We start from the raw sequence: 46,625 nt of genomic DNA on the forward strand, positions 1-46,625 counted from the left end.
GCCGCCGGATTCGCAACGGGCTACCTGATCCCATTCGCCGTCGGTGGCCGCGGCGGCCTGGGCGGCCATGGCGATGCTGCCGCCACCAAGAACTGCCCCCGTGAAGGCGATCTTGGCGACGCTGATGCTGGATGTTGTGGGCTTGCGGTGACGTCCACTCATACGCGCCGAAATATTCCTCTCGTGTGACGCGCCTACGAGGTCAGCTGTCGGGTTCGGGTTGGAGAGGCCACCCGGCCGTCGCCGTACTCCGCATGGGAGCCGGCGTCGGCTTCACCCCTAGGAGCCGCAAGCGACTCCAGTCCGATCACGGTGGACCGGTGGGTCCCCCGCCTCCATCCCTTTTTGGTCGGTGATCCCCGCCTAGTGGATGGAGCTCGGCGCGATAGGAGGGGAGGAACGCCGTTCGGTAGATTGACGAACCGTCGGTGACGCTAGCGCGTTCTGTTCGTCTCGTCACGTCTTGCGAAACCCGGCGTTTCCCTCTCGGCCATTCGCGAAAAGCCCAGGAACGCTAGGGATTTCCGCTGGTCATAACGCCCGATATCGGAGCGTGATTTTGCCGTTATCGTTCCGTTACGTGAGGTATCTCACAGTTTCATCCGCCGGCGAAGGGCGGCAGAACGTCGATCGTGTCACCGGTCTGTAACGGTGTGGTTTCGTCGCGAACGGCGATGCCGTCGCGCAGGTAGGAGCACCGGCTCAACACCGTGGCGAGGCGCGATCCGCGGACTGCGAGACGCTCGGTCAATTCGGCGACCGTGGTGCCTTGGCGCACCACCAGGGTCTCCGATTCCGCGCCTGCCGCGGCGCGCGCGGCGGCGAAGTAGCGGACCGTCACCTGGATCCCCTCCGCGTCGGCCGCGGCCTGGCCCGGGCTAGCCACCGATGGCGCTCATGGGGCGGGCGGGCTGGATGAAGTCCGGATCGTTGATGCCATGGCCGGCGGGCTTGGCCCACATTGCGGCGCGCCACGCGGCCTCGATCGCGTCGTCGCTCGACCCGCCGCGCAATAGTCGCCGAAGGTCGGTCTCGTCGGTCGAGAAGAGGCAGCTGCGGATCTGGCCGTCGGCCGTGAGCCGGGTGCGGTCGCAGGTCGAACAGAAGGCGTGCGACACCGACGCGATGACACCGAACTTCGCGCTCGGTGTGTCGGGGCCCGTGTCGACCAGCCAGAGCTCGGCCGGCGCCGAGCCGCGCGGCGCCGGGTCCGGGCGCAGCCGGAAGTGCGGGCGCAGCACCGCCAGCACGTCGTCCGCCGTCAGCGCGGCGCCACGGCGCCACTGATGCCCGGCATCCAGCGGCATCTGCTCGATGACCCGCAACTGATAGCCGTGCTCGAGGCAGAACCGCAACAGGCCGACGACGTCCTCACGCCCCGTCGCGGGGTCGAGCACGGCGTTGACCTTCACGGGAGTCAGGCCGGCCGCTTTGGCGGCCGCCAAGCCGTCCAGCACGTCGGCGAGCCGATCCCGGCGGGTGATGGCCGCGAAGTGGCCTCGGTCCACGCTGTCCATCGACACGTTGACCCGATCCAGGCCCGCCTCGGCGAGGGCGGCGGCGCGCCGCGCCAGCCCCACGCCGTTGGTGGTCAGCGAGATCTCGGGGCGGGGCCGCAGAGCCGCCGCCGCGGCGATCACCTCTTCGAGGTGGCGGGACAACAGGGGCTCCCCGCCGGTGAACCGCACGCTGGTGATGCCCAGCCGCGTGACGGCGATGTGCATCAGCCTGGCCAGCTCGTCGGGGCTCAGCAATTGCTCGCCGGGGAGCCAGTCCAGGCCCTCGGCCGGCATGCAGTAGCTGCACCGCAGATTGCAACGGTCGGTCAGCGACACCCGCAGATCGGTGGCGGCGCGGCCGTAGGTGTCCAGAAGCGGGCCGCTGCCCGGAACGTTTTGAGCGACGGGTTGGTCCGCGCGGCCGCGCACCGTCGGTAAACCCAGAGCGGTCAGCGTCATGCGGCCACCGGCGCGAATCGGGTCGGCGGGGTGGGCGAGTTCGAGGGAACGATTTCTTTGCCCAGCGGCATCAACGACACCGGGATCAGCTTGAGGTTGGCCAGCGCCAGCGGAATGCCGACGATCGTGACCGCCATCGCCACCGCGCTCACCAGATGACCAATCGCCAGCCACACCCCAAAAAGCAGCACCCAGATGACATTTCCGATCAGCGCGCCGGTCCCGGCGGTCGGTTTGTCGACGATGGTGCGGCCGAACGGCCACAACGCGTAGGACGCGATGCGCAACGATGCGAAGCCGAAGGGAATGGTGACGATGAGCAGGAAACTGACAAGCGCCGCCAGAAGATATCCGGCGGCCATCCACAGGCCACCGAATACCAGCCAGACGATGTTCAGGATCAGGCGCATCTCTCCTCCTGCGGTAATGCCCAGACTACCGAGTGACGGGTAACGGGGGTGCTCGTCAGGCGGGCATCCGAGTAGGATCAGAATCCAACATGCGTCCTGCGCAGGCGGGACGCTTCTTGCGTTGCCCATCCTAGTGTTCCGTCAGACAAGCAGGTGAGACCAGTGCCGACCGGCAAGGTTAAGTGGTACGACGCCGAAAAGGGGTTTGGCTTCCTGTCGCAGGAGGACGGCGAGGACGTCTACGTTCGTTCGTCGGCGTTGCCCGAGGGGGTCGAGGGGCTCAAGTCCGGGCAGCGGGTGGAGTTCGGCGTCGCCTCGGGCCGCCGAGGCCCGCAGGCCTTGAGCCTCAAGCTGATCGATCCGCCGCCCAGCCTGGCCAAGACGCGCCGCGAGGCGGCGCCGGTTGAGCGCAAGCACAGCCCCGACGAGCTGCACGGGATGGTCGAGGACATGATCACGCTGCTGGAAAGCGCCGTGCAGCCCGAGTTGCGCAAGGGGCGATACCCCGACCGCAAGACCGCGCATCGCGTCTCCGAGGTCGTCAAGGCGGTGGCCCGGGAGCTCGATTCCTAAAGCTTCTTGCCACTCGCGAAGAACCGGTATGCCGAGAAGCTACTCGGTGGTAACTTCGAGATGCGCAGGTCTTAACACGCCGCCCACCGGCGGGTACCCATGACCTCGATGTGAGTCGTTAGCGAGGAGGCGGCGATGGCACAGCAAGCTCAGGTCACCGAGGAACAAGCGAGGGCCCTGGCCGAGGAATCCCGCGAAAGTGGTTGGGATAAACCGTCATTCGCCAAAGAACTCTTTCTCGGGCACTTTCCGTTAGAACTCATTCACCCGTTCCCCAAACCGTCCGACGCCGCCGAGGCGCGCATCGGCGGCTTCCTGGGCAAGGTGCGCGAGTTCCTCGACACCGTCGACGGCAGCGTCATCGAGCGCGACTCGCAGATCCCCGACGAATACGTCAAGGGCCTGGCCGCGCTGGGCTGCTTCGGCATGAAGATACCCACCGAATACGGCGGCCTGGGCATGTCGCAGGTGGCCTACAACCGCGCGCTGGTGATGATCTCTTCGGTTCATCCCAGCCTCGGCGCACTGCTATCGGCCCACCAGTCGATCGGCGTGCCCGAGCCGCTCAAACTTGCCGGCACGCCGGAACAAAAGCGAAAGTTCTTGCCGCGCTGCGCCGCCGGCGCCATATCGGCATTCCTGCTCACCGAGCCCGACGTGGGCTCGGACCCGGCGCGCCTGGCGTCGACGGCGACACCGGTCGAGGACGGCAAGGCGTACGAACTCGAGGGCGTGAAGTTGTGGACCACCAACGGCGTGGTTGCCGAACTGCTGGTGGTCATGGCCCGGGTGCCCAAGAGCGAGGGGCACCGCGGCGGCATCAGCGCCTTCGTCGTCGAGGCCGATTCGCCCGGGATCACCGTGGAGCGGCGCAATAAGTTCATGGGGCTGCGCGGCATCGAGAACGGCGTCACCCGGCTGCATCGGGTCCGGGTGCCCGCCGAAAACCTGATCGGTCGGGAAGGCGACGGCCTGAAGATCGCGCTGACCACGCTCAACGCCGGGCGCCTGTCGATTCCGGCGAGCGCGACGGGATCGTCGAAGTGGGCGCTGAAGATAGCCCGCGAATGGTCGGGGGAGCGCGTGCAATGGGGCAAGCCGCTCGCCAAACACGAAGCGGTCGCGAGCAAGATCTCGTTCATCGCCGCCACCACGTACGCCCTCGACGCGGTGCTCGAGCTGTCCGCCCAGATGGCAGACGAAGGCCGCAACGACATCAGGATCGAGGCGGCGCTGGCCAAGTTGTGGTCCAGCGAGATGGCCTGCCTGATCGCCGACGAGCTCCTGCAGATCCGCGGCGGGCGCGGCTACGAGACCGCCGAGTCGCTGGCTGCGCGCGGTGAGCGCGCGGTGCCGGCCGAGCAGGTGGTGCGCGACCTGCGGATCAACCGCATCTTCGAGGGATCCAGCGAGATCATGCGGCTGCTGATCGCGCGCGAGGCGGTCGACGCCCACCTGACCGCGGCCGGCGACCTGGCCAAGGCCGACACCGGTTTGCGGCAGAAGGCCGCGGCGGCCGTCGGCGCGAGCGGGTTCTACGCAAAGTGGTTGCCGCAGTTGGTGTTCGGCGAAGGACAGCGGCCAAGGGCCTATAGCGAGTTCGGCCCGCTGGCGTCCCACCTGCGGTTCGTCGAACGCTCCACCCGCAAGCTGGCCCGCAACACCTTCTACGGGATGGCGCGCTGGCAGGCCAAGCTTGAGCAGCGGCAGGGATTCCTCGGGCGCGTCGTCGATATCGGCGCCGAGCTGTTCGCGATGTCGGCGGCGTGCGTGCGCGCCGAGGGGCAGCGGGCGGCCGACGCCGCCGTCGGCCGGCAGGCCTACGAGCTGGCCGACACGTTCTGCCAACAAGCCACCCTGCGGGTCGAGGCCCTGTTCCAGGCGTTGTGGGCCAACACCGACAGCAGCGACGTGCGGCTGACCCACGACGTCCTGGAAGGCCGGTACACCTGGCTCGAGGACGGAATCGTCGATCAGTCCGAGGGCACCGGACCTTGGATCGCGCATTGGGAGCCCGACGAATCGACGGAGGCCAACCTGGCCCGCCGGTTCCAGACGGGCGCGAAGGCCGACGCGATGGGCGGAATCGCCGAGTAGTTGACGTCGGGCGAAGAGGCAGAATTGTCGTCATGGCCTCTTATGTCGCCCCTGCGGGCGAATTCACCCGCGACACCAACTACATCAACACCCGCATCACCGCCGACGGACGCGACGGCTATCCGGTAGAGCCGGGCCGGTATCGGCTCATCGTCGCCCGTGCGTGCCCGTGGGCCAACCGCGCGATCATCGTTCGGCGGCTGCTGGGCCTGGAAGGTGTTCTGTCCATTGGGTTTTGCGGCCCCACCCACGACGAGCGCAGCTGGACCTTCGACCTGGACCCGGGTGGCGTCGACCCGGTGTTGAAGATCCCGCGGCTGCAGGACGCCTACTTCAAGCGCTTTCCCGACTACCCCAAGGGCATCACGGTCCCGGCGATCGTCGACATTCCGACCGGCGCTGTGGTCACCAACGACTTCGCGCAGCTGACGCTGGATCTGTCCACCGAGTGGACGGCCTACCACCGCGACGGCGCGCCGCAGTTATACCCGGAGCCGCTGCGCCCCGAGATCGACGAGGTGAGCAAGCGGATCTACACCGAGATCAACAACGGTGTCTATCGTTGCGGTTTCGCGGGCTCGCAGCAGGCCTACGAAGCGGCCTACGACCGGCTGTTCACCGCGTTGGACTGGGTCAGCGACCGCCTGGCCAACCAGCGATACCTGGTGGGCGACACCATCACCGAGGCCGACGTCCGGCTGTTCACCACCCTGGCCCGCTTCGACCCCGTTTACCACGGGCACTTCAAGTGCAATCGCTCGAAGCTGTCCGAGATGCCGGTCCTGTGGGCCTACGCGCGCGACCTGTTCCAGACGCCCGGCTTCGGCGACACCGTCGACTTCGTCCAGATCAAGCAGCACTACTACATCGTGCACGCCGACATCAACCCGACGCGCATCGTGCCCAAGGGACCGGACCTGGCCGGCTGGCTTGCCCCACACAGCCGGGAAACCTTGGGCGGCAGGCCTTTCGGGGACGGAACTCCTCCCGGGCCGCCGGTCGACGGGGAACGGGTGCCGCCCGATCACAGCGCGTAACCGGTTACTCGTCTCGCCATTCGCTGCGCGCTCGCATGTCGTCCTCGTACGCTTGTGCTTCCGCCGCCATCTGCCGGAAGGCCGAGGCGGTTTCGGGTTTGTTGAATTCTTCGTTCAACCCGGCGGGCAGCAGGCGGATCAACTCGACCACGAACTGGAGGGACCGGCCGCTGTTCAGCGCGTCCGTGATCGAGTCGATCATGTCCTGAAACTGCATGTCGCTGTTCGTCGCCGCGGCCAGTGCGAGCGTCACGGCGGCGCGGCGAGTGTCGTCGGGCCAGATCGAATCGTTGTGCGGTGGTTTCATTTTGGCCTTCGGCGGGGTGTCAGGAGGTCAGCCGCACCGACCATTCCGCATGCGGGACGGCGCGAACGGCGGTGATGTCGTTTTGTTGGCCGTCGTCGACCACCAACGTCAGCAATTGCACGACGATCCCGGTCAGCTTGCCGCGCTGCGGGTCCACCGCCGGAATGGTGACCGCGAGGCGCGAGCCCGGTCGAAACATGGTTGCGGTCGTGTTGGCGGGGTCCTCGTAGACCTGCAGCAGCCGCCAGGGTGCCCGTGCGATGGCGTCGGGAACCGAGAGTTGCACTGGGTAGTGCTCGTTGAGCGGTAGCTCGCCCTGGGTCTGCGGCGTCTGGCAGTTGTTGAGGTTGAGCACATCGCAGTACAGGTACGGCCCCACCCGGGTCAGGTGCCCATGCGTGTAGGCGCTGATCTCGGGCTGTTGGGGGCCGGTGCGGCGCACCAGCATCCACGTTCCGACCCCGACCCCGAGGCATGCCAGCGCCACCACGGCCGCGACGAGCGCGACGACGCCGCGTTTCACTCCGGCACCGCCGCCGGCCTGCCGGCGCTCCGGCGCGTGCCTTCCTGCTCGACCATGACGGGCCGATTGCCGCCGAGTCCGGGGATCAAGGAGTCGCCGCGGAAGCTGACGAGGGTCTGGGCCAGGCCGAGGATGAGCAGGGCGCTGACGGCGGTGAAGCCGACCCACAGCTCCGTGTACACCAGGACGCCGAGTGCCCCACCCAGCACCCAGGCGAGCTGCAGGGTCGATTCCGATCGCCCGAATCCCGACGCCCGCGACTCCTCGGGCAGGTCGTGTTGCAGCGAGGCGTCGAGCGAGGCCTTCGCGATGGCGCTGGAGCCCGAGGTGATCAACGTGGCGATCACCGTCACCATCAGGGTTCCCGCCACGGCGGCCGCCAGGGCGACGGCGCACACCGCCACCGCGCACCGCACGACCAGCACGGCGGGCCTGCCCAGCTGTAGGCGCGCGCTGGTGAAGTTGCCGGCGAAGTTGCCGATCGCGGCGGCGGCCCCGATCATGCCCAGCATGGCCAGTTGGGCCCATCCGTTGGCTTGATGCGCCTTGGCGACGAACGCCGGGTACAGGAACAGGAAGCCCACCATCACCTTGATGGTGCAGTTGCCCCATAGCGAGGTGATGATGTTGCGGCCCAACGGTTGTCGAAGCGTTCCGCCGACCCGTTTGACCTCGTCGGGCCATCGCCGCCGTTGGTCACCGTCGCGTCGGTAGCTCAGGGTGGCCGGGACTTCACCGGCGGTCACCTCGACCCAGCGCGGGATGCGCATTGACAGGAAGGCGCCCGCGATCGTGACGGCGACGACGACGAACAACGCGCCGGGGAGCTTGAAGAGGTGGGTGCAGAGGAACTCGACGCCGCCCGCGATGGCACCGCCGGCGATGGTGCCGCCGAGGAGTCCGAACACGGTCAGCCGGGAATTGACGCGCACCAGGTCGATGGACGGCGGCATCACCCGCGGTGTCACCGCGCTGCGCAGCACGCTGAACGACTTGGACAGCACCATCATCGCCAGCGCGCACGGATAGAGCACCATCGATGGGAAGCTGCCGGTCGCGCCGTCGTAGTTCATGATCAGCAGCACCGCCAGCAGGGTGCGCAGCGCGAACGACAACGCGAGCGCCACGCGCCGGCCGTGCTGCAGGCGGTCGAGCGCCGGCCCGATCAGTGGCGCGATCACCGCGAACGGCGCGATCGTAATCAACAGGTACAGAGCCACTTTGGACTTGCTCTCCCCGCTGGCCGCGGCGAAGAACAGCGTGTTGGCCAGCGCGACGGCCATCGCCGAGTCGACCGCGAAGTTGGCGACCACCGGCCACGTCAGCGCCGTCAGGCCCGACTTGTCGGCGCCGTCGGCGGTGGCGGCCCGCTGCACCATCGAGTACATGCGGGAGCCCATTTCGCGGCTGCGCATGGCGGCGGCGCGGGTGACGGTGATGCGTTCGCTGGCGGCGGACGCGCGTGGGGTCGGACCGCTGTTGCGGTCCGGCTCGGACTCCTCGCCCAGCGGCGGGAGGTACCGGTTCGCGCTCGGCATCGGCGGCGGACGGCGCGACCGGCGATAGTCGGAGTCGTCGGCCGGGTAGTTGGCCATTCCCGGATGCTGGTTGGCCGAACCCTTGCCGTTCGGGCGGGGCCGGCGGCCCGGGTTAGCGGTCACGCGGCCCCGATCATCACGCCGGCGTCCAGACACCACTCAATTCTGTCCTATACCGGCAGGCAACAGGGCGTGGCTCGCCAACCTAGTATGGAGACGCACTGTAGGCCGATCGCCGCGAGAGGAGGGGGCAGCGTGACCGGACCCACTGAAGAGTCAGTGGAACCCGCCGCCACGACCGTGGCCGAGTGGCCCGACGAGTTGGCCGCGCTGCTCACCGGTGCGGCCGATCAGGCCAGGGCCGCCGTCGAGGAGTTCGCCGGCCCGGAGGCCGTCGGGGACTACCTGGGCGTCAGCTACGAGGATCCGAACGCCGCGACCCACCGGTTCCTGGCGCATTTGCCCGGCTACCAGGGCTGGCAGTGGGCGGCCGTCGTTGCCGCCTACCGCGGCGCGGACCACGCCACGATCAGCGAAGTCGTGCTGATCCCCGGCCCGACGGCGTTGCTGGCCCCGGAGTGGGTGCCCTGGCAGGAGCGGGTGCGACCGGGCGATCTGGGTCCCGGCGACCTGCTGGCGCCCGCGGTCGACGACCCTCGGCTGGTCCCGGGCTACGCCGCCAGCGGCGACCCGCAGGTCGACGAGACCGCCGCCGAGGTCGGGCTGGGCCGCCGCTGGGTGATGGGCCCGGTGGGCCGCGCCGAGGCGGCCGAGCGCTGGCACACCGGCGACTACGGTCCCGATTCGGCGATGGCGCGTTCGACCAAGCGGGTGTGCCGCGATTGCGGTTTCTTCCTGCCACTGGCCGGAGCGCTCGGCGCGATGTTCGGGGTGTGCGGCAACGAGCTGTCCGCGGACGGGCACGTCGTCGACAAGCAATACGGCTGCGGCGCCCATTCGGACACCCCGGCCCCGGCCGGCACCGGCTCGCCCATGTACGACCCGTACGACGACGGCGTGCTCGATGTCGCGGAGAACCCGCCGCCGGCGCAGGCCGAGGCGGAGGAGTCGCCGCCGGACGTGCCGGAGCCTCCGCAGGAGTCGCTGGAGCCTTCGCCGGAATCGCCGGAGCCTTCGCCCGAATCGCCGGAGCCCCCGATCGAGCCGACCGAACCGCGGGACTAACCCTTCTCGGCCGCGGCTTTGATCCTCGCCAGCGAGCGGTTCATTCCCTCGAGCAATTCCCGCTCGAAGTTCGCGTTCCCGCCGAAGAAGGCGTTGACCGACAGATTCGAAACGGCGGTGACGCCGTTCTCGGCGTGGCGGCTCTCGACCACCCGCGTGCCCTGACCGTTGGGCTCGAGCTCGTAGGTCCACACGGTGTGGTTCGTGTTGACCCGGAACGCCAGCCGTTTCTCGGGAACGACCTCGAGCACCGTGCTCGTGGTGGGCCAGTAAATCCGGTGGCGGCGGTTGAGGTTGACGGTGCGGGTGCCCGGACGCACTGGGCCAAGGGGCCGCATCAGGCGACACTGCGGGCTCCACTGCGGCATCCGACGGAAGTCGGATATCAGCGCCCAGACCTTGGCGGCCGGCGCGTCGATGTCGATCTGGGCTTGCAGTAGCGGGGCGACCATCGCTCCTCCCGGGTCGGGGAATCTACTTGCGGTCGAGGTAGGTTTCGAGGCCGGTCTGCGCGCCGCGAGCGCCGCGGCGCGCGGCGGCAAGTTGCAACACGAAGATGCTGGTGCCTATCACCCCGACGCCCAGCCCGCCCAGCGTCACCGGGCGCCAACTGTGCAGGGCGGGCACGACGAACGCCAGGACCGCGCCGATCAGCCAACCCACGAAGCCGACCACGACGACGGGCCACACCTCGAGCAGCGAGGCCGGCAGCGGCGGCGCCTCGGGGCCTTGGCCGGGTTCGACAGTCATCGCGATCAACATAGCCCGGCGACATGAGCACCGAAACCTCCCTAGCGCGAGCAAAGGACCAAAGTCCGTCGTTGGCCGTTTCGTATCCCGTCTTTCTCACGTTGCGTGTACCCTCGCGCCATGCCTGACAGCGATGCGCGGCTGGCGAGCGACTTGTCGCTGGCGGTCATGCGGCTGGCCCGCCAACTGCGGTTCCGCAACCCGTCATCGCCGGTGTCGCTGTCTCAGCTGTCGGCGCTGGCCACGCTGGCCAACGAGGGCGCGATGACCCCCGGCGCGTTGGCGATTCGCGAACGCGTCCGACCCCCGTCGATGACCCGGGTGATCGCTTCGCTGGCCGAGATGGGTCTGGTCGACCGCACCCCGCATCCGGTCGACGGCCGGCAGGTCCTCGTCTCGGTGTCCGAGTCGGGCGCCGAGCTGGTCAAGGCGAACCGTCGGGCCCGCCAGGAATGGCTGGCAAAGCGGCTGGCGACCCTGGACGTCGAGCAACGCGACACGCTGCGCGAGGCCGCCGACTTGATGCTGGCCCTCGTCGACGAAGGCCCGTGACCGACGGCTTGGACGTTCAGGACGTCACCGATCCCGACGACCCCCGCCTCGACGATTTCCGCGACCTGAACAGCGTCGATCGGCGTCCCGATCTGCCGACCGGCAAGGGCCTGGTGATCGCCGAGGGCGTGCTCGTGGTGCAGCGCATGCTGGCGTCCCGGTTCACCCCGCACGCCCTGCTGGGCACCGAACGCCGGTTGGCCGAACTGGAGGACGACCTGGCCGGCACCGCCGCGCCGTACTACCGCGCCTCGGCCGAGGTGATGGCGAAGGTGGTGGGCTTCCACCTGAATCGCGGTGTGCTCGCGGCCGCCCGCAGGGTGCGGGAGCCCAGCGTCGTCGAGGTGGTCGAAAACGCCCGCACTGTCGCGGTGCTCGAGGGCGTCAACGACCACGAGAACCTGGGCTCGATCTTTCGCAACGCGGCCGGGTTGGGCGTGGACGCGGTGGTGTTCGGCGCCGGGTGCGCGGACCCGCTGTACCGCCGCGCCGTGCGGGTGTCGATGGGCCACGCCCTGCTGGTGCCGTACGCGCGAGCGTCCGAGTGGCCCAACGACCTTATGTTGTTGAAAGAGAACGGATTTCGGCTGCTGGCGATGACCCCGCAGCGCGAGGCGTCCGCGCTGGCCGAGGCGATGGCCGCGGCGGTCGACGAACGCGTCGCGGTGGTGGTGGGCGCCGAGGGCCCAGGGCTGACGAGGGCCACCCTGCGGCTCAGCGATGTGTGGGTGCGCGTCCCGATGTCGCGGGGTACCGACTCGCTCAACGTCGCGACAGCGGCGGCCCTGGCCTTCTACGAGCGGGCTAGGCTCACGTGGTGAGCGACGAGTCTGTCCCCTGGGCAACGGGTTTGACGGTGTCCGCGTTCGTCGCCGCGGTCACCGGGATCGCCATCGTCGTGCTGAGCCTGGGGTTGATCCGGGTGCATCCGCTGCTGGCGGTCGGCCTGAACGTCGTGGCGGCGGGCGGGTTGGCGCCGACGCTGTGGGGTTGGCGGCGCACCCTGGTGCTGCGCTGGTTTGTGCTGGGCGCGGCCGTGGGTGTGGCGGGCGCCTGGGTGACACTGCTGGCGCTGACCGTTTCGGGCTAGGCCGCGGCTCGGGCGTTGAGTGTGAATCGTAGGCCTTGTGTGGGAGCTCAGGGCGCAAAAATCGGCCGGATCCCGCCGTCACGTCACACCGAAAGCCCTGGGCGCACAGTCAAAGCGCTGAATGCACTGCGAACGCCTAGCGGGTGGCTAGCGTTGCCCGCCTGAGCGCACACCGAGCAGCACGTCCTCCCAGGCCGGGATGACCGGCTTGCCGCGCCGGGTGTGCACCGGCTGTTCGGGCGGGGCGGGGGGCGCCGGCTTCGGCTCTTCTTCCCGTTCGAGGTGGGCGACCCGTGCGAGCGGCCGGAGGGGACGCTCGAAGTTCGGGTCGATGAGCTCGCTGGCCGCGTCGTCGATCGCGGTGACGGTGCCGCCGTGCGCACCGGGAGTGAAGCAGAAGTGCGCGATGTTGTCGGTGCGGCCGGCCTTCCAGGCGAGCTGCACGGTCCAGCGGCTGTCCTCGTTGCGCCAGGCGTCCCAGCTGAGCCGGTCGGGTTCCAGCCCCCGCGCGACCAGTGCGGTGCTGATGGTCTCCAGCAGGGTCAGCACCGCGGGCCCGTCGGCGAGCATCGGGTGCGCCGCCGTTGCCAGCTCGGTCGCGCGGGCGCGTTCCAGCAACACCGGGTGCGCGAACCGGCGTACCCGCACGATGTCCGAGCCGGACGCGGCGGCCACCTGCTCGACGGACGCGCCGGCGCGGATCCGGGCCTGAATCTCCTTGGGGCTCAGCATGTTTGTGACTTGAATGTCGAGCACCGGCTGCTCGGGTGGTGGCGACTCGCCGCGCAGGGCGGCGCGGAGTCTGTCGTCGGCCGCCAGCTTGAACCGATCCGCGGGGCCATCACCCTCGCAGATGATGTATTTGCCGTCGTCGTCGAGACCAACCACTTTGAGTACCCGCATGGCTTCTCCTCGCAGGCTCCGTCCCGCTGCGCGACGGACCCGTCAGGTCCGCACTCTAGTGCAGCTAACGCCGGTAACCCGCTCTGACACGCGGGCGGGTTGCAGGCCGATGACCGACAGGTTAAAGGCGCTCGACCACCCAGTCGACGCACTGGGTCAGCGCGCTCACGTCCTCGGGGTCGACCGCGGGGAACATCGCGACCCGCAACTGGTTGCGGCCCAGCTTGCGGTAGGGCTCGGTGTCGACGATGCCGTTGGCCCGCAAAGTCTTGGCGACGGCCGCGGCGTCGACGGCGTCGGCGAAGTCGATGGTGCCCACCACCTGGGAACGCAGCGCCGGATCGGTGACGAACGGCGTGGTGTACGGCCGCTCCTCGGCCCAGGAGTACAGCCGCTGCGACGAGTCCGCCGTCCGCTTGACCGCCCAGTCGAGCCCGCCGTTGCCCAGGATCCAGTCCAGCTGTTCGGCCATCAGAGCCAGGGTGCCGATCGCCGGGGTGTTGTACGTCTGGTTCTTCAGGCTGTTCTCCACCGCGATGGGCAGCGACAAGAAATCGGGAACCCAGCGGCCCGACGCGGCGATCGACTCGACCCGCGCCAGCGCGGCCGGGCTCATGACCGCCAGCCACAGCCCGCCGTCGCTGGCGAAGTTCTTCTGCGGCGAGAAGTAGTAGACGTCCGCCTGGGTAATGTCGACCGGCAAGCCGCCGGCGCCCGAGGTCGCGTCGATGAGGACCAGCGCGTCGTCGGAACCGGCGGGGCGGCGGACCGGCACCGCGACCCCCGTCGACGTCTCGTTGTGCGCCCACCCGATCACATCGACCGACGGGTCGCTCTGCGGCTCGGGGGCGCTGCCGGTGTCCGACTTGATGATGATGGGGTCGCCGACGAACGGGTTCTTGGCGACGCAGGAGGCGAACTTCGAGCTGAACTCGCCGAAGGACAGGTGCAGCGAGCGCTTGTCGATCAGCCCGAACGCGGCGGCGTCCCAGAACGCCGTCGCGCCGCCGTTGCCCAGGATGACCTCGTAGCCGTCCGGCACCGAGAACAGCTCCCTGACGCCGGACCGGACCCGGCCCACCAGATCCTTGACGGGCGCCTGCCGGTGCGACGTGCCGAACAGCGGCGCCGCGGTGGTGGTCAACGCCTTGAGTTGTTCGGGCCGGACCTTCGAAGGACCGGAGCCGAAGCGGCCGTCGCGGGGTTTGATGTCGGAGGGGATCTCGAGCTGGTCAGCCATGTCTGTCAGCCTAGTGAGCGCTCTGAGCGTGGCGACGCTGTGGGCCGGGCTAGCCGGTTGGGCGCGCGAGACCTGTGAGCAACGCCACACCGCTCGTGTGACCACCGGTCAGGCCACAGTGCCTCCGACCGCTCTAGAAAAATATCCGGTACCTGCGGTACTGTCTGGACATTGCACGTCCGAATGTAAACCTCGGCGGGGAGGCTTGGAATGGACAAGACGCGAATGGTCCGGCGTTGGCGGCGCAACATGGAAGTCCGCGACGACGCCGAGTACGTGAACATGCTTGCCACACTGTCCGAGGGGTCGGTGCGGCGAAACTTCAACCCGTACACCGACATCGACTGGGACTCACCGGAATTCGCGGTCACCGAGAACGACCCGCGCTGGATCCTGCCGCTGACCGACCCGCTGGGCCGCCATCCCTGGTACCAGGCCCAGTCCGAGGAACGCAAGATCAAGATCGGCATGTGGCGGCAGGCCAACGTCGCCAAGGTGGGCCTGCACTTCGAGTCGATCCTGATCCGCGGCCTGATGGAGTATGCGTTCTGGGTGCCCAACGGGTCCCCGGAGTACCGCTACTGCCTGCACGAAGCGGTTGAAGAGTGCAACCACACCATGATGTTTCAGGAGATGGTGAACCACATCGGCGCCGACGTGCCCGGCATGCCGCGCATGCTGAAGTGGATTCAACCGCTGATTCCGCTGGTGGCCGGGCCGCTGCCGATCCCCTTCTGGTTCGGCATCCTTGCCGGCGAAGAGCCGATCGACCACACCCAGAAGAATGTGCTGCGCGAGGGCAAGGAGCTGCACCCGATCATGGAGCGGGTGATGGCCATTCACGTGGCCGAGGAGGCCCGCCACATCTCATTCGCGCACGAGTACCTGCGTAAGCGAGTGCCGCACCTGTCGCGCCGCAAGCGGTTCTGGCTGTCGCTGTATGTTCCGCTCACCATGCGGATCCTGTGCTCGGCGATTGTGGTTCCGCCCAGGGCGTTCTGGAAAGAGTTCGACATCCCGCGCGAGGTTCGCAAAGACGTGTTCTTCCGTTCGCCGGAGTCGCGTCAAATGCTGCGCGACATGTTCGGGGACGTCCGGATGCTCTGCCACGATACGGGTCTGATAAACCCGCCCGCCAAGCTGATGTGGCGGCTCTGCAAGATCAACGGCAAGCCGTCGCGCTACCGCAGCGAGCCGCAGCGCCGGCACCTGTCCGCCGCGCCGGCCGCGTAGCACCCCGCGGGTTATCCATGCCGCACGTTATTACCCAGTCGTGCTGCAACGACGGGTCCTGTGTCTTCGCCTGCCCGGTGAACTGCATTCACCCCACACCGGACGAGCCGGGCTTCGCGACGTCCGAGATGCTCTACATCGATCCGGTGGCCTGCGTGGACTGCGGTGCGTGCGTGAGCGCGTGCCCGGTCGGCGCGATCGCGCCGGACAACCGGTTGGAGCCCAAGCAGCTGCCCTTCGTCGAAATCAACGCCTCGTTCTACCCCGAGCGACCCGCCGACGTGAAGCTGCCACCGACGTCGAAGCTGGCCCCGGTGATCCCGGCCGCCGAGGTGCGCGCGCGCCGTCGGCCGTTGACCGTGGCCATCGTGGGATCCGGTCCGGCGGCGATGTATGCGGCCGACGAACTGCTGACCCAACACGGGGTGCGGGTCAACGTCTTCGAGAAGCTGCCCACGCCCTACGGATTGGTGCGCGCAGGCGTGGCGCCCGACCACCAGAACACAAAGAAAGTCACGCGGCTCTTCGACCGCGTATCGCGCCACCGCCACTTCCGCTTCTACCTGAACGTCGAGGTCGGCGAGCATCTCAGCCACGCCGATCTGTTGGCCCACCACCACGCCGTGCTGTATGCGGTGGGAGCGCCGGACGATCGCCGCTTGGACATCGACGGGATGGGCCTGCCGGGCACTGGCACCGCCACCGAGTTCGTCGCGTGGATCAACGGGCATCCCGACTTCACCGATTTGCCGGTCGATCTGGGTCACGAACGCGTGGTGATCATCGGCAATGGCAACGTCGCCCTCGACGTGGCCCGGGTGCTGACGGCGGACCCGGAGGACCTCGCCCGAACCGACATCTCGGACCACGCGCTGGAAGCGCTTCGCCGCTCGGCCGTGCGGGAAGTGGTGATCGCGGCCCGGCGCGGGCCCGCCCATTCGGCGTTCACCCTGCCCGAATTGATCGGGCTGACCGGCACTTCCGAGGTCGTGCTCGACGCCGCGGACCACCAGCGTGTGGCGAGCGATCTGGCGAGCGTTTCGGATCCGCTGACCAAGAGCAAGCTGGAGATCCTGAGCAAGCTAGGCGACGCTTCGGCACCCTTGTCGCGCAAGCGAATCCGGCTGGCCTATCAGCTCACGCCCGAGCGCGTGTTGGGTGAGCGGCGCGCGACCGGCGTGGAATTCTCCGTCACCGGCACCGACGAGGCGCACCGGCTCGACGCCGGACTGGTGCTGACGTCGATCGGCTACCGCGGCAAGGCGATTCGCGACCTTCCGTTCGACGAATCCGCGGCGGTCGTGCCCAACGAGGGTGGTCGCGTCGTCGAACCCGGCTCCGGCCTACCGGTGCCCGGCGCATACGTGGCGGGCTGGATCAAGCGCGGGCCGACGGGGTTCATCGGCACCAACAAGTCCTGCTCGATCCAGACCGTCCACGCCTTGGTGGCCGATTTCAACGCCGGCCGGCTCACCGATCCGGTGGCCAAGCCGGAGGCCCTGGGCCGGCTGGTGCGGGCGCGCCGGCCTGCCGTCGTCGACTCGGCGGGGTGGCGCGCCATCGACGCCGCGGAGATCGAGCGCGGCGGCCGCGATGGCCGGCCACGCAACAAGTTCACCGCCGTCGCCGACATGCTCGCCGCGGCGGCCGCCGCGCAACCGGCGCCGCCGATGCGACGCCGGCTACTGGCCCGGCTGCGGGACTCTTAGCCCGCCTGCCCGGCCATCGCGGCTGCGATCTCGTCGGGGCTGACCTCGCGCACCGGCTGTCCCAGCGACCAGTGGTGGCCGAACGGGTCGGCGACCACGCCGTAGCGGTCTCCCCAGAACTGGTCGTCCAGCGGGGCCACCACGGTGGCGCCCGCGTCGAGCGCCCGCTGGAACTTGGCGTCGACGTCGGTGACCGTCAGGTGAATGGTGACCGGGGTTCCGCCAAGCGACTTGGGCGTCATCGACTTGCCGCCGCAGGTTTCCGGGAAGTCGTCGTTGAGCATCACCGTGAAGCCGTTGATGCGCAGCGCGGCGTGGACGAGCCTGCCGTCGGGGCCGGGCACGCGGCCCAGCTCCTCGGCGCCAAAAGCCTTGACGTAGAAGTCGATCGCCGCGGCGGCGTCGTCGACCACGAGGTGCGGGGACAGTGCCGGTTCGATGTTGATCGCCATGGTGGCCTCCTTGTTGTCGGTCTCGGATGCCAGCCCAGGCGGAGGCTGGCTCACGGTTATTGACTCGGCCCGCGACCCAAACTCATCGCGGCCGGATCCATTCAAGCGCCGGGCACCGACAACTAACGGACGCCTGCGTGACGCCGGCGCGAAGATCAGGCGTGAGTGAGAACCCGGTCCCAGCCCTCGACGTCTTCCGGGCTGCGCGGGCCCGGTCCGACATAGATGGCCGACGGGCGAACCAGCTTCCCGAGCCGCTTCTGCTCGAGGATGTGGGCGCACCATCCCGCGGTGCGACCACAGGTGAACATCGCCGGCATCATGTTGGCCGGCACCCGGGCGAAGTCCAGGATGACGGCGGCCCAGAACTCGACGTTGGTTTCGATGGCCCGGTCCGGGCGCCGCTCCCGCAGTTCGGCCAGCGCGGCCTGTTCCAGCGCGACCGCGACCTCGTGGCGCGGGGCGCCGAGCCGTTCCGCGGCCGCCCGCAGCACCCGCGCCCGCGGGTCCTCGGCGCGGTAAACCCGGTGGCCGAATCCCATCAGCTTGTCGCCGCGGTCCAGGATCGACTTGACCAGGCCGCGGGCGTCGCCGGTGCGCTCGACCTCCTCGATCATCGGCAGCACCCGCGCCGGCGCACCACCGTGCAGGGGGCCGCTCATCGCCCCGATCGCCCCCGACAGTGATGCCGCGACGTCGGCGCCGGTCGAGGCGATCACCCGCGCGGTGAACGTCGACGCGTTCATGCCGTGCTCGGCGGCCGACACCCAGTAAGCGTCGATGGCCTCGACGTGCCGCGGGTCCGGCTCGCCCTGCCATCGGGTCATGAATCGCGCTGTGACGGTGGGGCATTCGTCGATTACTCGCTGCGGAACGGCCGGCTGGTAAATGCCGCGCGCCGACTGTGCGACGTAGGACAGGGCCATCACCGAGGCCCGGGCCAGCTGGTCGCGGGCGGTGGCCTCGTCGGTGTCGAGCAAGGGCTTGTAGCCCCAAATGGGGGCCAGCATTGCCAGGCCCGCCTGCACGTCGACCCGGACGTCGCCGGTGTGGATGGGCAGCGGGAACGGCTCGGCGGGCGGCAGCCCGTGGCCGAACTTTCCGTCGACCAGTAGCGCCCAGACGTCGCCGAACGTGACCTGCTGAGTCACCAGGTCTTCGATGTCGACGCCGCGGTAGCGCAGCGCGCCGCCGTCTTTATCCGGTTCGGCAATTTCGGTGGTGAAGGCCACCACGCCTTCCAGGCCGGGGACAAAGTTTTCGGGGACAACAGTCATGGGAGAAATTCTCGCACCCCACCTACGGGCGGACGCTACCGGCCGGTAGCAACCGCCGGTAGCGTGGGCGCAATGGCTGGACCAGCGGAGGAACACCTGCAGAGGATGCGCGTCGAGTACGGGTCGGTCGAGAAGGACGGCAGCCCGGACCTGGATGCGGATTGGTTGGCCGACGGGTGGCTTGCCTTGTTCCGCAAGTGGATTGAGGACGCCGAGCGCGCCGGGGTGGCCGAGCCGAACGCGTTCGTGTTGGCCACCGTCGCCGACGGCCGGCCGGTCAGCCGATCGGTGTTGTGCAAGAGCGCCGACGAGACCGGAATCACTTTTTTCACCAATTACGACTCGGCCAAGGGCGTCGAGCTGGCGGCCACGCCGTACGCGTCGGCCACCTTCCCCTGGTACCTGCTGGGCCGGCAGGTGCACATCCGCGGCCCGGTCAGCAAGGTCGACCCGCAGGTTACGCAGGACTACTGGTCCCAGCGGCCGCGCGGCTCACAACTGGGCGCCTGGGCATCGCACCAGTCGCGGCCGATCGCCTCGCGCGCGGCGCTGCTCGAACAGCTCGACGAGGTCACGCGGCGCTTCGCCGACTCGGAGCGCGTCCCCGTTCCGCCCAACTGGGGCGGCTACCTCCTCGCGCCCGAGGTCGTCGAATTCTGGCAGGGCCGGGAAAACCGGGTGCACAACCGGATTCGCGTCGCGGGCGGGCGCGTCGAGCGCCTACAGCCCTGAATGTCGGCGCGCGCTATGAGGCCCGTCACACCCCGAGTTCGCCCCGGCTTAACCGCCGGACGGGCGCACGACCAGCGGACTCGACCCCGGGCAGGCGCGCCGCCGCCGCAACGACTACCTTCAGCAGTAAGCACCTAGTCAGGGCAGCCATACCAGCCAGAGCGCAAAGGGGTTCTCGTGGCCGACACCGACGACACCGCAACTCTGAAGTACCCGGGGGGCGAAATCGACCTGGAGGTCGTTCATGCCACCGAAGGAGCTGACGGCATCGCGCTTGGCCCGCTTTTGTCCAAGACCGGTTACACGACGTTCGACAACGGCTTCGTCAACACCGCGTCTTGCAAGAGCTCCATCACCTACATCGACGGCGACGCCGGGATCCTGCGCTACCGCGGCTACCCGATCGAGCAGCTGGCCGAGAAGTCGACCTTCATCGAGGTCAGCTACCTGCTGATCTACGGCGAGCTGCCGAACAAGCAGCAGCTGGACGAGTTCACCAACCGGATCCAGCGGCACACCATGCTGCACGAGGACCTGAAGCGCTTCTTCGACGGCTTCCCGCCCAACGCGCACCCCATGCCGGTGCTGTCGAGCGTGGTGAACGCGCTGAGCTCGTACTATCCCGATGCCCTGGACCCGGTGGACAACGGCCAGGTGGAGCTGTCGACCACCCGCCTGCTGGCCAAGCTGCCCACGATCGCCGCGTACGCCTACAAGAAGTCGATCGGGCAACCGTTCCTCTACCCGGACAACTCGCTTTCCCTGGTGGAGAACTTCCTGCGGATGACGTTCGGGCTGCCGGCCGAGCCCTACCACGCCGACCCGGAAATCGTCCGGGCGCTGGACATGCTGTTCATCCTGCACGCCGACCACGAGCAGAACTGCTCGACGTCCACGGTTCGGCTGGTCGGCTCGTCGCGGGCCAACCTGTTCACCTCCATCTCCGGCGGCATCAACGCGCTGTGGGGGCCGCTGCACGGCGGCGCCAACCAGGCGGTGCTGGAAATGCTCGAGCAGATCCGCGACAGCGGCGACGACGTCAGCGAATTCGTCCGCAAGGTGAAGAACCGTGAAGCCGGCGTCAAGCTGATGGGCTTCGGCCACCGCGTGTACAAGAACTACGACCCGCGGGCGCGGATCGTCAAGGAACAGGCCGACAAGATCCTGGCCAAGCTCGGCGGCGATGACGACCTGCTCAGCATCGCCAAGCACCTCGAGGAGGCGGCGCTCACCGACGACTACTTCGTCGAGCGCAAGCTCTACCCCAACGTCGACTTCTACACCGGCCTGATCTACCGGGCCCTCGGGTTCCCGACCCGGATGTTCACCGTGCTGTTCGCGTTGGGCCGGCTGCCCGGCTGGATCGCGCACTGGCGCGAGATGCACGACGAGGGCGACAGCAAGATCGGGCGCCCGCGTCAGATCTACACCGGCTACACCGAGCGCGACTACGCGACCATCAACGACCGCTAGTTCCGGCCACCAGACGCAAAAGCCCCCTTTTCGGCGCGAAATCAGGGGCTTTTACGTCTGCTCGCGAGGGAGGCCAGCACGGCCATCGCGGCGTTGTGGCCGCCGATGCCCGACACCGCCCCGCCCCGGCGGGCGCCCGAGCCGCACAACATGATTCGTTCGTGGGCCGTCGCTACGCCCCATTGCCGTGCGGGGGTGTCCAGCGGCTCGTCGTCGTCGGCGAATGGCCACGACAGCCCGCCGTGAAAGATGTTGCCCGCGGTCATGCCCAGCGTGCGGTGCAGGTCGAGGGTGGTCGTCGTCTCGATGCAGGGGCGACCGTTCGCTTCGCATAGGAGGACGTCCTGAATCGGTTCGGCGAGAACGGAATTCAGCGACTCCAGCACCGAGTCGGTCAGCCGGTCGCGCAGCGCGCCGGAGTAGCTGCCGTCGAACAGCGAGTGCGGGGTGTGCAGGCCGAACACCGTCATCGTGTGGGCGCCCGAGTCGCGCAGGGCTTCCGACACAATGCTGGGGTCGGTCAGCGAATGGCAATAGGCCTCGCACGGTAGCGGATTCGGGATCTGCCCGTCGGCCGCGCGCTGGTATGCGCCGTCCAGTTGGGTCCACGTCTCGTTGACGTGAAACGTCCCCGCGAACGCCTCCTCCGGTGTGACGGCGGCGTCGCGCAACCGGGGTAGCCGGCGCAGCACCATGTTCACCTTGACCTGCGCGCCCTGGGCCGGCGCGGCGGGTCGTTCGCCGAGCAGGCCGGCCAGGACCGTCGGTGTCACACCGGCCAGAACGAACCTTCCCCGGACCACGTGCTCGTCGTCGCCGCGGTGGTAGCGCACCTGGCCGTCCGGGTCGACGCCGAAAACCTCGGCGCCGGTAATTATTTCGGCGCCGTGGCCGGCGGCCGCGGCCGCCAGTGCCGTGGTCAACGCGCCCATCCCACCGACTGGGACGTCCCAGTCGCCAGTGCCGCCGCCGAGCACGTGGTAGAGGAAGCAGACGTTCTGCCGCAGCGACGGGTCGTCGAGGCGGGCGAAGGTGCCGATGAGTGCGTCGGTCGCGATCACGCCGCGCACCAGGTCGTTGCCGACCGCCTCGGCGATGGCGTGGCCGATCGGCTCGTCGATCATGGCGCGCCACGCGTCCGCAGCGGCGGGATCGCCGGCGTCGATGACGTGCCGGCGGGCCTGCTCGCGGGTGCACAGCGGCTCGAGCAGCGTCGGCCAGAGCCGCTGGGTGACCAGCCGGCAGCGTCGGTAGAACGCGGCGAACCGGGGCTCGTCCTCGGTGGCGCCGATGGCGGCGAACTGGCCGGGCCGCCCGATCAGCAGGCCGGTGCGGCCGGCGGTCGCGGGGTCGGGGGTGTAGGACGAGAATCGCCGGCCGGCCAACCGCACGCCGACCCCGAGGTCCTCGAGGATGCGCGACGGCAGCAGGCTGACGAGATACGAATACCGCGACAGTCGAACCTCGACGCCCTCGAAGGCCTGCACGGACACCGCGGCCCCGCCGACCTGCGCCAGCCGTTCCAGCAGCCGCACCCGAAGGCCGGCCCGGGCCAGGTAGCCCGCCGCGACCAGACCGTTGTGACCCCCGCCGACGATGACGACGTCGACATCCGAAGGGGACACGCTCAGCCCAGGTAGCCCTCGACCTCGTCGGGCGGACGTACCTGCGCCTCGCGCGGGTCACCGCCGGTTTCGCGCAGCGCCCGGCGCTGCCGCAGCAGGTCCCAGCACTGGTCGAGTTCGACCTCGAGCCGGCGCAGGCGATCGTGCTCCTCGTCCGTGCTGATCTCGCCGTGCTGCAGCTGTGCCCGCAGGGTCTTCTCCTCGGCGACCAGCCCCTGGATGTGTGCCAGGGTCTCGCTGTCGGTCGGTTTGTTGCCGTTGGCCATGGGTCCAGTGTGCCCGACTTGGCAGGCGTTGCCGCTCCGACTCGGTAGGCTGCATATCGCCTGGAAGATGCAAACGTCGGGGGAGCTAACCGAGGGGAGACGCAAAAGTGGGGGTAGGCACGGGTTTGCGGCATCCGGCCGCAAGCACCGACTCGGTGCCGGTGCCGGAGATTCACCGGCCCTCGGCCGGCCTGCCCTGGCTGATCGCGGTGGCGGTAATTCCGTTGCTGATAGCGGTGATCGGCTACGGCGCGTTCGACCAACCGCGGCCCGCCCACGGGGCGGGTGGCCCGGCACCGGGGCAAGGGACGTCGAGCACGTCCGCCGCTCCGAAGCTCTCCCTGGCAACCCTGTCGATCACTCGCAACGGCAACGACTTGACGCTCGTCGGCGACTTCCCCGACGACTCCGCCAAGGCGGCCCTGCTGAAGGCCGTCAAGGGCTCGCTGCCGGGCGTCAACGTCATCGACCAGATCCACATCAATCCCAACATCGATGCGCTCGATTTCGCTAAGGCCGCACCGATATTCAAAGACAGCGCCTCGATTCCCGATTTCAGTCTCGTGGCCGGCGGGGACACGATCACCCTGGCGGGCTCCGCGTCATCGCAAGACCAGAAGAACGCCGTCAGTCAGGACGCAGCGCGCACCTGGTCCACTTTGAAGGTCGTTGACAAGCTTGTGGTCAACGGGCCGGTTCCGCCGCCGGCACTGCCTGCCGCGGGACAATGCAACGATCTGCAATCGGCGATCAATGCGGTGATGGGCGGGCCGATCACGTTCGCGAACGACGGGTTCAGCCTGACCCCGCCCGACATCCAGATCCTGATTCAGGTGTCGGGCAGGCTCAAGGCTTGCCCCACCGCGCACGCGACGATCAACGGCTTCAGCGACAACTCCGGCGTCGAGGCGATCAACATCGCATTGAGCAGCCAGCGGGCCCAGCGCGTGGCCGATTTCCTGGCTGCCAACGGCGTCGCGAGCGCGGTGCTGATCGTCAAGGGTCTGGGTTCGGTCAATCCCGTCGCCCCCAACGACACGGTCGATGGTCGTGCCAAGAACCGTCGCGTCGAAATCGTTGTGAGCTAAGGAGATCCGGCATGGATTTCGTGATCCAGTGGTTGTGGTACCTGCTCGCATTCGTGGCGGGCTCGGCCGTTGCCCGCGTGATCGCCAACATCTTGAACAAGCGCGTCGTCGTTGACGAAGTCCCCGCCGTTGCGAACCGGCACGAGAGGGACGACGACTGATGGACCACGTGCACTGGTGGCTGTTCGCCCTGTCCTTCGTGACGGGGTTGGTGTTGACGCTTGCGCTGCGGGTGCGTCCCGTGAAACGTCAAGTGCCAGTGGGGGCGCCGAATGCCGGCGGGGCTACCGCGGACGCCGAGCCCGAGCGGCCCACGACCGTGATCCCCGTCGAGCAAGAGACGATGCCGGTCGCCGACGAGCGGCCAACGACGGTGGTTCGCGCCGAGCTTGATTTGTTGACGCCGAAGCCTCCCCCCGCGGAAGAGCCTGCGGCGACAAAGGTTCCGGACGCGGAAGAGCCGCCTGCGGTGATGGTTCCCGCCGAGCAACCGACCGAGGTGACGGATAATCCGCCCGGGGACGAGCCGCCGACCACGACTCCGGCCGCTGAAGAATCGCCCAAGCCCGGCCGATCCTTCCGGAGATTCCGGCCGAAGCGGGCGCGGACCGCCGAAGACCCGCCGACGGAAATTCTCCCGATCGATCGATTGGCCGAGCTGACTGAGCCTCCCGCCGACCCGGGGTCCACGGCCACGGAGATTCCCGCCGATCAAGAGCCGACCGCGGTGCTCCCCGTCGAGCCGGAGCCCGAGACCACCCAGATTCCCGTCGACCAAGAACCGCCGACGACTATGCTCCCCGTCGAGCCCGAGCCTGAGACCACGGAGATTCCCGTCGCTCCCGAGCCGCCGCCGGCGGAAGAGCCACGAAAGGCCGGGTTTTCGTTCCTGCGACGATTCTTCGCCAAGCCGGAGCCGACCGCCGAAAAGCCGTCGAGGGGCAAGCGACCGGCGGCGAAGAAGGCCCCCGCGAAGAAGGGCCGTCCGGGCGCTAAGGGGTCGACGAAGAAGACTCCCCCCGGAAAAAAGCCGCCGCTACGAAAGGTTCCGCCGGGCAAGAAGCCGCATGGCGCCAAGGCGCGCCCGGCGAAGCCGGCGCCGGTCGCCAAGCAGCCGGCGACCAAGTGGACCCCGGTGTTGCCGTACGAGCCCTACGGCCCGGGCTCCGCTCGCGCCACCCCGGATGGCGGCGGGCCGGCGGGATGGCTGGTGAAGGGCCGTTCGGATACCCGGCTCTACTACACCCCCGACGACCCGGCCTACGACCCGACCGTCGCGCAGGTCTGGTTCAAGGACGAAGCGGCCGCCGCGCGGGCCTGTTTCACGCCGTGGTGCAAGAGCTCGAGGAAGTAAACGCCAGGACCTAGGTCGGCGCGGGGATGCGCAGCAGCAAGCGCGCCCCACCGAGCGGGCTGTCCTCCAGCGACGCCGTGCCACCGTGCAGGTGCGCCTGTTGGGCCACCAACGCCAGGCCCAGGCCCGACCCCGAATGCGAGGCCGTCGACCCGCGCGAGAACCGCTCGAACACCACCTGGCGCTCGGACTCCGGGACCCCGCTGCCGTTGTCGTCGACGGCGATCTCCACCCCGGCGCGCGAGCTGACCGCCGACAGCTGGACCCGGGTCGCGCCGCCATGCTTGACGGCGTTGGCGATCGCGTTGTCGACGGCGAGGCGCAACCCCGCGGGCAGACCCACGATGATGCAGGTCGGCGAGGGTGCCAGGGAGACGTCGAGGTCGGGGTACACCCGCATGGCGTCGTGCGCCGCACGGTCGAGCAACTCGGTGATGTCGACCGGCACCTGATCGTCCGACGTCGACAGCTCGCCCTGGGCCAACCGCTCCAGCGCGCTCAGGGTGGCCTCGATGCGCGCCTGCGTGCGGATGACGTCGTTGACCACCTCTTTGCGTTGGTCGTCGGACAGGTCCAGGGTGGTGAGCACCTCGAGGTTGGTGCGCATCGCCGTCAGCGGGGTGCGCAGCTCGTGGGAGGACACCGCCGCGAAGTCGCGGGCCGATTCGAGCGCCTCCTTGGTCCGGTTCTGCTCGTCCCAGATGCGCTGCAGCATTCCCCTCATCGCCTCGGCGATCTCGACGGCCTCGCTGGCGCCGTGCACTTCGACCCGCGGCGCCTCGTCGCCCGCGTCGATCGATCGGGTCTGCTGGGCGAGCTGTTTGAACGGGCGCACCGCGAACGCGGCCAGCAGCCACGCGAAAACCGCGGAAGCGCCGATGGCGAACCCGCAGATCAGCATCACCCGGCGGTGCAGGTTATTGGTTTCCGCGAGGGTGGCGTCGTAGGTGGCGCCGACGGCGAGCGAACTCGGTCCCGGCCCGGGGATCTCCACCGTCCGGACCCGGTAGCGCACCCCGTTGACGTAGGCGTCGCCGTAGTCGACGTCGAGTTTGGGCAGCGTGACGTCCGAATTCGACTTGACCAAGTTCCCGCGCCGGATCGTCATGATCGCGTCACGGTCGTTCGGTGAGCGCGGGATTTCGTCGAGACCGCGCGGCAGGAAGGGAATCGCGAAACCGGCGGCCTCGTCGAGGCGGCGGTCCAGCCGTTCCTTGCGGTCGTTGGTGATCCCGACCCAGACGACGGCGCCGACGATGAGCACCGGAATCGCCGCGCCGATGACCGTCGCGAGCACCACCCGGGTTCGCAGCGAGGGCGTACGGGCAAAGATCCGGGACAAAAGCTTCATGATGGTTACTACATGGCTACTGCATCCGCAGCACGAACCCGACTCCGCGGACCGTGTGCAGCAGCCGGGGACCGCCGTTGGCCTCCAGCTTGCGACGCAGATATCCGATGAACACGTCGACGACGTTGGTGTCGGCGGCGAAGTCGTAGCCCCACACCAGCTCAAGCAGTTGCGCCCGGGACAGCACCGCGGTCTTGTGCTCGGCCAGCACCGCGAGCAGGTCGAACTCGCGCTTGGTCAGGTCGACGTCGACGCCGTTGACCCGAGCCCGGCGGCCGGGGATGTCGACCTCCAGCGGACCGACCGTGATGGTTTCGGAGGAAGAGGTCGCGGTGGAGCCGCGGCGGCGCAGCAGCGCCTTCACCCGCGCGACCAGCTCCGCCAGCACGAACGGCTTGACGAGGTAATCGTCGGCGCCGGCCTCCAGCCCCGCCACCCGGTCGTCGACCGAGCTGCGCGCGGATAGCACGCAGACCGGCACGTCGTTATCCATGGCCCGCAGCGCCGTGACGACGCTGACGCCGTCCAGCACGGGCATGTTGATGTCGAGGACGATAGCGTCCGGGCGCGTCTCGGTGGCGCTGCGCAACGCCTCGGCGCCGTCGACGGCCGTCGACACCTCGAATCCCGACAGGCGCAGGCCACGTTCCAGCGAGGCGAGTACGTCGGAGTCGTCGTCGACGACCAAGACCCGGGGCGAGGTGGGACCAGTGTCCATGCCGCCCATCTTGCCTGATTGTCCGCGGTGGCGGTGGGAGGCGCGGCTCAGCCGCGAGCACCGCAATCACCGGCGACGCAGGCCGCTGAGCTGGACCGCGAGCTGCCGACGCACGGCGGGGACCTGCGCGGCCAGCCGTATTCCCGAGTTGCGGATCGGGCGCAACGGCCGCGGCAGGGTGGCCATCCGGGTCAGGCGTCCGGTCAGCTTCAGCACCTGCTCGGCCCGTCGCCCCTGGGTGCTGGCGTACGCGTCCAAGGCCGTGTCGCGGCCGCCGCCCAGCACCTCGGTGAGCGCCCCGGCCAGTGCGATGGCGTCGGTGATACCCAGGTTCATGCCCTGGCCCCCGGCGGGGCTGTGCACGTGGGCGGCGTCGCCGGCCAGCAACACCCGGCCGGCCCGGTAGGTGTCGGCGACCCGGTGGTGGATGTGGAACCGCGTCCCCCACAGCAGCTCGCGGACCACCAATTCGCCGGGTCCGAAGGTGCGGGAATCCAGCAGCGCCTGCACGAATTCGACCGACGGCGTCTTGGGTGCGTCCGCGGCCGGCGCGACGATGCGGAAGATGCCGCCGGGCAGCGGCGCCACCACGGTCAGGCCTTCCTTGGCGTAGAACAAGATCACCTCGTCGCGGGGCGCCGGGCCGGCCAGCCGGACGTCGGCGAGCGCGAAGGACTCGGCGAATTCGCCTCCGGCGAACCCGATTCCGGCCCGTTCGCGCACCGTGCTGTGCATCCCGTCGGCCCCGACGACGTAGCCGGCCCGGACGGTGTCGCCGTCGTCGAAGAGGGCCGTGACCCCGTTTGCGTCCGGGGAGAGGCGCTTCAGAGTCTTGGGCCGGATCACCTGGCCACCCAGTTCGTGCAGCCGCTCCAGCAGCAGCCGTTCGGTGTCGGCCTGGGAGAGCATCAAGCTGTACGGATACTTCGTCGGCAGCGCGCTGAAGTCGACGGGGATCAGGATGCGTCGGCCCGCGCGCATGGTGAATCGCGGCGCGATCAGGCCCGCCTTGACCATCCGCCGCGCCACGTCGAGCTCTTCGAGCACCTCGAGCGTGCGCGCGTTCACGACGGCCGCGCGGGTGGTGTTCTGGCCCTCGGCCAACGCGTCCACGACGACGGCGCGGACCCCCTTGACGGTCAGGGAAGCGCCCAATGCCAGGCCGGTGGGTCCGGCGCCTACCACCAGGACGTCGGTGTCGTTCATGGTCGGCTCCTCTCTGTTCGTTAGTCAACGCTTGTTGGCATAACTCCATGCTGGCGCGTCGGAGATAGGATGTCAACACTTGTTGGCCTACACTTGTTGACATGAGGAGATCCTCGGAGCGGACCAAGGCCGCGATCCTGGCGGCCGCCCGCGAGCGCTTCGGCGCGTCCGGTTTCCAGGCGGCCACCATTCGGGCGATCGCTGCGGACGCCGGGGTCGACCCCGCGATGGTGATGCGGTACTACGGCAGCAAGGACAAGCTGTTCGCCGCGGCGGCGGAGTTCGACCTGGCCTTTCCGGATCTCACGACGGACCGCGCGCGGGCCGGGCGATCACTCGTCCGCCACTTTCTCCAGCGCTGGAAGGACGAGGCGCTGGTGATCCTGCTGCGTTCCAGCGCAACTAACGGCGACGCGGCGCAGCGCATGCAGGAGATATTCCGGAGCCAGATCCAGCCCCTGGCCGCAGCGTTCGCGCCCGCCGAGGAATCCGGGCTGCGGGCCGGGCTAATCGCCAGCCAGATCCTCGGTATGGCCCTGTGTCGCTTTGTGTTGCAGCTGCCGCCGGTCGTCGGGATGACGGACGACGAGGTTGTCGACTGGCTCGGGCCGACGATCCAGCGCTATCTCTCCGAGGCGGCGCGAGCAGACGCAAAAGCCCCCTAAACCGCCCGCTATTGGGTGCTTTTGCGGCTGCTCGCGGGCAACCCGATGTCGCGGTAGCGGCGCAGCCGCGCGGACAGCCGCTCGGCCGACGGTATTTCGCGCAGCGCGCATACCTCGGCGGCGATGGCGCGCGAAAGCCGTTGGGAAAACTCGGTCGGTTCGTCCGCGGCGTCGGGATGCTCGGGGACGATGGCGTCGACAATTCCGGACTCCAAGAGATCGGCCGACCGAATGCCCTGGGCCCCAGCAAGTTCCGGGGCATGGACGGTGTCGCGGTACACGATCGCGCTTGCGCCCTCGGGCGGCAGCGGCGCCAGCCAGCCGTGCAGCGCGGCCAGCACCCGGTCGGCGGGCACCATCGCGAGCGCGGGACCGCCGCTGCCCTGGCCCAGGAGCACCGACACCGTCGGCGTCTCCAGCGTGACGAGCTCGGCCAGGCACTGCGCGATCTGGCCGGCCAGCCCACCCTCCTCGGCCTCGGCCGACAACGCCGGCCCGGCCGCATCGATGAGCAGCACCAGCGGCAGCCGCAGCTCGGCGGCCAGCGCCATGCCGCGCCGGGCCTCGCGCAGCGACGCGGGCCCGACGAGCCCGCCGCTGATGCGCTGCTGCCCCAGCACCACCGCGGGCTGGCCGTTGAAGCGGGCCAACGCCAGCAGGGTGGTGGCCGCTTCGCCGCGGCCGGTGCCGGACAGCAGCACGCAGTCGGTGGCGCCGTGCCGCAGCAGGTGCCCGACGCCCGGCCGGTCCGGCCGTCGCGACGCCACGACGGAGTTCCACGCCGGCACGTCGGGCGTCGGTTCCGGTGCTGCCGCGCCGGGCCGCGTGTCGGGCGGATCGGCGATCACCCGCAAGGCGCGATCCAGCATCGGGCGCAGCTCGTTGAGCGCGACCACGCCGTCGATCACCCCGTGCCGCTGCAGGTTCTCCGCGGTTTGGACGCCGGCCGGGAACGGCTCGCCGTAGAGCAGCTGGTAGACGCGGGGCCCGAGGAAGCCGATCAGGGCGCCGGGCTCGGCGATCGTGATGTGGCCCAGCGAGCCCCATGAGGCGAACACCCCGCCGGTGGTCGGGTGGCGCAGGTACACCAGGTAGGGCAGGTGTTCTCGTTTGTGCAGCGTGACTGCCGCGGCGATCTTCACCATTTGCAGGAACGCGACCGTGCCCTCCTGCATGCGGGTGCCGCCCGAGCTCGGGGAGGCCAGCAGCGGCAGCCGCTCGGCGGTGGCGCGTTCCACCGCGGCGGTGATCCGTTCGGCCGCGGCGACGCCGATCGAGCCGCCGAGGAAGTCGAACTCGCACATCACGAGAGCGACGCGGCGCCCGAATATGCGGCCCTCGCCGGTCAGCACCGCCTCGTCCCGGCCGGTGGCGTCGCGGGCGTCGGCGAGCTCGCGCGCGTAGGACTCGGACACCGGCATGGCCATCGGATCGCTGTCCCAGCTCACGTAGGAGCCCTCGTCGAGCACGGCATCCTGCAGTTGTTCGGTCGTGATACGAGTCACCAGACGAGGCTATATAGGCTGGGTGAATGATCGGCGTCACCCAGACCGAAGCCGTTATGACCATCGAGCTGCAGCGTCCCGAGCGCCGCAATGCCCTGAATTCCCAGCTCGTCGACGAGTTGCGGGAGTCCATCCAGAAGGCGGCCGACGACGGGTCGACGCGCGTGATCGTGCTGACTGGCCAGGGTACCGTGTTCTGCGCCGGCGCGGACCTGTCCGGGGACGTATTCGCCGCCGACTACCCCGACCGACTCATCGAGCTGCACAAGGTCATGGACGCGGTTCCCGTACCAGTGATCGGGGCGATCAACGGCCCCGCCATCGGCGCCGGCCTGCAGCTGGCCATGCGGTGCGATCTGCGAGTCGCCACACCGGACGCGTTCTTCCAGTTTCCGACCTCGAAATACGGCCTGGCCCTTGACAACTGGAGCATCCGCCGGCTGTCTTCGCTGGTCGGGCACGGACGGGCCCGGGCGATGCTGCTCACCGCGGAGAAGCTCACCGCCGAGGCGGCGCTGCAAACCGGCATGGTCAACCGCATCGGGACGCTGGCCGACGCCCAGGCCTGGGCCGAGGAGGTCGCGGGTCTGGCGCCGCTGGCAATACAGCACGCCAAGCGGGTGCTCAACGACGACGGCGCCTACGAAGAGCAGTGGCCGGAGCACAAGGAGCTCTTCGACAGAGCCTGGGCAAGCCAGGACGTGATCGAGGCGCAAGTCGCGCGGATCGAGAAGCGGCCACCGAAGTTCCAGGGAGCCTGACAGTCATGCCGCGGGGGGCGCTGCGACTGGCCGCCGGCACGGCCTCGCTGGCGGTCGGCAGTTGGTTGGTGCGTGCGCTGCACGGCGCGCCGGCCGCCCTCGGTGCGTCACCGGCCTCCATCCGCGCGGTGGCCGAGGGGTCGCCGCACTATTCCGACGGCGAATTCGTCAACCTCGACCCGGCGTCCATCTACAAGATGGACCGCGAAGAACTGCGCCTCATCGTTTGGGAGTTCCTGGGTAACCGCGGCGGCAGCCGTCCGCGCGCACCGATCCCGCTGGCCGCCCCGGAAATCTTCGACGGGGACGCCGCCCGGCTGGCCGTCAGCTGGTTCGGACACTCGACGGCGTTGCTGGAAATCGACGGCTACCGCGTGCTGACCGATCCGGTGTGGAGCAATCGATGCTCGCCGTCGGACACCGTCGGACCCCAGCGGCTGCATCCGCCGCCGGTGCAACTGGAGGGGCTGCCCGCCGTCGACGCGGTGGTCATCAGCCACGACCACTACGACCATCTCGACATCGACACCGTCATGACGCTGGCACACACCCAGCGGGCCCCGTTCTTCGTGCCGCTTGGTGTCGGCGCCCACCTGCGTGCGTGGGGGATTCCCGAGCACCGCATCATCGAACTCGACTGGCATCAAGGCGCCAAGCTCGACCAGCTCACGGTGATTTGCATGCCCGCGCGGCACTTTTCGGGCCGCTTCTTCGACCGCAACACCACGCTGTGGGCGTCCTGGGCCTTTCTTGGTCCCCGCCACCGCGCCTATTTCGGCGGCGACACGGGCTACACCAAGAGCTTCACGCAGATCGGGGCCGACCACGGCCCGTTCGACCTGACCCTGCTGCCGATCGGCGCCTACAACACCGCGTGGCCGGACATCCACATGAACCCCGAGGAGGCGGTCCGCGCGCACCTCGACGTCACCAATTCGGGGTCGGGGCTGCTGGTGCCCATCCACTGGGGGACCTTCCGGCTGGCGCCCCACCCGTGGGCCGAACCCGTCGAGCGTTTGCTGGCGGCGGCGGACCCCGCCCGGGTCGAGGTGGCCGTGCCGTTGCCCGGCCAGCGCATCGATCCCGCCGCACCGCGGAGGTTCAATCCGTGGTGGCGACTCTGACCCGCTAGAGCTCTTGCTGGCGGCGCTCGTACACCGTCACCCGATCGTGTTGGCCCCACCACTGCACCGGCTGATGGGAATCGACTTCGGCCCAGTCGGTTTCGAGTATCCGGTGCATGCGATCGTCGCCGGTGGCGCCGCCCTGGCCATCGCCGACGTAGATGACGCGATTTCCTTTGTAGGCCAGCAGGATTCGCGCACCGACGTCCTGACCGTGGGGCGGCCAGGAAAGGAGCAGCGTCCGCTCGGGGTGTGACGCCGCCGCTTCGGCGCAGTCCTTCGCGACGACTGGGACGTGCTGGACTTCGTCGTGCCATCCGTTGGTGGCCAGACCCGCGCCCGGGTTGAGGTCGTAGCAGACGACGCCGACGCCTACCTGCGCGAGCAGGTAGGCCCAGTAACCCGTCCCGGCGAGCGGATCGACGAGGCCGCCGTCGGCGTGCTTCGCGACGAACGTCACGGTGTCGGGGTCGGGAATGGTCCAGCAGTACTTACGGACGAGCAGCTGCCGGTTCGGCGCGCGCGCCATGCTTTCTTCGACGCTTCGGTCCAAACGGAACTCACCGACCACGGGGTTACCCCGAAAGCTGTCGGCCTCGACGCAATCCCTGACGGCGTCCCAATAGGGATTGTTGATGTCCGAATCGTCCGTGTCGAAGACCTTTCGTGCGCTGTCTTGCAGACAAATGTTGCGCCGCGTCGTGTCCGCGGCGGGTCCGGAATGTTAAATCGAATGTCGTTCCGGCGGCCATCGTCGCCAGGCTAAAGTGTGCGGCCATGACGAAACGCGCGGCGACCGCGGCGTCGCTCGCTTTGCTCGCGTTAACGGGGTGTGGGCCTGCGCGTCCGGTGTCCAGCCCGCCGCCCGCGGTGTCCGACGCGCCGCCCAACGAGGTGTCGGGCCTGACGATCCCCGCCGGTCGGATCGACGAGGCCGTGGCGAAGGTCGACGGCCTGGTCGGCGACCTGATGAAAGGCACCGGCATCCCAGGGATGGCCGTAGCCATCGTTCATGGCGGTAAGACAATATACGCCAAGGGTTTTGGGGTCAGGGATACCAGCAAGGGCGATGCGCAGGACAACAAGGTAGACGCCGACACGGTCTTCCAATTGGCGTCGGTATCCAAGTCGGTCGGTGCGACGGTAGTGGCGCACCAGGTCGCCGGCAACGCCGTCACCTGGGACATGCCCGCGGTGTCCAAGCTGCCGTGGTTCGCGCTGAGCGACCCGTACGTCACCAGCCACGTGACCATCGCCGACCTGTACTCGCACCATTCCGGACTGCCCGACCACGCCGGTGACAAGCTGGAGGCCCTGGGCTACGACCGCCGGCAGGTGCTCGAGCGCCTGAAGTACCTGCCGCTGGCGCCGTTCCGGAACAGCTACGCCTACACCAACTTCGGGGTGACCGCGGCCGCCGAGGCCGTCGCGGCCGCGGCGGGCAAGCCGTGGGAGGACCTGTCCGCCGACGTGCTGTACCGCCCGCTGGGGATGACGGCGACGAGTTCGCGGTTTGCCGACTTCATCGCCAGGCCCGACCACGCCGTCAACCACGTCAAGGTCGGCGACAAGTGGGAGCCGCGCTTCCAGCGCGATCCGGATCAGCAGTCGCCCGCGGGCGGGGTGAGCTCGTCGGTCAACGACATGGCGCACTGGCTGATCATGTTGCTGGGCAACGGGACCTACCAGGGACAGCGGATCGCCTCGCCGGAAGCCCTGCTGCCTGCCACCACCGCGCAGGTGATCGCCTCTCCCGCGACGACGCCGAAGGCCCGCTCCGGCTTCTACGGCTACGGATTCAACGTGTCGGTCACCTCGTCGGGCCGGACCGAGTACAGCCATTCCGGCGCGTTCTCGTTGGGGGCGGCGACGAATTTCGTGGCGCTGCCGTCGGAGGATTTGGGGATCATCGCGCTGACGAACGCCGCGCCCATCGGGGTGCCGGAGACGCTGACCGCCGAGTTCATGGATCTGGTTCAGTACGGCGAGGTTCGGGAAAACTGGGCCGAGGTGTACAAGCAGGTGATCGGCTGGATGAACAACCCGGAAGGATCGCTGGTCGGAAAGCAGCCCCCGCCCAACCCGGCCCCGGCGCGACCGCTGCGCGACTACGCCGGCGTCTACGCCAGCGACTGCTGGGGCCCGGCCGTCGTGACCGAGCGCGATGGCGCGCTGCAGCTGTCGCTGGGGCCGAAGAATCAAACGTTCACGTTGACACACTGGGACGGCGATACCTTCACCTTCCCCGTGATGGACGAAAACGCCCCGCCTGGAACGATTTCCAAAGCTACATTTTCTGGTTCGCCGGCAACCACCGTGAACCTGGAGTACTTCGACTCCGACAAGTTGGGGACCTTCACCCGATGATCGCGGGCCTCACCGACGCCGAGGTGGCCCGGCGGGTAGCCGAGGGCAAGAGCAACGCCGTCCCCGAACGCGCCACTCGAAGCGTCGCGGCCATCGTCCGGGCGAACGTCTTCACCCGCATCAATGCGATTCTCGGCGTCCTGCTGGTTATCGTGCTGGCGACGGGTTCGGTGATCAACGGGCTGTTCGGCCTCCTCATCATCGCCAACAGCGTCATCGGCATGGTGCAGGAAATCCGGGCCAAGCAGACTTTGGACAAGCTCGCGATCGTCGGGCAGGCGAAACCGTTGGTGCGCAGGCAATCCGGGACCACCACGCTGGTGCCGGGCGAGGTCGTGCTCGACGACATCATCGAGCTCGGCCCCGGCGACCAGGTCGTCGTCGACGGCGAGGTCGTGGAGGAGGAGAACCTCGAGGTCGATGAGTCGCTGCTGACCGGCGAGGCCGACCCGATCACCAAGGCCCCGGGGGACGCGGTGATGTCCGGCAGCTTCGTCGTCACCGGCATCGGCGCCTACCGCGCCACCAAGGTCGGCCCGGAGGCATATGCCGCCAAGCTCGCCGAGGAGGCCAGCAAGTTCAGCCTGGTGAAATCCGAACTGCGCAACGGGATCAACCGGATCCTGCAGTTCGTCACCTACTTGCTGGTGCCGGCCGGCCTGCTGACCATCTACACCCAGTTCTTCACCACGCACGCCGGCTGGCGGCAATCGGTGCTGCGGACGGTGGGCGCGCTGGTGCCAATGGTGCCCGAAGGCCTGGTCTTGCTGACGTCGGTCGCGTTCGCGGTCGGGGTCATTCGGCTCGGCCAACGCCAATGCCTGGTGCAGGAATTGCCCGCGATCGAGGGACTGGCGCGCGTCGACGTGGTGTGCGCCGACAAGACCGGCACCCTGACCGAAAGCGGCATGCGGGTTTCCGAGGTCGTGCAGGTCGCGCCGTCCGAACCGGTCGCCGACGCGCTGGCCGCGCTGGCCGCGGCCGACCCGCGCCCCAACGCAAGCATGCGGGCCATCGCCGAAACCTACGACGGGTCCCCGGGGTGGATCCCCACTGCGACAGCGCCTTTCAAATCGGCCACCAAGTGGAGCGGGGTGTCCTTCGGCGACCGCGGCGACTGGGTGATCGGCGCGCCCGACGTGCTGCTGGATCCGGCGTCGGAGGCCGCCGAACGGGCGGAGGGCATCGGGGCCCAAGGGCTGCGGGTGCTGCTGTTGGGTCGAGCCGAGGTGGCCGTGGATCACCCCGACGCGCCGGGACGGGTCACGCCGGTCGCGCTGGTGGTGCTCGAACAAAAGGTGCGCCCCGACGCCCGCGACACCCTGGAGTACTTTGCCGCCCAAGATGTTTCGGTCAAGGTGATCTCGGGCGACAACGCGGTGTCGGTCGGGGCCGTCGCGGGCAAGCTCGGGCTGCGCGGCGACACGATGGACGCGCGTCAACTACCTACGGACCCGGCCCAATTGGCCGATGCGCTGGACAGCTATACCACGTTCGGACGGGTGCGGCCCGACCAGAAGCGCGCCATCGTGCGGGCGCTGCAATCGCACGGCCACAGCGTGGCGATGACCGGCGACGGCGTCAACGACGTGCTGGCGCTCAAGGACGCCGACATCGGCGTCGCGATGGGCGCCGGAAGCCAGGCGTCGCGCGCGGTCGCGCAGATCGTGTTGCTGGACAACAGGTTTGCCACGCTGCCGTATGTCGTCGCCGAGGGCCGGCGGGTGATCGGCAACATCGAGCGGGTCGCCAACCTGTTCTTGACCAAGACGGTGTACTCGGTGCTGCTGGCGCTGTTCGTGGGCATCGAATGCCTGCTCGCCAAGCCGCTCAACGCCGACCCGTTGCTGTACCCGTTTCAGCCGATCCACGTCACCATCGCGGCGTGGTTCACCATCGGGATCCCGTCGTTCATCCTGTCGCTGGCACCCAATAATGAACGCGCGTACCCGGGGTTCGTGCGCCGGGTGGTGTCGTCGGCGCTGCCTTCCGGGCTCGTCGTCGGCGCGGCGACATTCGCCTCCTACCTGGTGGCCTACCACGGGCGTCATGCCACGTTCCGCCAGCAGGAGCAGGCGTCGACGGCCGCGCTGATCACGTTGCTGGTGACCGCGCTGTGGGTCCTCGCGGTGGCGGCGCGGCCCTACCAGTGGTGGCGGGTGGCGCTGGTCGCGTTCTCCGGCGTGGCGTACGTGGTGATCTTCAGCCTCCCGCTGGCGCAGGAGAAGTTCCTGCTTGACCCGTCGAACACGGTGGTGACCTCGACCGCGGTCGGCATCGGCGTGCTGGGCGCCGCGGCGATCGAGGCGACGTGGTGGATCCGGGCCCGGATGTTGGGGGTGCGGCCGCGGCTGTGGCGGGAGCCGGTGACGGCCGCCAAGTAAAATTCCGGGCGAATCCTCGGGGAAGGGGCGTGAAGATGGGATTCCTGGACAAGGCGAAGGACCTGTTGGCGCAGAACGCCGACAAGGTCGAGATGGCGATCGACAAGGCCGGCGAATTCGTCGACGACAAGACGCAGGGCAAGTACTCCGACACCATCCACAAGGTGCAGGAAGAGGCGAAGAAGGCCGCCGATTCCGCTGCCACCGGCGACCAGAACTAGAGCGCATGGCGAAACTCTCCGGATCGATCGACGTACCACTGCCGCCCGAGGTGGCCTGGAAACACGCCTCCGACCTGTCCCGATACAAGGAATGGCTGACCATCCACCGGGTGTGGCGCAGCACGTTGCCCGACGACATCGAAAAGGGGACGGTCGTCGAGTCGATCGTCGAGGTCAAGGGCATGTACAACCGGATCAAGTGGACGGTGGTGCGCTACAAGCCGCCGGAAGGCATGACGCTGAACGGCGACGGCGTCGGCGGCGTCAAGGTGAAGCTGATGGCCAAGGTGCGGCCCGCGGACGAGGGGTCCACCGTCGGCTTCGACGTGCACCTCGGCGGTCCGGCGCTGTTCGGGCCGATCGGCATGATCGTGGCCGCCGCGCTTCGCAGCGACATCAACCAATCGCTGCGGAACTTCGTCAGGGTGTTCACCGCCGCCGACCCGCACACGAACGGTGACGGCGGCGTCCGTCGCTGAGCGGCCCGATGAGTTTCCGGACCGGTGACAGTCCATATGTGTGCACCCCGATCACGGGGCCAGGACACATCAGGAGGAGATCATCGTGCCCATTCGTGACGGCGCGCCGCTGGGCGCTCCCTGTTGGATCGACCTGACGACGTCGGACCTGGACCGCGCCAAAGACTTCTACGGCACGGTGTTCGGGTGGACGTTCGAGTCCGCCGGACCCGAGTACGGCGGATACGTCAACGCGGCCAAGGACGGTCGCCCCGTCGCCGGCCTGATGGCCAACCGCCCCGAGTTCGGGTCGCCGGACCAATGGGCCACCTACTTCCACACCGGCGACATCAACGCGACCGTGTCCGCGATAACCGCGGCGGGCGGCACGCTGTGCATGGGACCCCACGAGGTGCCGGCCAAGGGCCACATGGGGGTGGCGACCGACCCGTCGGGCGCGTTCTTCGGGCTGTGGCAACCGCTCGAGCACCGCGGCTTCGAGGTGATCGGGGAGGCCGGCTCCCCGGTGTGGCACCAGCTGACCACGCGCGACTTCCGCGCTGCGCTCGACTTCTACCGTGAGGTGTTCGGCTGGCGCACCGAGCTGGTTTCCGACACGGACGAATTCCGCTACGCCACCGCGTCATTCGACGGTCAGCAATTGCTCGGCGTAATGGACGGCACCAGCTGCCTGCCCGAGGGCGTTCCGTCGAATTGGAGCGTTTTCCTCGGCGCCGAGGATGTCGACAAGACGCTGCAGGTGATCGCCGATAACGGGGGCGCCGTGGTGCGGGCCGCCGAGGACACCCCGTACGGGCGGTTGGCCGCGGCGACCGACCCGACCGGCGTCGTCTTCAACCTGTCGTCGCTGCAGAGCTAGCGGGCGTTAATCACACCGGCGCAGGGGCGGGTCGGCTAATCTTCCCCTTGTGACTCGCCGCCTGCGTCCCGGTTGGCTGGTCGCGCTTTTCGCCCTGCTCATCTCGGCCAGCGCCTGGATGCCGTGGCTGACGACGGCGGCGGGCGGTGGGGGTTGGGCCAGCGCCATCGGCGGGACGCACGGCAACTTGATACTGCCGAGGGGCTTCGGCGCGGGACAGCTCATCGTGTTGCTGTCCTCGACGCTGCTGGTGGCGGGGGCGATGGTGGGCCGCGGCCTGTCGGTGAAGGCCGCTTCGATTGCGGCGCTGGTCATTTCGCTGCTGATCGTCGGGCTGACGGTGTGGTACTACAAGCTCAACGTCAACCCGCCGGTATCAGCGGAATACGGTCTTTACGTCGGCGCCGTCGCCGCGGCCTTCGCGGTGGCCTGCTCGCTCATGGCGGTGATCACGGCGCTGGCTTCGAGCCGGTGACGTTCAGCCCGACGGGAACTGGTGCTTGCCCGAGCCGGCGCTCTCCTCGGGCTCGTTGACGCCGAACACGAACGGCGCGAACACGACTTCGCGCCCGTCCGGGTCGCGGTAGGTGACCGCGCCCGTCGCCTCCCAATACGGGTGCTGCTGCACGGGCGCCAGGCCCGCCGCCTGCAGCCGCGCGATCGCGGCCTGCTGCGCCTGTCGGTCGGGAAAGTACAGGCACAGCTGCTCGTGGGGGTCGACGGCGACGGGCTCGGCCGCCTCGACGATCTCCAGCGTCAGGTTCCAGCTGGGCAGGCCGAAGATGGCGCCGTTGCTGCCGTAACTGGCCTCGAACGTCTCGTAGAGCGGCAGCCCCACCAGCTCACGGTAAAACCGCACGGTCTCTTCGAAGTTCGACGAGCGCCGGGCGAAGCGGAGGCCGCCGAGCGGCGCCAACTGCGGGGGCCAGTGCGTGTGCCGGCGGCGGGATCCGTGGGACATCGTCACAGCCCCACCGCGCTGGCCGCCGAGTCCGCGGTATGCCAGCGGCGCAGCTGATCGCCGGGCGCCCATGTCGAATGCGTGCCGCTGGAAATGCGTTCCGGGAGTTGGAGTTTGCACACCGGGCCGTCACCGATGCACGCGGCGTCGAAGACCAGGCAGTACGAGGCGTCGGCATTCATGTCGGTGGTCAGCGTGACCAGGTAGCCGTCGTCCTCACCGCTCCCGCCCACCCGCGGCGCCATCGCGGTCTCGCTTCCGTAGACGCCGTCGCCGAAGGAGATGCCCTCCTGGTTCCCGGTGAGCACGTCGTGTTTGACCAGGCCGTCGAACAGGAACCAGCCCGGTTTGCCGGTGGCGGCGTAGGTGTACCGGTAGGCGCTCGTGGCGTAGTCGGGGTTGATCGTCCCGAATTCGGTGATCGATTCCGACAGCTGCTCTTCGATCACCGCGCCGGTGGCCAGGTTGAAGCGCCACCGGTGCAGCCGGGCCTGCAGCCGATCCAGAGCCAGGAACCGAAAGAGCTTCTCCCACTTGGTTCCGCCGGTATCGAGCGGTTGGGGATCGCCCTCGAAGAAGCCGTCGAGTACGATCTCGTCGCCGTCCTCGTAGGCGTTGACGAAGTGCAGCACGAAGGTCGGGTCCGCCTCGAACCATCGGATGTCGCCCGTCGAGCCCCGGCGGGGGAGCACGGCGAAGCGCGACGGGATGTCGGGGTAGAAGCGCGGCAGGTGCACGTCGTGCTCGAGCAGACGCGGATCCCAGAACAACGGGAAATCGTTGAGTATCACGTAGTTTTCGGTGAAGGCCATGTCGTGCGGGAGCCGCGGTCCCGGCAGCGGGATGTCGACGTAGTGGACCAGTTCGTCGCTCTGGTCGACCACGCCGTAACGCATGTACGGCTCCTGCTTGCTGTAGTTGAAGAACAGCAGCTCGCCGGTTTTGCTGTCGACCTTGGGATGCGCCGACACGCCCCAGTCAGTGGGGAAGCGCCCGTTCCAGGTCTCCTTGCCGATCGTGTTGGCCGAGTACGGATCGACCCGGTACAGGTCGCCGCACTGATAAAAGCTGGTCAGCGCGATTCCCCGGTGCACGATCACGTCGGTGCTCGATGCGTCCTTCATCCGGGTGCGAGCGCCCCAGCCGTCCTCCCGCTTGGTCAGTTGCACGGCCTCGGCCAAACCCGGCCACAGCGGCTCGCCGGCCTCGTTCTCTGCCAGGAAACCGTCCGTCTGGATAAAACGGTTGCGGTAAAAGGCTTTTCCGTCCCGGAAGCCGACCACGTGCAGCATGCCGTCGCCGTCGAACGGGTGGTAGGTCTTCAGCGCCGGGTGCAGCGGATTCTCGGTGTTGCGCAGGTAGATGCCGTCCAGGTCGCGGGGGATTTCCCCCTCCACGGCGGTCAGGTCGTCGGCGTCCCACTCCGTCGTCTGCGGCCGCCAGGGGCCGGTCCGGTAAGGATGGTCGTCGTCTTCGGGCAGGGTGGACAGGTACTTGCCGACGATCTCAACATCCATGGTCACGAACCCCTGGTTGTGGTCACTACGAAGCTGACGGTGGTGGCGGTGCTGCCGCCGAAGTTCAGGGTGCCGAAGGTCTTCGCGCCCTCGACCTGATAGTCGCCGGCCGCGCCGCTGACCTGTCTGGCCGCGTCGAGCAGCATCCGAACACCGGACGCGCCGACGGGGTGGCCGCCGCCGATCAGTCCGCCGCTGGGGTTGATGGGCAGCCGGCCGCCGATCTCGATCTCGCCGTTTTCGATGGCCTTCCAGGATTCGCCCGGGCCGGTGAGCCCGATGTGGTCGATGGCGAGATACTCGCTGGGTGTGAAGCAGTCGTGCACCTCGAACCCGTCGAGGTCGTCGAGCGTCACGCGGGCCCGGCGCAGGGCGTCGAGGACCGCCGCCCGCACATGGGGCACCACATAAGGATCGTCGGCGGCGCGGTCGAGTTTTTGCCGCAGACCCAGCCCGACGGTGCGGTGTCCCCACCCATCGATGCGGCCGATCGCGCGTGCGTTCGGGTGGTCGCGCAGGTATGCGTCGTTGACCAAGACCACTCCCGCGCCGCCGTCGGTCATCTGGCTGCAGTCGAACCGGCGCAACCGGCCCTCGGTGATCGGGTTGGTCGCGTCGTCGTCGGTGATCGGGTCGGGCACCGTCCAGCCGCGCGTTTGGGCGTTGGGGTTGCGCCGCGCGTTGGTGAAGTTCAGCTGCGCGATCGCCCGCAGGTGCGTGTCGTCCAGGCCGTAGCGCCGGTCGTACTCGTCGGCGATCTCGGCGAACATCGACGGCCACAGGTAGCGAGCGCCGGCGCCCTCGTGTCCGGTCCATGCGGCGGCGCCGAGATGCTGGGCGGCGGTGTCACCCGGCACCGTCTTCTCCAGCTCGATGCCCACCACCAGCGCGGTGTCGTAGGCGCCCGCCCGCAGATCTGCCATCGCCGACAACGCCGCGACGCTGCCCGACGCGCACGCGGCCTCGTGCCGCGAGGCCGGGGTGTCCCAGAGTTCGTCGCACACCGTGGCCGGCATCGCCCCGAGGTGACCTTGGCCGGCGAACATCTCGCCGAACGCATTGCCGACGTGCACGACGTCGATATCGGCGGCGTCGACTTTCGCCGCGGTGAGCGTTCCGTCGACGATTTCGGCGGTCAACGAGGCGAAGTCGCGGCCCTCCCTGGTGAGGTTGCGAGCGAAATCGCTTTGGTAGCCGCCCAGTATCCACACGCCCGTCGAGCCGTCCATATGCCGCACGCTACTCCTGGACGGTTCGGCCGAGTGGCCAAAAAGGGACGGCCCCGTCGGCTCTCGGGCTGAACCGACGGGACCTAGACAAACGCGAAGGCCGGCCGACGCGCTCGCCTCTTTTGGAACATTGCCGCCCAGCGTGATCGACAAACAATTTGGCTCAACCTGACAGCCGATCGCCAGAACCCGCGCTGAACTGGGGAAATTTGGCTTTGCGCTGTTCAGGGCGCTGCGGCGTCTCGCGCGGGCTCGGTCGGCCGCTGCTGGAGGGCTTGGGCGTCGGCGCGGTCGAGGGTCGCCAGGTCGATGCCCTTGGTCTCGCGGGCGGCCAGCGCGGACACGGCGCTCACGGCCGCGGTAGCCGCCAGGTACCAAGAAATCGGCACCGAGGAGTTGTAGGTCTCCAGCAGGCGAACGGCGATGATCGGTGCCAGCGAACCGGCGACGATCGAGGTGACCTGGTAGCCGAGCGACACCCCGGAGTAGCGCATCCGGGTCGGGAACATCTCCGCCATGGCCGCCGGCTGGACGGCGTACATGACGCCGTGGAACACCAGGCCGATGATGACGGCCGCCAGGATGATCGCGTTGCGGCGGGTGTCCATCATCGGGAAGGCGAAGAACCCCCAGGTGCACGCGCAGACCGCGCCCACGAAATAGATTGGGCGCCTGCCGAATCGGTCGCTGAGGCTTCCGGCCAGCGGGATGACCACGAAGTGCACGGCGTGCGCGATCAGCAACCACGACAGGATCGCCTTCGTGTTGGTATGCACGTGGACTTTGAGGTAGGTGATGGTGAAGGTGACGACGAGGTAATACATGGTGTTCTCACCGAAGCGCAGGCCCATGGCGGTGAAAACGCCGCGCGGGTAGCGCCTTAAGACCTCGATAGCGCCCAACTGTCTGGCCTTGGTGCGGTCGACCTCCCGTTGCGCCTCGAGGAAGATGGGCGCGTCGGTCACCTTCGTGCGGATGTAGTAGCCGATCAGCACGACGACCGCGGACAACCAGAACGCGACGCGCCAGCCCCAGCTCAAAAACGCCGCGTCGGACAGCGTCCAGGTGAGACAAAGCAGCACGATGGTGGCCAGCATGTTGCCGCCGGGCACGGCCGCCTGGGGCCAGCTCGCCCAGAAGCCGCGGCTTTCCTTCGGGCTGTGCTCGGCGACGAGCAGGACGGCGCCGCCCCATTCGCCGCCGACGGCGAAGCCCTGGAGGAAGCGCAGCACCACCAACAGGGTGGGCGCCCAGTAACCGACCTGGGCGAAGGTCGGCAGGCAGCCCATCAGCACGGTCACGGCGCCGACCATCAGCAGGCTGAACTGCAGCAGCTTCTTGCGGCCGTACCGATCGCCCAGTTGGCCGAAGACGAGGCCGCCGAGCGGGCGGGCGGCGAAGCCGACGGCGTAGGTCACAAAGGAGGCGAGGATCGCGTCGAGCTCGTTGCCGCCGCGCGGAAAGAACACCTTGCTGAACACCAGCGTGGCCGCTGTCCCGTAGAGGAAGAATTCGTACCATTCGACGACGGTGCCGGCCATCGACGCGGCGACCACGCGGCGAAGAAAGGTCCGGCTCTGGAATGGGTCCTGCTGCAACTGATTAGGGACACTCACCGGATGTCCTCCTAGGTGGACCGCCCGCGAGGGCGCCGACCGCGTGTGCTGGCGGAAGGGAGCGTACCGCGCTTTGGTTACGGATCCCGTACGGCGAGCAGACGCAGAATCGCACGCACGAGGCTCGTACAGTGCGATTCTGCGTCTGTTCGGCAGAAAACGCTGCGCCGGCGAAACCGATGAGTTGCGACACGGTCACGGATGCATACCTATCCGCTGATCGCTGGTCACATTAGCCCCGTTAATCACTATCGTCACATGAGCCAGCTGCGGACGTCAATTGCGACGGCCCGCTCCCGGGAAAGGTGTGACATTGACGGCGATTCCCCGGATCGTGTCGTTATCGATGGCGTCGGCGACCGCCCTCGGTTTCTTCGTCGTGGTCGGCCCCGTGCCGACGGCGAACGCCACTCCCTGCAGCGCGCCCGAAGCGAACGCCGACCCCCCGGCGGCGGAACGACGCCGGCCTGGGGCTGGATCGGCGCGGAGTAGCGCTGGCCGCCCGTCGTTCCCGGCTTGAGCAACGAGGAGATCAGCGGACCCAGCTTGGGCAGCGGCGCCTGGTCGTTCGCGTGAGTGGGCCGACGTCCGGTCGGCGGTTGGACGCCGGGCTTCCCACAAGTGCCGAACGCGGCCCCGGTCCAGCCGCAGCCGGCCCCACAGCCGGCGGCGCAGCCGGCGCCACCGCCCCCGGCCAATATCGCGGGGGCACCGACGTCGCTGGTCGACTGGGTGACCGGACCAAACGGCCCGAACAAGACCCTCGAGCGATTCAGCATCTCGGGGACCGACCTCGGGATCATCTGGGACAACGGCGACCCCGTCAACCGCCAGGTGCTCATGGCCTTCGGTGACACGTTCGGCTATTGCAAGGTCCGCGGTCAGCAATGGCGATACAACACCTTGTTCCGCAGTTCGGACCGCGATCTGTCGCACGGAATCCACATCGCCGACGGGGTGCCCAACGATAGGTATTCCGGCTCACCGGTGTGGGCGTCCAACCTGTCCAAGCAGGTTGTCAACACCATCCACAAGGCGCCGCACGAGACGGGCATCATCCCGACCACCGCCATGTCCCTGGGGCGAACCCAGTACATGAGCTACATGTCCATCCGGCAATGGGGCCGGGACGGGGAATGGCAGACGAACTACTCCGCCATCGCGAGATCCGTTGACAACGGCCAGAACTGGGGGATCTTCCCCAGCAGCATTCGCACCGCATCGCCGGACGCCATCCCCGGCGTTCCGTTCACGCCGGGGAATGAGAATTTCCAGATGGGCGCGTTCATGAAGGGGAACGACGGTTACATCTACCAGTTCGGCACCCCGTCGGGGCGCGGCGGCGCGGCGTTTTTGTCGCGGGTTCCCCCGAATTATCTGCCCGACTTGAGCAAGTACCAGTACTGGAACGGTGACAACGGCGGACATTGGGTCGCCGCCAATCCCGGGGCGGCGACGCCGCTGTGGCCCGGGCCGGTCGGGGAGATGTCGGCGCAGTACAACAGCTACCTCAAGCAGTACCTGGTGCTCTACACCAACGGCGGCAGCAACGACGTCGTGGCGCGGACCGCGCCGACGCCGACCGGACCGTGGAGCGGGGAGCAACCGCTAGTGTCGTCGTTCCAGATGCCGGGCGGCATCTACGCGCCGATGATCCATCCGTGGTCGTCGGGGCGGGATCTCTACTTCAACCTGTCGCTGTGGTCGGCATACGACGTGATGCTGATGCACACCGTTCTGCCATAGTGGCGATCGCAAGCGCGGCGTAGCCGGGCGTAGCGGGTCGCCACCATGATCAAGCGCACATGCGTTGTCAGCGGTCGCCGGGGCTTGCCGCAACGTCGTCGCACGCTCAGACTGGTTGACATGCGCGATCGGGAGGCGATCGACCAAGAGCTGCGGCGCATCGCTCATGGGCGCCAATCGATGCGTGGGCAGGGTGGCCGGCCGTCGATCCGAGACATCGACGCCCTGCTCGACGAGCGCCTGGGCCACCCCGTCGAGGTCGTCGAACCCGAGACGGTTGACGAGGTTCCGGTCCCGGCAGACAGCTCATCGCCGCGCAACGCGCCTCGCGGGCGCAAGCGTCGCCGTCGCCGCTTGGTTCCCCTCACCGCGGCGTTGCCGCTGTCTCTGCTTGGCGTCGCCGCCGCCGCGGTGGCGGTCATGTTCGCGGCGCACAAATCGGACCCGGCGCCGTCGGCCGCCCCGCCCTCGAGCGATTGTTCACCCGGGTCTGGCAGCCCGCGTGTCGCGAAGAAGAAGTCCCGGACGCCGGCTGCTCCTGCGC

45 protein-coding genes, 4 pseudogenes and 1 riboswitch are annotated in these 46,625 nt (G+C 68.5%); of the genes and pseudogenes, 25 read left to right on the plus strand and 24 right to left on the minus strand.

The window, feature by feature from the left end:
• From A5706_RS27880 to A5706_RS27895, 4 genes and pseudogenes are all read right to left on the minus strand, one after another.
• Positions 1–162: pseudogene (locus tag A5706_RS27880) on the minus strand (resuscitation-promoting factor RpfA); the annotation flags it as partial.
• A gap of 11 nt (positions 163–173) precedes the next feature.
• A riboswitch (cyclic di-AMP (ydaO/yuaA leader) is annotated at positions 174–393 on the minus strand.
• A gap of 205 nt (positions 394–598) precedes the next feature.
• Positions 599–886, minus strand: a complete 288-nt coding sequence (locus A5706_RS27885; RefSeq protein WP_068138482.1) for a MoaD/ThiS family protein — start codon at positions 884–886, stop codon at positions 599–601.
• Positions 879–1,958, minus strand: coding sequence for a GTP 3',8-cyclase MoaA (gene moaA / locus A5706_RS27890; RefSeq protein WP_068138485.1), 1,080 nt, complete (start codon positions 1,956–1,958; stop codon positions 879–881). Before moaA ends, A5706_RS27885 begins: the two co-directional genes overlap by 8 nt.
• Complete coding sequence (locus tag A5706_RS27895) at positions 1,955–2,368, minus strand: YccF domain-containing protein (RefSeq protein WP_068138488.1); 414 nt, start codon at positions 2,366–2,368, stop codon at positions 1,955–1,957. Before A5706_RS27895 ends, moaA begins: the two co-directional genes overlap by 4 nt.
• A gap of 162 nt (positions 2,369–2,530) precedes the next feature.
• On the opposite strand from A5706_RS27895, the gene A5706_RS27900 reads away from it, so the two are divergent.
• The 3 genes from A5706_RS27900 to A5706_RS27910 all read left to right on the plus strand — a co-directional run bounded on the left by A5706_RS27900 (position 2,531) and on the right by A5706_RS27910 (position 6,075).
• Positions 2,531–2,941: a cold-shock protein gene (locus tag A5706_RS27900; RefSeq protein ID WP_068107525.1), complete on the plus strand. Its 411-nt coding sequence runs from the start codon at positions 2,531–2,533 to the stop codon at positions 2,939–2,941.
• 135 nt (positions 2,942–3,076) lie between these two features.
• Positions 3,077–5,038, plus strand: coding sequence for an acyl-CoA dehydrogenase family protein (locus tag A5706_RS27905; RefSeq protein WP_068138490.1), 1,962 nt, complete (start codon positions 3,077–3,079; stop codon positions 5,036–5,038).
• 32 nt (positions 5,039–5,070) lie between these two features.
• The gene (locus A5706_RS27910) at positions 5,071–6,075 is read left to right on the plus strand and encodes a glutathione S-transferase family protein (protein WP_068138495.1); all 1,005 of its coding nucleotides are present in this window, start codon (positions 5,071–5,073) and stop codon (positions 6,073–6,075) included.
• A gap of 4 nt (positions 6,076–6,079) precedes the next feature.
• On the opposite strand, the gene A5706_RS27915 is transcribed toward A5706_RS27910, so the two are convergent.
• The 3 genes from A5706_RS27915 to A5706_RS27925 form a co-directional block, all read right to left on the minus strand.
• Complete coding sequence (locus A5706_RS27915) at positions 6,080–6,328, minus strand: hypothetical protein (RefSeq protein ID WP_152531578.1); 249 nt, start codon at positions 6,326–6,328, stop codon at positions 6,080–6,082.
• A gap of 73 nt (positions 6,329–6,401) precedes the next feature.
• Positions 6,402–6,905, minus strand: coding sequence for a DUF2771 domain-containing protein (locus tag A5706_RS27920; protein WP_068138501.1), 504 nt, complete (start codon positions 6,903–6,905; stop codon positions 6,402–6,404).
• A complete protein-coding gene (locus A5706_RS27925) occupies positions 6,902–8,566 on the minus strand; it encodes an MFS transporter (protein WP_068138505.1) in 1,665 nt (554 codons plus the stop codon). Before A5706_RS27925 ends, A5706_RS27920 begins: the two co-directional genes overlap by 4 nt.
• Positions 8,567–8,698: 132 nt before the next feature.
• On the opposite strand from A5706_RS27925, the gene A5706_RS27930 reads away from it, so the two are divergent.
• The gene (locus tag A5706_RS27930; protein ID WP_197518009.1) at positions 8,699–9,628 is read left to right on the plus strand and encodes a DUF3027 domain-containing protein; all 930 of its coding nucleotides are present in this window, start codon (positions 8,699–8,701) and stop codon (positions 9,626–9,628) included.
• On the opposite strand, the gene A5706_RS27935 is transcribed toward A5706_RS27930, so the two are convergent.
• Together A5706_RS27935 and A5706_RS27940 are read right to left on the minus strand one after the other, a co-directional pair.
• Entirely contained in the window at positions 9,625–10,080 is a 456-nt protein-coding gene (locus A5706_RS27935) for an SRPBCC family protein (protein ID WP_068138512.1), read from the minus strand. The genes A5706_RS27930 and A5706_RS27935 overlap by 4 nt on opposite strands.
• Positions 10,081–10,102: 22 nt before the next feature.
• Positions 10,103–10,378, minus strand: coding sequence for a DUF2530 domain-containing protein (locus A5706_RS27940; RefSeq protein ID WP_068138592.1), 276 nt, complete (start codon positions 10,376–10,378; stop codon positions 10,103–10,105).
• Positions 10,379–10,498: 120 nt separating this feature from the next.
• On the opposite strand from A5706_RS27940, the gene A5706_RS27945 reads away from it, so the two are divergent.
• The 3 genes from A5706_RS27945 to A5706_RS27955 are packed head-to-tail and all read left to right on the plus strand — an operon-like array spanning position 10,499 to position 12,020.
• Positions 10,499–10,930: a MarR family transcriptional regulator gene (locus A5706_RS27945; RefSeq protein ID WP_067154866.1), complete on the plus strand. Its 432-nt coding sequence runs from the start codon at positions 10,499–10,501 to the stop codon at positions 10,928–10,930.
• The gene (locus A5706_RS27950) at positions 10,927–11,751 is read left to right on the plus strand and encodes an RNA methyltransferase (RefSeq protein WP_068138514.1); all 825 of its coding nucleotides are present in this window, start codon (positions 10,927–10,929) and stop codon (positions 11,749–11,751) included. Before A5706_RS27945 ends, A5706_RS27950 begins: the two co-directional genes overlap by 4 nt.
• Positions 11,748–12,020, plus strand: a complete 273-nt coding sequence (locus A5706_RS27955) for a DUF2537 domain-containing protein (RefSeq protein ID WP_068138595.1) — start codon at positions 11,748–11,750, stop codon at positions 12,018–12,020. The genes A5706_RS27950 and A5706_RS27955 overlap by 4 nt, the downstream gene beginning before the upstream one ends.
• Positions 12,021–12,167: 147 nt before the next feature.
• Here the strand turns inward: A5706_RS27955 and sepH are convergent, their stop codons facing one another.
• Together sepH and serC are read right to left on the minus strand one after the other, a co-directional pair.
• On the minus strand, positions 12,168–12,923 hold the full coding sequence (gene sepH, locus A5706_RS27960) for a septation protein SepH (protein WP_068138518.1): 756 nt from the start codon (positions 12,921–12,923) through the stop codon (positions 12,168–12,170).
• Between the two features lie 121 nt (positions 12,924–13,044).
• Positions 13,045–14,163, minus strand: coding sequence for a phosphoserine transaminase (gene serC, locus A5706_RS27965; protein WP_068138521.1), 1,119 nt, complete (start codon positions 14,161–14,163; stop codon positions 13,045–13,047).
• A gap of 210 nt (positions 14,164–14,373) precedes the next feature.
• Between serC and A5706_RS27970 the strand changes: the two genes are divergently transcribed.
• Together A5706_RS27970 and A5706_RS27975 are read left to right on the plus strand one after the other, a co-directional pair.
• Complete coding sequence (locus A5706_RS27970) at positions 14,374–15,396, plus strand: diiron oxygenase (RefSeq protein ID WP_068138523.1); 1,023 nt, start codon at positions 14,374–14,376, stop codon at positions 15,394–15,396.
• 17 nt (positions 15,397–15,413) lie between these two features.
• The gene (locus tag A5706_RS27975) at positions 15,414–17,105 is read left to right on the plus strand and encodes an FAD-dependent oxidoreductase (RefSeq protein WP_068138526.1); all 1,692 of its coding nucleotides are present in this window, start codon (positions 15,414–15,416) and stop codon (positions 17,103–17,105) included.
• On the opposite strand, the gene A5706_RS27980 is transcribed toward A5706_RS27975, so the two are convergent.
• Positions 17,102–17,557, minus strand: coding sequence for a VOC family protein (locus tag A5706_RS27980; protein WP_068138597.1), 456 nt, complete (start codon positions 17,555–17,557; stop codon positions 17,102–17,104). The two genes, A5706_RS27975 and A5706_RS27980, sit on opposite strands and share 4 nt — an antisense overlap.
• A gap of 155 nt (positions 17,558–17,712) precedes the next feature.
• Positions 17,713–18,834 (minus strand): citrate synthase 2, encoded by a 1,122-nt coding sequence (locus A5706_RS27985; RefSeq protein ID WP_068138529.1) that lies wholly within the window; start codon positions 18,832–18,834, stop codon positions 17,713–17,715.
• A 72-nt stretch (positions 18,835–18,906) separates the two neighbouring features.
• Here A5706_RS27985 and pdxH point away from each other — a divergent pair, with 72 nt between their 5' ends.
• Together pdxH and A5706_RS27995 are read left to right on the plus strand one after the other, a co-directional pair.
• Positions 18,907–19,566 carry a pyridoxamine 5'-phosphate oxidase gene (gene pdxH / locus A5706_RS27990; RefSeq protein WP_068138531.1) on the plus strand — a complete coding sequence of 220 codons (660 nt, stop codon included), beginning with the start codon at positions 18,907–18,909 and terminating at the stop codon, positions 19,564–19,566.
• A gap of 177 nt (positions 19,567–19,743) precedes the next feature.
• The gene (locus tag A5706_RS27995; RefSeq protein ID WP_068138533.1) at positions 19,744–21,039 is read left to right on the plus strand and encodes a citrate synthase; all 1,296 of its coding nucleotides are present in this window, start codon (positions 19,744–19,746) and stop codon (positions 21,037–21,039) included.
• Positions 21,040–21,080: 41 nt separating this feature from the next.
• Here the strand turns inward: A5706_RS27995 and A5706_RS28000 are convergent, their stop codons facing one another.
• Positions 21,081–22,670 carry an NAD(P)/FAD-dependent oxidoreductase gene (locus A5706_RS28000; protein WP_156767382.1) on the minus strand — a complete coding sequence of 530 codons (1,590 nt, stop codon included), beginning with the start codon at positions 22,668–22,670 and terminating at the stop codon, positions 21,081–21,083.
• Positions 22,667–22,930 (minus strand): DUF2630 family protein, encoded by a 264-nt coding sequence (locus A5706_RS28005; RefSeq protein ID WP_068138541.1) that lies wholly within the window; start codon positions 22,928–22,930, stop codon positions 22,667–22,669. Before A5706_RS28005 ends, A5706_RS28000 begins: the two co-directional genes overlap by 4 nt.
• A 107-nt stretch (positions 22,931–23,037) precedes the next feature.
• Here A5706_RS28005 and A5706_RS28010 point away from each other — a divergent pair, with 107 nt between their 5' ends.
• The 3 genes and pseudogenes from A5706_RS28010 to A5706_RS32650 all read left to right on the plus strand — a co-directional run.
• The gene (locus A5706_RS28010; protein WP_068138545.1) at positions 23,038–24,018 is read left to right on the plus strand and encodes an OmpA family protein; all 981 of its coding nucleotides are present in this window, start codon (positions 23,038–23,040) and stop codon (positions 24,016–24,018) included.
• An 11-nt stretch (positions 24,019–24,029) separates the two neighbouring features.
• Positions 24,030–24,179: a hypothetical protein gene (locus A5706_RS33850; RefSeq protein WP_197518010.1), complete on the plus strand. Its 150-nt coding sequence runs from the start codon at positions 24,030–24,032 to the stop codon at positions 24,177–24,179.
• Positions 24,180–25,105: 926 nt separating this feature from the next.
• Positions 25,106–25,372, plus strand: a pseudogene (locus A5706_RS32650) (hypothetical protein); the annotation flags it as partial.
• A 10-nt stretch (positions 25,373–25,382) separates the two neighbouring features.
• On the opposite strand, the gene A5706_RS28020 reads toward A5706_RS32650, so the two are convergent.
• The 3 genes from A5706_RS28020 to A5706_RS28030 are packed head-to-tail and all read right to left on the minus strand — an operon-like array spanning position 25,383 to position 28,647.
• The gene (locus A5706_RS28020) at positions 25,383–26,723 is read right to left on the minus strand and encodes a HAMP domain-containing sensor histidine kinase (protein WP_068138553.1); all 1,341 of its coding nucleotides are present in this window, start codon (positions 26,721–26,723) and stop codon (positions 25,383–25,385) included.
• A gap of 16 nt (positions 26,724–26,739) precedes the next feature.
• Entirely contained in the window at positions 26,740–27,450 is a 711-nt protein-coding gene (gene prrA / locus A5706_RS28025) for a two-component system response regulator PrrA (protein ID WP_142276448.1), read from the minus strand.
• 57 nt (positions 27,451–27,507) lie between these two features.
• On the minus strand, positions 27,508–28,647 hold the full coding sequence (locus tag A5706_RS28030; protein ID WP_068138556.1) for an FAD-dependent monooxygenase: 1,140 nt from the start codon (positions 28,645–28,647) through the stop codon (positions 27,508–27,510).
• A gap of 101 nt (positions 28,648–28,748) precedes the next feature.
• Here A5706_RS28030 and A5706_RS28035 point away from each other — a divergent pair, with 101 nt between their 5' ends.
• Entirely contained in the window at positions 28,749–29,312 is a 564-nt protein-coding gene (locus tag A5706_RS28035) for a TetR/AcrR family transcriptional regulator (protein WP_068138559.1), read from the plus strand.
• Between the two features lie 8 nt (positions 29,313–29,320).
• On the opposite strand, the gene A5706_RS28040 is transcribed toward A5706_RS28035, so the two are convergent.
• On the minus strand, positions 29,321–30,817 hold the full coding sequence (locus A5706_RS28040) for a carboxyl transferase domain-containing protein (RefSeq protein WP_068138561.1): 1,497 nt from the start codon (positions 30,815–30,817) through the stop codon (positions 29,321–29,323).
• Positions 30,818–30,843: 26 nt separating this feature from the next.
• On the opposite strand from A5706_RS28040, the gene A5706_RS28045 reads away from it, so the two are divergent.
• Positions 30,844–31,578 carry an enoyl-CoA hydratase gene (locus tag A5706_RS28045; protein ID WP_068138563.1) on the plus strand — a complete coding sequence of 245 codons (735 nt, stop codon included), beginning with the start codon at positions 30,844–30,846 and terminating at the stop codon, positions 31,576–31,578.
• Positions 31,579–31,583: 5 nt separating this feature from the next.
• Positions 31,584–32,702 (plus strand): MBL fold metallo-hydrolase, encoded by a 1,119-nt coding sequence (locus A5706_RS28050; RefSeq protein ID WP_068138565.1) that lies wholly within the window; start codon positions 31,584–31,586, stop codon positions 32,700–32,702.
• Between the two features lie 4 nt (positions 32,703–32,706).
• Here A5706_RS28050 and A5706_RS28055 read toward each other — a convergent pair whose 3' ends face one another.
• On the minus strand, positions 32,707–33,231 hold the full coding sequence (locus A5706_RS28055) for a hypothetical protein (RefSeq protein ID WP_156767383.1): 525 nt from the start codon (positions 33,229–33,231) through the stop codon (positions 32,707–32,709).
• Positions 33,232–33,479: 248 nt separating this feature from the next.
• On the opposite strand from A5706_RS28055, the gene A5706_RS28060 reads away from it, so the two are divergent.
• The 6 genes from A5706_RS28060 to A5706_RS28085 all read left to right on the plus strand — a co-directional run bounded on the left by A5706_RS28060 (position 33,480) and on the right by A5706_RS28085 (position 39,487).
• A complete protein-coding gene (locus A5706_RS28060) occupies positions 33,480–35,069 on the plus strand; it encodes a serine hydrolase (RefSeq protein ID WP_068138570.1) in 1,590 nt (529 codons plus the stop codon).
• A complete protein-coding gene (locus A5706_RS28065; RefSeq protein WP_068138575.1) occupies positions 35,066–37,453 on the plus strand; it encodes an HAD-IC family P-type ATPase in 2,388 nt (795 codons plus the stop codon). Before A5706_RS28060 ends, A5706_RS28065 begins: the two co-directional genes overlap by 4 nt.
• A 35-nt stretch (positions 37,454–37,488) precedes the next feature.
• The gene (locus A5706_RS28070) at positions 37,489–37,674 is read left to right on the plus strand and encodes an antitoxin (protein WP_068138600.1); all 186 of its coding nucleotides are present in this window, start codon (positions 37,489–37,491) and stop codon (positions 37,672–37,674) included.
• Positions 37,675–37,679: 5 nt separating this feature from the next.
• A complete protein-coding gene (locus A5706_RS28075; protein ID WP_068107974.1) occupies positions 37,680–38,153 on the plus strand; it encodes an SRPBCC family protein in 474 nt (157 codons plus the stop codon).
• Between the two features lie 85 nt (positions 38,154–38,238).
• Complete coding sequence (locus A5706_RS28080) at positions 38,239–39,012, plus strand: VOC family protein (protein ID WP_068138603.1); 774 nt, start codon at positions 38,239–38,241, stop codon at positions 39,010–39,012.
• Between the two features lie 49 nt (positions 39,013–39,061).
• The gene (locus tag A5706_RS28085; protein ID WP_068138577.1) at positions 39,062–39,487 is read left to right on the plus strand and encodes a hypothetical protein; all 426 of its coding nucleotides are present in this window, start codon (positions 39,062–39,064) and stop codon (positions 39,485–39,487) included.
• A 3-nt stretch (positions 39,488–39,490) separates the two neighbouring features.
• Here A5706_RS28085 and A5706_RS28090 read toward each other — a convergent pair whose 3' ends face one another.
• The 4 genes from A5706_RS28090 to A5706_RS28105 all read right to left on the minus strand — a co-directional run bounded on the left by A5706_RS28090 (position 39,491) and on the right by A5706_RS28105 (position 44,260).
• Positions 39,491–39,973, minus strand: a complete 483-nt coding sequence (locus A5706_RS28090; protein WP_068138581.1) for a VOC family protein — start codon at positions 39,971–39,973, stop codon at positions 39,491–39,493.
• 2 nt (positions 39,974–39,975) lie between these two features.
• A complete protein-coding gene (locus A5706_RS28095; protein WP_068138583.1) occupies positions 39,976–41,490 on the minus strand; it encodes a carotenoid oxygenase family protein in 1,515 nt (504 codons plus the stop codon).
• 2 nt (positions 41,491–41,492) lie between these two features.
• Entirely contained in the window at positions 41,493–42,719 is a 1,227-nt protein-coding gene (locus A5706_RS28100) for an acetyl-CoA acetyltransferase (protein WP_068138587.1), read from the minus strand.
• A gap of 224 nt (positions 42,720–42,943) precedes the next feature.
• The gene (locus A5706_RS28105) at positions 42,944–44,260 is read right to left on the minus strand and encodes an MFS transporter (protein ID WP_156767387.1); all 1,317 of its coding nucleotides are present in this window, start codon (positions 44,258–44,260) and stop codon (positions 42,944–42,946) included.
• A gap of 421 nt (positions 44,261–44,681) precedes the next feature.
• On the opposite strand from A5706_RS28105, the pseudogene A5706_RS28110 reads away from it, so the two are divergent.
• Both A5706_RS28110 and A5706_RS28115 read left to right on the plus strand, forming a co-directional pair.
• A pseudogene (locus A5706_RS28110) lies at positions 44,682–46,081 on the plus strand (DUF4185 domain-containing protein).
• Positions 46,082–46,201: 120 nt separating this feature from the next.
• Positions 46,202–46,625: pseudogene (locus A5706_RS28115) on the plus strand (DUF732 domain-containing protein); the annotation flags it as partial.

The sequence above is a fragment of the Mycobacterium sp. E796 genome (assembly GCF_001672815.1).
In the GTDB taxonomy this organism is placed as follows: Bacteria; Actinomycetota; Actinomycetes; order Mycobacteriales; family Mycobacteriaceae; genus Mycobacterium.

Excerpts from the sequence above, each read along its gene's own strand:
- A5706_RS28030 (WP_068138556.1), bottom strand. The coding sequence starts at position 28,647 with ATGAACGACACCGACGTCCTGGTGGTAGGCGCCGGACCCACCGGCCTG.
- A5706_RS28055 (WP_156767383.1), bottom strand. The coding sequence starts at position 33,231 with ATGGCGCGCGCGCCGAACCGGCAGCTGCTCGTCCGTAAGTACTGCTGG.
- pdxH (WP_068138531.1), top strand. The coding sequence starts at position 18,907 with ATGGCTGGACCAGCGGAGGAACACCTGCAGAGGATGCGCGTCGAGTAC.
- A5706_RS28105 (WP_156767387.1), bottom strand. The coding sequence starts at position 44,260 with ATGGCCGGCACCGTCGTCGAATGGTACGAATTCTTCCTCTACGGGACA.
- A5706_RS28045 (WP_068138563.1), top strand. The coding sequence starts at position 30,844 with ATGATCGGCGTCACCCAGACCGAAGCCGTTATGACCATCGAGCTGCAG.
- A5706_RS28075 (WP_068107974.1), top strand. The coding sequence starts at position 37,680 with ATGGCGAAACTCTCCGGATCGATCGACGTACCACTGCCGCCCGAGGTG.
- moaA (WP_068138485.1), bottom strand. The coding sequence starts at position 1,958 with ATGACGCTGACCGCTCTGGGTTTACCGACGGTGCGCGGCCGCGCGGAC.
- serC (WP_068138521.1), bottom strand. The coding sequence starts at position 14,163 with ATGGCTGACCAGCTCGAGATCCCCTCCGACATCAAACCCCGCGACGGC.
- A5706_RS28005 (WP_068138541.1), bottom strand. The coding sequence starts at position 22,930 with ATGGCCAACGGCAACAAACCGACCGACAGCGAGACCCTGGCACACATC.
- A5706_RS27975 (WP_068138526.1), top strand. The coding sequence starts at position 15,414 with ATGCCGCACGTTATTACCCAGTCGTGCTGCAACGACGGGTCCTGTGTC.
- A5706_RS28065 (WP_068138575.1), top strand. The coding sequence starts at position 35,066 with ATGATCGCGGGCCTCACCGACGCCGAGGTGGCCCGGCGGGTAGCCGAG.
- A5706_RS33850 (WP_197518010.1), top strand. The coding sequence starts at position 24,030 with ATGGATTTCGTGATCCAGTGGTTGTGGTACCTGCTCGCATTCGTGGCG.
- A5706_RS27970 (WP_068138523.1), top strand. The coding sequence starts at position 14,374 with ATGGACAAGACGCGAATGGTCCGGCGTTGGCGGCGCAACATGGAAGTC.
- A5706_RS27945 (WP_067154866.1), top strand. The coding sequence starts at position 10,499 with ATGCCTGACAGCGATGCGCGGCTGGCGAGCGACTTGTCGCTGGCGGTC.
- A5706_RS28100 (WP_068138587.1), bottom strand. The coding sequence starts at position 42,719 with ATGGACGGCTCGACGGGCGTGTGGATACTGGGCGGCTACCAAAGCGAT.
- A5706_RS28070 (WP_068138600.1), top strand. The coding sequence starts at position 37,489 with ATGGGATTCCTGGACAAGGCGAAGGACCTGTTGGCGCAGAACGCCGAC.
- A5706_RS28090 (WP_068138581.1), bottom strand. The coding sequence starts at position 39,973 with ATGTCCCACGGATCCCGCCGCCGGCACACGCACTGGCCCCCGCAGTTG.
- A5706_RS27935 (WP_068138512.1), bottom strand. The coding sequence starts at position 10,080 with ATGGTCGCCCCGCTACTGCAAGCCCAGATCGACATCGACGCGCCGGCC.
- A5706_RS27905 (WP_068138490.1), top strand. The coding sequence starts at position 3,077 with ATGGCACAGCAAGCTCAGGTCACCGAGGAACAAGCGAGGGCCCTGGCC.
- A5706_RS28035 (WP_068138559.1), top strand. The coding sequence starts at position 28,749 with ATGAGGAGATCCTCGGAGCGGACCAAGGCCGCGATCCTGGCGGCCGCC.
- A5706_RS28060 (WP_068138570.1), top strand. The coding sequence starts at position 33,480 with ATGACGAAACGCGCGGCGACCGCGGCGTCGCTCGCTTTGCTCGCGTTA.
- A5706_RS27980 (WP_068138597.1), bottom strand. The coding sequence starts at position 17,557 with ATGGCGATCAACATCGAACCGGCACTGTCCCCGCACCTCGTGGTCGAC.
- A5706_RS28095 (WP_068138583.1), bottom strand. The coding sequence starts at position 41,490 with ATGGATGTTGAGATCGTCGGCAAGTACCTGTCCACCCTGCCCGAAGAC.
- A5706_RS28050 (WP_068138565.1), top strand. The coding sequence starts at position 31,584 with ATGCCGCGGGGGGCGCTGCGACTGGCCGCCGGCACGGCCTCGCTGGCG.
- A5706_RS27940 (WP_068138592.1), bottom strand. The coding sequence starts at position 10,378 with ATGACTGTCGAACCCGGCCAAGGCCCCGAGGCGCCGCCGCTGCCGGCC.
- A5706_RS27895 (WP_068138488.1), bottom strand. The coding sequence starts at position 2,368 with ATGCGCCTGATCCTGAACATCGTCTGGCTGGTATTCGGTGGCCTGTGG.
- sepH (WP_068138518.1), bottom strand. The coding sequence starts at position 12,923 with ATGCGGGTACTCAAAGTGGTTGGTCTCGACGACGACGGCAAATACATC.
- A5706_RS28020 (WP_068138553.1), bottom strand. The coding sequence starts at position 26,723 with ATGAAGCTTTTGTCCCGGATCTTTGCCCGTACGCCCTCGCTGCGAACC.
- prrA (WP_142276448.1), bottom strand. The coding sequence starts at position 27,450 with ATGGGCGGCATGGACACTGGTCCCACCTCGCCCCGGGTCTTGGTCGTC.
- A5706_RS27985 (WP_068138529.1), bottom strand. The coding sequence starts at position 18,834 with ATGACTGTTGTCCCCGAAAACTTTGTCCCCGGCCTGGAAGGCGTGGTG.
- A5706_RS27910 (WP_068138495.1), top strand. The coding sequence starts at position 5,071 with ATGGCCTCTTATGTCGCCCCTGCGGGCGAATTCACCCGCGACACCAAC.